We start from the raw sequence: 56,283 nt of genomic DNA on the forward strand, positions 1-56,283 counted from the left end.
GCCGCGGCCACCGGGGCCGGCGCCGGGCGCAGGGGCCCGGGCGGTGCGCTCGAGGCCAGCGCGGGCAGCTGCGCCGTGGGGGCGGGCGCTCCGGGGGCCGGCGCGGGCAGGCCGGGGTGCGCCGCCGGGGCGGGCGCGGCGGGCAGGGGCGGCTGCCCGGGTATCGCCACGCCCTGCGCCGGGGTCGCCGCGGGGTGCTGGACGGGCGGTGCGGGGGCCCAGGGGCCCGGTTCTCCGTAGGGTGGGGTGCTGTACGGATCGGGGTCGTGCAGCGGCTTGGGGGCGGCCTCGGACGGCGCGGCGGGCTGAGCGGCGGCGGAGAGTGAGTCGGCTGCGGCCCCGTCCCCGCCGACCGCGGCGGTCTGAGCCGCCCCGCCGGGCTGCTCCCTGTCCCCGGCGGAGTCCTCCCGGGTCGCCGGCGGCTCGGGGCGCCTCAACTCGTAGTCGCCGTCGTCGTCGCCGTCCTGCCGGGCCATGGGCCGCGCCAGCTCGAAGTCGCCGTCGGCGCCGGGGTGGCCCGCCTGGCCCGCCACCGGCGTCCGAGCCTGGTCCGCGCCCGCCCCGTCCGAGGACTCCTGCGTCCTCGGACGGTTCCACCACTTCTCTTTCGTGGGCTTCCCCTCGTTCATGCTCTCCCCACAGCACTGCCGCGGCACGGCTCGTCGGCGGTGGCCGCAGTTCGTCGGATCGGCGCCCGGACACACCTCGGCCGCGGGCGCCACCCCCGGATTCAATCAGGTTCGCGGGCCGGCGCGCTGGCGGTCAGCGGGCCGTACGCGAGGAGGCGGAGGCCGAGGGGGGCGCGGCCGGCTCCGGGAGGGGCACGGCGAGCAGGGGCGCCGTGATCTCGGGGGCGGCCGACCACGTGGTCAGCGCGACCGGTGGAGCCGCCTCCAGCGGCCGTATCAGCGGGGACATGGCGGCGGCTCCCGCCACCACCGGGGCGGTCAGCGCGTGCACGGCGTGCTGCCGCGCGGCCGAGGAGATGCCGGGCAGCAGCGGCGCGGACACCTCGGTCGGGGCGACCGGGGTGCGGCCCACGGCGCTCTGGCCGTGCACCTGCCCGAGCAGCGGTCCCGTGCCGCGGCGGCGCTGGGACTCGGGCGTCGCCGCCGCGCCCGTGCCCTGCGTGCGCATCGGTGTGACGTTGCTGCCCTTGCCCGAGCCGCGGGCCTCCGTGTCGGCCGGGGTGACGGAGGTGACGCCGCCCAGCGCGATCGCCGCCAGGGACACCGCCCCGGCGGCCACGAAGGCGAAGCGCAGCCGTGAGGACGATCTGTCCGTCTCGGGCCGGCCGACGTCGTGGATGCGGAAGCCCCGGCCGCCCGAGGCGAGGCCGCTCCGGCCGGTGGGCAGGCCGCGCCCGCCCGGCGGGAGTGCGCTGCCCGGGGGCGGCGGCAGCACCGGCAGGTGCGGCCGGGACGGGGCGTAGCCGAACTCGAACCGCTCACCGCGCTTCACCCCGAAGGCCCCGGACGTGCCGAACCGTCCGGACGGCCCTCCGGGCAGCCCTCCCCCGCCCAGCGGCGTGGCATCACCGTCCGGGCCGCCGCCCGCCGGTAGTCCCTGCAGGCGGGCCAGGAAGCTCTCGGAGGGGGGCGGCGGGGCCGCCTCCGCGAAGACGTTCTTCAGCCGGCGCTGGGCGTCCACCTCCGCCTTGCACTTCGCGCAGGTGGCCACGTGCGCCAGTACGCGCTCTCGCGCGTCATGACCGAGCTCCCCGTCCACCAGGGCGGAGAGTCGGTCTCCCAGGTGCTGCTCTGCGAGGTGTCCCTCGGAAGGTGTGGACCGGGATCCGCTCACGCGCTCGCGCCCCCTCCTCCCCATGCGGGAACACGGGGCACGAAGGAGCGGCGCTCGGCGCGCGCTTCCGGCGACCGGTGCGCGAGGGCCTTGCGCAGCTGGGAGCGGCCGCGGTGGATCCGCGAACGGACCGTGCCGAGCTTGACGCCGAGCGTGGCGGCGATCTCCTCGTACGACAGCCCCTCGATGTCGCACAGGACGACCGCGGCGCGGAACTCCGGGGCGAGGGTGTCGAGGGCCTGCTGGACGTCCGCGTCGAAGTGGGCGTCGTTGAAGACCTGCTGGGGCGTGGGCTCCTTGCTGGGCAGCCGCTCGGCCGCGTCGTCGCCGAGCGCGTCGAAGCGGATGCGCTGCTTGCGGCGGACCATGTCCAGGAAGAGGTTCGTGGTGATGCGGTGCAGCCAGCCCTCGAAGGTGCCCGGCGTGTACGTCGACAGGGAGCGGAAGACGCGGACGAAGACCTCCTGCGTGAGGTCCTCGGCGTCGTGCTGGTTGCCGGTGAGGCGGTAGGCGAGCCGGTAGACCCGGCCGCTGTGCGTGCTGACGATCTCCTCCCAGGTGGGCGGAGTCCACGCCTGCCCGTCCGCGTCGGTGGAGAAGGTCGCGGTCTGGGCGCGGTCAGCGGCGTGGCTGTGGTCAGCAGCGGTGTCGTTCACGGATGTCGGCCTGCCCGCCGATCCGAGGAAGCGCCGGAGCACTCCTGCGCGATCCGCAGGCGCAGCCGCACCTCCCCTGTCAGCTCTGGTGGTGTCCAGTGGAGCCCCTACCATAGCCACCTCGCCCGTTAGGACCGGATAAGCGGTTTTACGAGAATTTGATCTGGGCTGATACGCCTCGTACTGCTGCGTCGGCACTTGCTCGGTGTCCAGGTCCACTCCTCGCCCCCCGTCACGGCCCACGCCCGTTGCTCATCCCTTTAAACGACCGGTCCCATCTGCGGGTTCCCGGGCCCAACGGATACAGTCACGCCCAGGCATCCACGGGGACAGGAGAGGGTCATTACCGGCAACCGGCAGACGAGCTGGGCGTTCGCCGACGCCTATGTCGCCGAGGACGAAGCACTGCGCTGGGCCCGTGACCGGGCCCGCGAGGCAGGGCTGCGCTCGGTGTCGCCCGGCACGGGCGCCGCGCTGCGGTTGCTGGCCGCCTCCGTCGACGCCAAGGCCGTCGCGGAGATCGGGACCGGCTGCGGGGTCTCCGGGATCCATCTCCTGCACGGCATGCGGCCCGACGGTGTCCTGACGACCGTGGACTCCGAGCCCGAGCACCAGCAGTTCGCCCGCCAGGCCTTCCGCGCCTGCGGCTTCGCCAGCAACCGGGCCCGCTTCATCCCGGGCCGGGCCCTGGACGTGCTGCCCCGCCTCGCGGACTCCGGCTACGACCTGGTCTTCTGCGACGGCGACCGGCTGGAGGTCATGGACTACCTCGCTGAATCGTTGCGTCTGCTGCGCCCCGGCGGGCTGGTCGTCTTCGAGGGCGCCTTCGCCAACGGCCGGACCGTGGACTCCGGTCCGCAGCCCACGGAGGTGCTGCGGCTGCGGGAGCTGCTGCGCGCCGCGCGCGAGAGCCAGGAGCTGCTGCCCGCGCTGCTGCCGGTGGGCGACGGTCTGCTGTGCGCGGTGAAGCGGTAGCCGGACGGCGGACCGCCGCCGCGGCGGCCCGTGCGGGAACGGGCCACGGTGACGAAACAGCTGCCCCGGCACCACGAGTGATGCCGGGGCAGTTGCAAGGGTATGGTCGCTTGCGCGTCAGCCGACGACCTTCTTGAGGGCGTCGCCGAGGGCGTCGGCCTCGTCCGGGGTCAGCTCGACGACGAGACGACCGCCGCCTTCGAGCGGAACGCGCATGACGATGCCCCGCCCCTCCTTGGTCACCTCGAGCGGGCCATCACCCGTTCGCGGCTTCATGGCCGCCATGCTCGTTCCCCTTCCTGAAACCCAGCTCATCGTCAAAGCCGACGGCCCTGAAGAAGGGCACACGTGCGGTCCATGTGGCAGGACACGCGACACCGGCATCGAACACATTGCTTCCCAGCCATTATCCCGCATCGCAGGACCCGATGACCAACATCAGTCGGCATCGCTTGGGCAACGCACGCGAGCAAAACCACTCAATTCGGCGATGAGGCTGCGATACTCCGCCACCGCGCCCACTTCTTCCGAACGGATCCGGACGAGAATTCTTTGACGCAGGTCACACGACCGTCCCCGTCTTCCGCCGGTGATCTCCGTCATGCTGTCCTGCAGACCCGGGGCGTACCGGCCGGTACGCCCCCGATCCGCGACCCGGAGGGGATACGCCATGGCCGACACCGTGCTCTACGAGGTGAGCGACGGACTCGCGACGATCACGCTGAACCGCCCGGAGGCGATGAACGCGCTGAACGTGGAGACCAAGGTCGCCCTGCGGGAGGCGGTGGAGTCGGCGGCGGGCGACGCGGCCGTACGGGCGGTGCTGCTGACCGCCGCCGGGGACCGGGCGTTCTGCGTGGGGCAGGACCTCAAGGAGCACATCGGGCTGCTGGTCCAGGACCGGGAGACCGGCTCGGGGCAGACCATGAGCACGGTGCGCGAGCACTACAACCCCATCGTGCGGGCGCTGGCGGGGGCGGCGAAGCCGGTCGTCGCCGCGGTGAACGGGGTGGCGGCCGGGGCGGGCTTCGGCTTCGCGCTGGCGGCGGACTACCGGATCGTGGCGGACACGGCCGCGTTCAACACGTCGTTCGCCGGGGTGGCGCTCACCGCCGACTCGGGCATCTCCTGGACCCTGCCGCGGGTGGTCGGCCCGGGGCGGGCCACCGACCTGCTGCTCTTCCCGCGGAGCATCGGCGCGCAGGAGGCGTACGAGCTGGGCATCGCCAACCGGCTGGTGCCGGCCGGGGAGCTGCGCGCCGAGGCCGGGAAGGTCGCGCGGGCGCTCGCCGAGGGACCGACGGTGGCGTACGCGGCCCTGAAGGAGGCGGTGGGGTACGGGCTGACGCACTCCCTTGAGGAGACGCTGGCGAAGGAGGACGAGCTGCAGACCAGGGCGGGCTCCTCCGAGGACCACGCGATCGCGGTGCAGGCCTTCGTCAACAAGGAGAAGCCGAAGTACCTGGGGCGGTGAGCCCGGCGCTCCTGGCCACGCACGTCTCCAGATGGTCGTCGACCAGGCCGCACGCCTGCATCAGGGCGTACGCCGTCGTCGGCCCGACGAAGCGCAGGCCGCGCTTCTTCAGCGTCTTGGACAGCGCCGTCGACTCCGGGGTGACGGGCGGGACGTCGGCGAGGGTCTTCGGGGTGGGGCGGGTGGCCGGGGCGGGGGCGTAGGACCAGATCAGCCCGTCCAGTTCGCCCGGGGACCAGCCGGCCAGCACCCGGGCGTTGGCGAGGGTCGCGTCGATCTTGGCGCGGTTGCGGATGATGCCGGTGTCGGCAAGGAGCCGCTCGCGGTCCGCGTCGGTGAAGGCGGCCACCGAGGCGATCTCGAAGCCGGCGAAGGCGGCGCGGAAGCCGGGGCGGCGGCGCAGGATCGTGATCCAGGACAGGCCGGACTGGAACGCCTCCAGGCTGAGCCGTTCGAAGAGCGCGTCGTCGCCGTGGACCGGCCGGCCCCACTCCTCGTCGTGGTACGCCACGTACTCCGGGGCGGACAGCGCCCAGGGGCAGCGCAGCGCGCCGTCCGGCCCGGCCAGGGCCGCGCCGTCGCTCACGGCCGGTCCTCGTGCCGGGGGGCGGGCTTGTCCATGGACACGTGGTGCTCCGCGGACCCGCGCAGCGGACCGTGCGCGGAGGCCTCCCGGGCTCCGGCCAGCGCGGACTCCAGGTCGGCGATGCGGGCGTCGCGCTCGGCGAGCTCCGCGCCCAGGCGGCTGAGGGCGTCGTCCACGTCCGCCATGCGGTAGCCGCGGACGGCGAGCGGGAAGCGCAGCTCCTCCACGTCGGCGCGGCCGACCGGGCGGTCCGGGGGCAGCGGGTCCCGCAGCCGCTCGGGGGCGGCCTCGGGCAGCGGGCCGTTCTCGCCGCCGCCCACGACGGCGAGGGTCACCGCGGCGACCACGACGGCGAGCGCGACGACCAGGAACAGGAACATAACCATCGCGGGGCCCCCACGGTCGGACGGAACTGAGTCGTCGGAAGTCCCCGGGAATCCCCGGGAGTCCTCCGAGTCGGATGGTGCCAGGGTCCGATCGTGCCATGCGAGCCGGACGGTTAGGGTCGCAGGCGGCGGAAGACGGTTCGTACCAGGGAAGGTCACAGGGGATGCTCAGGCTGGGCAGGCGGGAATTCGGACCGCACGAGCCGGTGATCATGGCGATCGTGAACCGGACCCCGGACTCCTTCTACGACCGGGGCGCCACCTTCCGCGACGAGCCGGCCCTCGCGCGCGTGGAGCAGGCGGTGGCCGAGGGCGCCGCGATCATCGACATCGGCGGCGTCAAGGCCGGGCCGGGCGAGGAGGTCACGGCCGAGGAGGAGGCGCGGCGCACGGTCGGCTTCGTGGCGGAGGTGCGGCGGCGGTTCCCGGACGTGATCATCAGCGTGGACACCTGGCGGGCCGAGGTCGGCGAGGCGGTGTGCGAGGCCGGCGCGGATCTGCTGAACGACGCGTGGGGCGGGGTCGACCCGGGGCTCGCTGAGGTCGCCGCGCGCCACGGGGCCGGGCTGGTGTGCACGCACGCCGGGGGCGCGCAGCCGCGCACCCGGCCGCACCGGATCGCGTACGACGACGTCATGGCCGACATCCTGGACGTCACGGTCGGGCTGGCCGAGCGGGCGCTGGCCCTCGGGGTGCCGCGGGAGTCGATCATGATCGACCCGGGGCACGACTTCGGGAAGAACACACGGCACAGCCTGGAGGCGACCCGGCGGCTGGACGAGATGGTCGCCACGGGCTGGCCGGTGCTGGTGTCGCTGTCCAACAAGGACTTCGTCGGGGAGACGCTGGACCGGCCCGTGAAGGAACGGCTCGTGGGAACGCTGGCGACCACGGCGGTGTCGGCGTGGCTGGGGGCGCAGGTCTACCGGGTGCACGAGGTCGCCGAGACTCGGCAGGTGCTGGAGATGGTCGCGGCGATCGCGGGGCACCGGCGTCCCGCCGTCGCCCGGCGCGGGCTCGCCTAGCCGGGGTCCAGAGGGCGGCGCCCCCTGGACCCTCCGACCGCTCTAGCGGCCCGCCTCCTTCGACACCAGGGCCACCGCCTCGTCCACGTCGTCCGTCACGTGGAACAGCAGCAGGTCCTTCTCCGCCGCCTTGCCCTGGGCGATGACCGTGCCGCGGAGCCAGTCCACCAGGCCGCCCCAGTACGCGCTGCCGAACAGGACGATCGGGAAGCGGGTGACCTTCTGGGTCTGGACGAGGGTCAGGGCCTCGAAGAGTTCGTCGAGGGTGCCGAGGCCGCCGGGCAGCACGACGAAACCCTGGGCGTACTTGACGAACATCATCTTCCGGACGAAGAAGTAGCGGAAGTTGAGGCCGATGTCGACGTACGGGTTCAGGCCCTGCTCGAACGGCAGCTCGATGCCGAGGCCGACCGAGACGCCCCTCGCCTCGACGGCGCCCTTGTTGGCCGCCTCCATCGCGCCGGGCCCGCCGCCCGTGATGACCGCGAAGCCCGCGTCCACCAGACCCCGGCCCAGCCGGACCCCGGCCTCGTACTCGGGCGAGCCGGCCGGGGTCCGGGCGGAGCCGAAGACGCTGATGGCGGCGGGCAGTTCCGCGAGCGTGCCGAAGCCCTCGATGAACTCCGACTGGATGCGCAGCACGCGCCAGGGATCGGTGTGGACCCAGTCGGAGGGGGCCCGCTCGTCCAGCAGCCGCTGGTCGGAGGTGCTGCCCTGCGCCTGGTCCCGCCGCCGGAGGACGGGCCCCTGGCGCTTTTCCTCCGGCGGCTGCTTCTTCCCCTCGGGGTTGCCGGTCGCCATGTGCGCTCCCTCCGTCGTGCCTGTCTTTCCACCTCAGCGTAGATCTACGCGGGTTACGAACGAGGGACGTGAGCATGTCCGCGATCCAGCGGCGTAAACACGACGGCGTCCCGGCCCCGTCAGGCGGTCAGCCAGTCCCGCAGCCGCTCCTCGCCGGCGAGGATCTTCGCGACCTCCACGCGCTCGTCCCGCTTGTGCGCCAAGTGGGGGTTGCCGGGGCCGTAGTTGACCGCCGGGACGCCCAGGGCCGAGAAGCGCGAGACGTCCGTCCAGCCGTACTTCGGCATCGGGGTGCCGCCGACCGCCTCGATGAACGCCTTGGCCGCCGGGTGGGACAGGCCCGGCATCGCCGCGGAGCTGTGGTCGACGACCTCGAACTCCTCCACCCCGCAGTCCGCGAAGACCTCCCGGACGTGGGCGACGGCCTCCTCGGGCGTACGGTCGGGCGCGTAGCGGAAGTTGACGGTGACGACGCACTCGTCGGGGATGACGTTGCCGGCCACTCCCCCGGAGATGCCGACCGCGTTGAGGCCCTCGCGGTACTCCAGGCCGTCGATGACCGGCCACCGGGGCTCGTAGGAGGCGAGGCGGGCGAGGATCGGGGCGGCCGCGTGGATCGCGTTGGAGCCCATCCAGCCGCGCGCCGAGTGGGCCCGCTCGCCCCGGGTCTTCAGCAGCACCCGCAGCGTGCCCTGGCAGCCGCCCTCGACCTGGCCGTCCGACGGCTCCAGCAGCACCGCGAAGTCGCCCGCCAGCCACTCGGGGTGGGCCTCGGCGACGTGCTTGAGGCCGTTCAGCTCCGCGGCGACCTCCTCGTTGTCGTAGAAGACGAAGGTCAGGTCGCGGTTGGGGGCCGGGACCGTGGCCGCGATGCGCAGCTGCACCGCGACGCCGGACTTCATGTCGCAGGTGCCGCAGCCCCACAGGACGCCGTCCTCGTCGAGCCGGGAGGGGACGTTGTCCGCGATCGGGACGGTGTCGATGTGGCCGGCCAGGATCACCCGCTCCGCGCGGCCCAGGGCGGTGCGGGCCACGATGTTGTTGCCGTACCGGTCGACCGTCAGGTGGGGCAGGGCGCGCAGCGCGTTCTCGATCGCGTCGGCCAGCGGCTTCTCGGTGCCGCTCTCGGAGCGGAAGTCGACGAGCCGGGCGGTGAGCTGCGCGGCGTCCAGCGTGAGGTCAAGCGAGGTGTCGGCCATGCCGTCGACCCTAACGCGCCGGGCTCCGTCCCCAGGTTTCCCACCGGCCCCATGGCACCCCGTACTCTCCAGTATTTTGTACGCGTGCCTGAGCCGTCTTCTCCCCAGCGCCGTGGCCGCCTCTTCCGATGCGGATCCGCCTTCATGGTCCTGCTCGCGGTCGCCGGATATCTCGCCGTGCAGTACGTCACGGGAGGTTCGGGCGGGCCGGGCTGCAAGGTCGTCTCGGGCAAGGGCGACGGGGCGTCGTACGCGTTCACGCCCGAGCAGGCGGTGAACGCGGCGACGATCACCGCCGTGGGCACCGCGCGCGGCCTGCCGGAGCGGGCCGTGACCATCGCGCTGGCCACCGCGCTGCAGGAGTCCGCCCTGCGCAACATCGACTACGGCGACCGGGACTCCGTCGGCCTGTTCCAGCAGCGGCCCTCGCAGGGCTGGGGCACCCCGAAGGAGATCATGGACCCGGCGTACTCGGCGGGTGAGTTCTACGACCACCTGGTCAAGGTCCCCGGCTACACGCGGCTGCCCCTGACGGTCGCCGCGCAGCGGGTGCAGCGCAGCGGTTTCCCGCAGGCCTACGCCAAGCACGAGCCGGACGCCGCACTGCTGGCCGCGGCGCTCACCGGGCAGTCGGCGGCGACGCTGACCTGCGAGGGCCGCCCGGCCGCGACCCGGGCGTCGGGCCCGGACGGGGTGCGTGCCGCGCTGGTGCGGGACTTCGGGCGCGATGTGCTGGAGCCGGCCGGTGCGCGGGTGGACGGCTCGTCGACGGCGGCACCGGCGCCCTCCCCGGGCGGCACGGGCGACTCCACCGGGCGGACGGTGACGCTGCCGGTGACCACCGGTACGGGCTCCGCGAGCGTGCGGGTGCAGGAGCAGCGGGGCTGGCAGCTGGCGCACTGGGCCGTGGCCAACGCCTCGCAGCTGCACATCGCACGGGTGACGTACGCCGGGCGGGAGTGGGTCGCCGGGAACACCGCGAGCCAGTGGCGGGCCGCGGCGGCGAAGGGCACCGCCGGGGCGGAGCGGGACGCGGACGCGGTCCGTATCGTCACGATGGGCTAGCTCGGGCAGGGGTGCGGGGACTCACCCGTGAGGGGTAAGCCGCGCGGTGCCGCGGCACCGGTGTGCGCAGGTTTTCGCACCCTCACCCGGGAAACCGGCGAATCCCTTGGGAACACCGGGCTGGAGCGATTCGGCGGGCTTTCGACGCGAGGCCCGTTTGCCCGTTTTTATCCGCAGGCGATAATGCGACGCATTACCAACTCTTTACGTTGCGGCGCCGCAACCTTCGCGGGCTTCGAGCGGTAGTCACTGCGTCCGAACCGGGGAGATCGACAGCCAGCCGATCAGCTCCCGAACCCGGCCGGACGCATCACGAACCTCATTTTCCCTCCCGTCGAAGGAGCACCATGTCCCTCCCCCTGACCCGCCGGATCGCCCGTGCCGCGCTGATCGTCGCTGCGGGAGCGGCTGCCGGGGTCGGTGCGGCCGGCTCGGCCAGCGCGGCGCCGGAGCTGCCGGCCACCCCGAACCTCGGTGGGCTGACCGCCCTGGACGGGGCGAACGTCGGCAACACCGTGGACGGCGCGGCGCAGAACGTCACCAAGGCCGCGGGCGACACCGGCGGCAAGACCGTGAAGAAGGCGGTCCCGGCCGCGGGCAAGACCGGCGGCAAGGCCGTCAAGAAGACCACGCCGGTGGCGCAGAAGGCCGCGGGTGACGCGGCCGGTACCGCCGGGCAGCTCGTCGGTGACACGGCCGGCTCGGCCAAGGGCGGCCTGCCGACCGACTCCCTCACCAAGGGCGGGGTGCCGTCCGCGGACGCGCTGCCGGTGCAGGGCCTGCCGGTCGGCTGACGCCGGACCTCGAGCAGCGAAGGGGCCCAGGGAGCTTCCCTGGGCCCCTTCGGCATGCATGGGTCCGGCACCGCGGTCACCGGCGGGTCACAGGCGCTCCACGGCCGCCCGCACCCGCTCGTCCGTCGCCGTCAGCGCCACCCGGACGAACTCCGCGCCCGCCGGGCCGTAGAAGTCCCCCGGGGCGACGAGGATGCCGCGCTCCGCGAGGTGGGCGACCGTGTCCCAGCAGGACTCGCCGCGCGTCGCCCACAGGTAGAGGCTCGCCTCGCTGTGCTCGATGCGGAAACCGTGGGAGAGCAGGGCCTCGCGCAGCAGGGTGCGGCGGGCGGCGTAGCGCTCGCGCTGGACGCGGACGTGGTCGTCGTCGCCGAGGGCCGCGACCACCGCCGCCTGCGTCGGGGCCGACGTCATCATGCCGCCGTGCTTGCGGATCTCCAGGAGCGGGCCGAGGACCGCCGGGTCGCCGGCCAGGAAGGCCGCGCGGTAGCCGGCGAGGTTGGAGCGCTTGGAGAGGGAGTGGACGGAGACGATCCCGTCGAGGGAGCCGCCGTTGACGTCGGGGTGCAGCACCGAGACCGGGTCGGCCTCCCAGCCCAGCTCCAGGTAGCACTCGTCGGAGAAGACCAGGACGCCGTGCGACCGGGCCCAGGCGACGATCCGGGTCAGCTCCTGCTTCGACAGGACCTTGCCCGTGGGGTTCGACGGGGAGTTGAGCCACAGGAGCCTCAGGCCCTCGGGGTCCAGCTCCGTCGGGTCGTCGTAGGCCTCGTACGCGGCGCGGGCCAGGCGGGCGCCGACCTCGTACGTCGGGTAGGCCAGGCGCGGGAAGGCGACCCGGTCGCCGGGGCCGAGGCCCAGCTGGGTCGGGAGCCAGGCGACGAGTTCCTTGGAGCCGACGATCGGCAGCACGTGGTGGTGGGTGACGCCCCGGGCGCCGAGGCGGCGCTCGGCCCAGCCGGTGATCGCGTCGCGCAGTTCGGGCGTGCCCCAGACGGTCGGATAACCGGGTGAGTCCGCGGCGGCGACCAGCGCTTTCTGGATCAGCTCGGGGACCGGGTCGACCGGGGTGCCGACGGACAGGTCCACGATGCCGTCCGGATGGGCGGCGGCCGTGGCCTTGAACGGTGTCAGCTTGTCCCAGGGGAAGGTGGGAAGGCGGTCGGAGACTGCGGACACGGGTGCTTGGCTCACTTTCTGGTCGTACCGGCCGCCGTACGGCCGTCACGGCGAACGCCTCGGTCCCGTACGGCGACGATCAGGACGGTGATCGGGCCGTACGGGACCGAGGCGGCGCGGGTGCGCGGGCCGCCCCGTCAGCCGTTCTGCGGCGGGAGCGCGGCGATGAACGGGTGGTCCCGCTCGATCAGGCCCAGCTTGCTGGCGCCGCCCGGAGAGCCCAGGTCGTCGAAGAACTCGACGTTCGCCTTGTAGTAGTCCTTCCACTCCTCCGGAGTGTCGTCCTCGTAGAAGATCGCCTCGACCGGGCAGACCGGCTCACAGGCACCACAGTCGACGCATTCGTCCGGGTGGATGTACAAGGACCGCTGGCCCTCGTAGATGCAGTCGACCGGGCACTCCTCGATGCACGCCTTGTCCTTGACGTCGACACAAGGCTGCGCGATGACGTAGGTCACGCTGTCGTTCCTCCTCGATAGGGCGCTGGCGGGCCTCCTCAGGCTCCGCCGCCTGGCGCGCGGGAGCGCGGCGTCGTCGATGCCCGCCCCTAGTATCTCCGTTCTTGGGCATGATCCGAACAGGAGGGGTGAACTGACCTGTGGAAATCTCTGCCGCCGGGCGACTCGAGGTCCGTATCACCGCCGCTGACGTGGGCAAACGGGTCTCCGTACGGAGCATGATCCACCACGGTGCTCCGGGTGAGAAGTTCACCGACACGGTGGGTGTTCTCACATCATGGGACAACGATGTGCTGCTGATCACACGCAGGGACGGCCAAAGCGTCCGGATAGCGGAATCCGCGCTGGTCGCGGGCAAGATCGTGCCCGCCGCCCCGGCGCGTCGCCGCGGGCCCGCCGCCTCCTACGAGGAGCTGGCCCGGGTCGCCGCGCGGGCCTGGCGCCCCGTGGAGAGCGCACGGCTCGGGGACTGGGAGCTGCGGGCCGCCTCCGGATTCACCCGGCGCGCCAATTCCGCGCTGCCCCTCGGTGACCCGGGCATGCCGCTGGACGAGGCGCTCACCGCCGTACGGCGGTGGTACGGCGAGCGCGGGCTGCCCGCCTACGTGCAGACCGCGACGGGCGCCGAGGGGACGCAGGAGCTGCTCGGCGCCCGGCTGGAGGAGCGGGGCTGGGTGCGGGAGGTGACCGCCGAGCTGTGGGTGGGGCCGCTGGCGCCGATCGCCGACCGGGGCGACCCGGCGCGGGTCGTGCTCTCCCGGGAGGCCGGCGAGCCGTGGCTGGCGCGGTACCAGCGCAAGGGCGTGAGCGAGGTGGCGCTGCGGGTGCTCGGCAGCGGGCCGTCGGTGTGGTTCGCGACCGTGCCCGCCGCGGCCGAGGGGGCGCCGGTGGCCGCCATCGGGCGATGTGTCGTGGACGGGCGGTGGGCCGGGTTCGCCGCGGTCGAGGTCGACCCGGCACTGCGGCGGCAAGGGCTCGGTACGGCCGTGATGGCCGCGCTGGCCCGGCGGGCGCTCGACGAGGGCGCCTCGGCCGCGTGGCTCCAGGTCGAGTCCGGGAACACGGGAGCGCGGGAGCTGTACGCCGGAATGGGCTTCGCCCCGCACCACGCCTACCACCACTACCGGGCGCCCGGAGCCGGCGGCGCCCCGGCCGGCGACCCGTCGTCGTGAGAGGGAACGAGTCAGTCATGCCTCCCCCGTACCCCCCGTCCCCGGAGCGCTCCGCCGAGCTGCGGCGGCGGTTCGCCGAAGAGGCCCGCTCCGAGCGGCCCGATCTGTCGGCGCTGTGCCTGCTGGTGGGCGCGCAGGCGGACCGGGAGCTGGACGAGGCGGGCCTGGACGCCGCGCAGGTCGAGCTGGACCGGCTCGCCGGGCTGCTGCCGTACCGGCCCGGGGGACCGCGGGCCTGGGCGGTGGCCCTGCGCGAGCTGCTCGGCGACCGGATGGGCTTCCACGGCACCCCGGCCGACTACCGGCGTCTGGAGTCCTCGCTGCTGCACGAGGTCCTGGTGCGGCGCAGGGGGCTGCCGATCCTGCTGTCCGTGGTGTGGATGGAGGTGGCGCGGCGGGCGGGGGCGCCGGTGTACGGGGTGGCCCTGCCGGGGCACTTCGTCGTCGGGTTCGGGGACGGGGAGGAGCGGGTGCTCGCGGACCCGTTCGACGGGGGACGGGTGCTGAGCGGGTCCGACGCGGAGCTGCTGGTGGCCGGGGCGACCGGGACGCGGCTGGACGCGGCGATGCTGCGGCCGGCCGATCCGCTGGACGTGGTGCTGCGGATCCTGAACAACGTGCGGGCGTGGGCGGCGGCCCGGCCCGAGCGGTCGGACGTGGCGCTGTGGGCCGTGGAGCTGTCCCTGCTGCTGCCGTCCCGTCCGGCCCGGCTGCGCTACGAGCGGGCGCAGTTGCTGGTGCGGCGGGGGGAGTTCCTGGCCGGGGCGGCGGAGCTGGAGGCGTACGCGGAGGTCGTGGAGGCGGTGGACGAGGCGGCCGGAGAGCGGGTGCGGGGAGAGGCCCTGGCGGCCCGGGCGATGCTGAACTGACCCCGGGTGGCCGGGCCCGCGCGGTGCGGACGGCGCCGTGCGAGCCCTGCGGGTGACGAAGAGAGCCCCTGCCGTGGGCGGGCGGGGGCTCTCGTGCCGCGGGTGGCCGGAGGTCAGTTCGGGTTGGTGTCGATGACTCCGACGCGCTCCGCGGGCGTCTTGCCGCGCAGGGCCTGGCGCAACGCCGCGACGACGTCCTGCGGCATCACGTCGCGCTTGCCGCTCGCGCCCTCGATCTGCACGTCGTCGAAGGTCGTGCCGTACGCCTCCTGGAGGGCCTTGAGGTTGTAGGTGTCCACCAGCTTGCCGTCGACGGCCTTGAAGCTGAGGATCTTCGGCAGGGACACGGGGCCGAAGTCGATGCTGTGCGCCGCGTCGGTCCGGACCGTGGCGAGGTCGGACATCGCGGGCTGCGCGATCTCCTTCAGCACCCGGTCGACCTCGGCGTTCGACACCGTCGGCTGCCGGGTGGTGGTCGGGAGGTTCACCGTGCCGGGCCGGCCGGTCTCCACCTGGGTGCGGTAGGCCTCCTCCACCGCCGCCGTCGACCTGGCGAGGTCGACGCCCTGGCCGGCCTTGCCGTACACCGGGACGGCCTTGCCGCCCTTGAACTTGATCGTGCCGTCGGTCGTCGCGCCGGAGCCGCCCGCGGCCTGCTGCAGGGACGCGTGCAGCTTCTCCTCGTCGACCGGCATGACCGGGGTGACGACCCGGTGGTTGCCGAAGAGGGAGCCGATCACGGAGACCGGGTTGTAGTCGCTCTTCGCCGCCGCGTCGGCCGTGGCGTTCATGTCGAACTGCAGGCCCGCCTTGTCCGGGTCGAGCGAGACGGTCCTGCCTGCCACCGACAGCTTCAGCGGCTCGCCCGCCCGCTCCTCGAACGCCGCGTCGAGCTTCTTCACCGCGCCGTCGCGGGTGGTGCCGCCGATGTCGACGCCGAGCACGGTGGTGCCCTTGGGCACGTCGGTGCGGTTCATCAGCAGACCGGCGCCGTAGGCGCCACCGGCCAGGACGACCACGCCCGCCGCGAGCAGCACGAGCTTGCTGCGGCCCTTCTTCTTCGGCGCCTTCGAGGAACTCGCCGGGGGCGGCGAGACCGGCTCGGGCAGCTTCGGGGCCGTGTGCGGCACCGGGCCGTCGCCGGACGCGCCCGGGCCGAACGGCGAGGCGGTGCCGGGTGACACGACCGGGATGCCGCTGGTGACGGTGTGGCCGGAGACGTTGTCGTGCCGGGGGCTGTAGCCCTGGCCGTCCGGCGGCTCGGGGGCCGGCTTCTGCGGGGTGAGGATCGCGGTGTCGTCGCTCAGGCCGCCGCCGGGGCCCGGGCCGCCCGGGCCGGCGGGGGCGTGGGCGCCGCCGGGGACGCCGGCTCGGGGACCGGGGCCTGCGGGGGCTCCCGGACCGGCCGGGCGGGTGGGGGCGCCGGGGCCGCCGCCTATGGCCCCGGGGCCGCCGGGACCGCCGGGCCCGTTCGGGCCGCCGGGGACGCCCTGCTCGCCGAAGGCGTTCGGGCCACCCGGGCCGCCCTGGCCACCGGCCGGCGGCACCATCGCAGCGTCGCCGGTGACGGGACCGCCCGTCGGACCGGCCGGGCCGCCGTCGGCGGTGAAGTCGTGGGACGCGTTCGGGCCGCCGGCCTGACCGCCGTAACCGCCCGGTCCGCGCTGCCCGTTCTGCGTGCTCTGACCGTTCTGGCCGCCGTTCTCCGAGAAGTACGGCAGGTCGTCACGGCGCGTCTCGCCGCCCGTCGGCGCGGAGCGCGGGCCGTTGCCCAGCGGACCGGCCGCCAGGGCCTCGGTGACGTCGAAGGAGCCCGTGCCGCCGCCGTGCCCGGGCGCGACGGGGCCACCGGTCGCGCCACCCGGGAGCCCGGCGCCGTTCGCCCCGCCGGGCCGGGAGCCGCCCGGTGCGCCCATGGAGCCGACCACGCCGCCGGGCCGCCCGGCACCCGGGCGCGCCCCGCCGGACGTGCCGGCGGCACCCGAAGCGGGGCCGCCCGTACCGGAAGTCCCCGTCGCGGGGCCGGAACCGCCGGGCGCACCGGCCCCGTCGGCGGAGCCGCCGCCCTGACCGCCCTTGCCGCCGCCGGACTTGCGGGGCGCGAACCAGTCGCTGGTGGGCTTGTCCCCGGCGGGCTGGGCGGGTTCGGCGGGGCTCTCGGCCGTGCCGGCGCCCGCGGACGCGGGCGTGCTGCCGGGCGCCGGCTGCTCCTCACCGCGCGTGTCGGTGTCGGCCGGGCTCTCCGCTTCCGTGACGGGCTTGCGCACCACGACCGGCGGAATGGGCCTCGACCCGGGGATGTTGATCCGGATCCGGGTCGTCAGCGTGGTCTCGGTCTTGCGTTCCTCCGGGCGCTTGGCCGAACGGCCGGCGTCCGGGCCGCCTTCGGAGACCTTCGGGGTCCCGTAGGGCGGAGTGCCCGACGGGTAGGCGGCACCACCGCGCCCGTTGGGCCCGGAGGACGGAGTGTCAGTTTCACGACTCAAGGCAGGTTCTCCCGGTTGGCTCCGCCGCCCGACACGACCTCACGCGGGCAGCTCGGCGGCGCGCACCACCATACTGGCCACTTCTCGCCCGTATCCCATGACCGCAGGGGAAACCCTCACCGGTCCCCCACCGTCACGTCCGGCGAAGTGGTACGTCACTTGCCAAGTCGGACGGCAGCGCCGTCCGGTTGCCGCCCCGGGGGGAGGGTGGCGCAGATCACAGCCAGGACGATGCCACCGAGGAGGAAGAGGTACGAGCCGCTGCCGGCGGCGAAGAGGAAGTCGCCCTCGGGCCGGCTGGCGGTGAGCAGCACGACGGAGAGCATCCAGCCGGCGGCGACCGCGACGCCCCCGACGCGGCCGCGCAGGACGCGCGTCGCGCCCAGGACGGCCCCGGCCTCGCCGGCGAGGGCGAGCAGCAGCCCGCCCGGGAACCACCCGGGCTGCACCAGCGCCCCGGCCGTGCCGACCACGGCACCGAGCACGAAGAATCCCAGGACGGCGCCGATCCGCCCGGCGGACGGCGGCCGCACGGGCTGGGTGAGCATCGAGCCGCCGCCGCTCACGGGGCCTCCCCGATCCCGGCGAACAGATCCGTCTCGAGCTCGCCGGAGCCGGCTTCCCCGGAGCCCCGCTCGCCGCGCACCAGCTCGTAGTACTCGGTCGTCAGGATCGGCTGGGCCAGTTCGTTGGACAGCATGAAGTACGGTTCCGCCACGGTGATCTGGGTGGCGTGGGCGCGCATCGCGGCGGCCTTGGCGGCGGCGTGTGCGGTGCCGTCGATCACGGTGGTGATCCGCTCCTCGGCCACCACGCCGGGGACGTCGTCGACCGCGGCCGCCTTGGCGAAGGGCGTGCCGGGCAGCTCCTCGCGGAGCCGGGCGAACGCCTCCTCCACCACGGGCCGGGGGACCCGGTTGTAGTAGACCTTGGGGATGCGCCAGCCTGACTCGGCGGCCAGGTCCGCGGCGCGCAGGGCGACGCGGTGGGCCTGGATGTGGTCGGGGTGGCCGTAGCCGCCGTGGTCGTCGTAGGTGACGAGGACCTGGGGGCGCACCTCCAGGATCACCTCGGCCAGGTGTGCGGCGGCCTCGTCGACGTCGGCCCGCCAGAAGCAGGCGGGGTCGTCGTTGTCGGGCAGGCCCATCATCCCGGAGTCGCTGTAGCGTCCGGCGCCGCCGAGCAGGCGGACGTCCCGGACGCCGAGCAGGGCCATGGCCTCGGCGAGCTCGCCGCGGCGGTGCCGGCCGAGGGCGACGCCGGCCAGGTGGGCGAGCTCGGGCGGGATGACCTCGCCGCGCTCGCCCAGGGTGCACGTGACCAGGGTGACGTGGGCACCCTCGGCCGCGTACCTGGCCATGGTCGCGCCGTTGTTGATCGACTCGTCGTCGGGGTGCGCGTGCACCAGCAGCAGACGACGGCCGGGCAGTTCCGTCATGGACCCCACCCTACGAGGTCGGGCGACGGTCAGAACTTGATGCTGCCGATCATGCCCGCGATGTTCGTCGTCAGCTCGCTGATCGTGGGAGCCACGGTCGAGGAGGCGAGGTAGAAGCCGAGCAGCATGCAGACGATCGCATGCCCCGCCTTCAGTCCCGACTTCTTGATCAGCAAGAAGACGATGATCGCCAGCAGCACCACCGCCGAAATCGAGAGTGCCACGGCGGTTCACCTCCAAAGATCCACGAGGGCGCGGGGGGTCGGACTATGGGGGCAGTAAATCCGTACAACAGCCAGCAGGGTCATACCCACTGTGCGTCATTGATCATAACTATCCGTCCGTGCGCATCGATCGGCGCACGGCCGCACAAGGGGGCGCATGGCCAATATGGTCAGGGCATGACGACCGAGCCTGACTCCTTCCCCCGACGGCACGCCCGTACCCAGCGCTTCACCCTCGGCGCGCCGCGTTCGTTCACCGTGGCGCCAGACGGTTCACGTGTCGTGTTCCTGCGCTCGAGTTCCGGTACGGACCGGGCGAGTTCGCTCTGGGTCCTCGACACGGAGGAGGGCGAGGAGCGTGTGGCCGCCGACCCGCGCGCCCTCCTGGGGGGCGCCTCGGAGAACCTCTCACCGCAGGAGCGGGCCCGGCGCGAGCGCAGCCGGCAGGGCGGTGCGGGCATCGTCGAGTACGCCACCGACGCGGCCGTCGAGCTGGCCTCTTTCGCCTTGTCAGGACGGCTCTTCACGGCCGAGCTGCGGGCCGGGACGGCGCGTGAGGTGTCCGCTCCGGGACCGGTGCTCGACCCGCGCCCCTCGCCCGACGGGCGGCACGTCGCGTACGTCGCGCGGGGGGCCCTGCGGGTGGTGGGCGCGGAGGGCGACGGCGACCGGGCGCTCGCCGAGCCGGAATCCGAGAATGTCTCATACGGGCTGGCCGAGTTCATCGCGGCCGAGGAGATGGGGCGGGCGCGGGGCTTCTGGTGGGCTCCGGAGTCGGACCGGCTGCTGGTGGCACGCGTGGACGACACGCCGGTGCGGCGGTGGTGGATCTCCGACCCGGCGCATCCGGAGCGGGAGCCGCAGCGGGTGGCGTATCCGGCGGCGGGCACCGCCAACGCGGAGGTGCGGCTGTTCGTGGTCGGCCTGGACGGGCTGCGGACGGAGGTCTCCTGGGACCGCGCGTGCTACCCGTATCTGGCGCATGTGCACTGGTCAGCGGCGGGCGCTCCGCTGCTGCTCGTACAGGCGCGCGACCAGCGCGGTCAGCTGATCCTGGCCGTGGATCCGGAGTCGGGCTCGACGCGGATGGTGCACGCCGACGAAGATCCAACTTGGCTTGAACTTTTCCCCGGAGTGCCGTGCTGGAGCCCTTCCGGACAGCTCGTGCGGATCGCGGACGAGGGCGGCGCGCGGGTGCTGGCGGTCGGGGAACGGCCCCTGACCGGGGCGCAGTTGCACGTGCGGGCGGTGCTGGACGTCTCCGGCGACGACGTGCTGGTCTCGGCGTCCGCCGGTGCGGAGGCGGCCGAGGCGGAGACGGGCCAGGTGCACGTCTACCGGGTGAACGAACTGGGCGTGGAGCGCCTGTCCCAGGAGCCGGGGGTGCACGCGGCGGTGCGGGCCGGGGACGTCACGGTCCTGGTCTCGGCGGCACTGGACCGGCCAGGTTCCCGGGTGCGGGTCCTGCGTGACGGAAAGCCGACCGCGACGGTCCGCTCGTACGCCGAAGATCCTGGTATGTCCCTCCGCGTGACGCTCACCGAGGGGGGCGCACGCCGTGTCCCGTGCGCCGTGCTTATGCCTCAGGACTACGACGGTGACACCCCCCTGCCGGTGCTCATGGACCCCTACGGCGGCCCGCACGGCCAGCGGGTGGTCGCCGCGCACAACGCGCACCTCACCTCGCAGTGGTTCGCGGACCAGGGCTTCGCCGTGGTGGTCGCGGACGGCCGGGGCACACCGGGCCGCTCCCCCGCCTGGGAGAAGGCGGTCCACCACGACTTCACGGTCTCGCTGGACGACCAGGTGGACGCCCTGGAGGACCTCGCGAAGCGCTACCCGCTGGACCTCTCCCGGGTGGCGATCCGCGGCTGGTCCTACGGCGGCTGGCTGGCGGGCCTGGCGGTGCTGCGCCGCCCGGACGTCTTCCACGCGGGGATCGCGGGCGCGCCGGTGACCGACTGGCGGCTGTACGACACGCACTACACGGAGCGCTACCTGGGCACCCCTCAGGAGCAGCCGGAGGCGTACGGGAGGAGCTCCCTGGTGACGGACGGCGGCCTCTCCGCCCCCGCCGCGCAGCACCGCCCCCTGATGGTCGTGCACGGCCTCGCCGACGACAACGTCGTGGTCGCCCACGCCCTGCGCCTGTCCTCGGCCCTGCTGGCCGCCGGCCGGCCCCACGAGGTGCTGCCCCTGTCGGGCGTCACGCACATGACCCCCCAGGAGCAGGTCGCGGAGAACCTGCTGCTGCTCCAGGTCGACTTCCTGAAGCGCTCCCTGGGCCTCGCGGCCCGCTGACCGCACGGCGACGGGCCGGGGCGACATGGCGCGCCCCGGCCCGTCTACGGCACCCGCACGGCCGTACGCTGACCAGCGTGCCGCGTCCGTATATCGGGACCGGGTCGGTGAAGTTGCCTGCGTGTTAACGCAGTTCGCGGGGGTTTGTGCGGATGTGGGCACCGGAGGCGACGAGTTCCACCTCGAAGCCGTCCTCGTCGGCGAGGCAGACCGCGCCCGGCCCTCGCGGAGACCGTGCGGACGCTGGGCGGGCAGTGGCCGAAGGCGTCGGCACACACGCCTCGTTGAGCCCCCGCGGCCCACCCCCGTCCCGACGGACGACGAGGTACGCCGGACCGAGCCGCCGACTACGGCCCCGTTCCCCCTCCTGGTACCGCCGTCGGCCGAGACGGCCGATCAACGGCCGATCAGCCGGCCCCAGGCGCGGACGGCCCGGGGCAGGTCGGGAAACCCGGAGTTCCAAGTGATGCGGCAGCCCGCCGTCCTGACGTGGTGTCACGGCTCCTGGAACGCGCCGGTTCCCGGCACCCCCCGCGTGGGGATGCCGGGAACCGGTACGGGCCTCGTGCGAACGGCTCAGGCCGCGTGGACCACGTCCTTCTCCTCGGCGAAGTGGCACGCCGACTCGTGGGCCGCCGGGGTGTCCTGGCCCTGGAAGCGCTCCGGGACGGCCAGCAGCGGCACCTCCTCGGCGCACTTGTCCTGGGCCTTCCAGCAGCGGGTGCGGAAGCGGCAGCCCGAGGGCGGGTTGGCCGGGGACGGGACGTCGCCGGTGAGGATGATCCGCTCGCGGCCCTCCCGGGACTCCGGGTCGGGGACCGGGACGGCCGACAGCAGCGCCTGGGTGTAGGGGTGCGTCGGGTGGTCGTAGATCTCCGTGTCCGTGCCGATCTCGGCCATCTTGCCGAGGTACATCACCCCCACGCGGTCCGAGATGTGCCGGACGATCGACAGGTCGTGCGCGATGAAGAGGTAGGACAGGTTGAACTCGTCCTGCAGCTTCTCCATCAGGTTGATGACCTGCGCCTGGACGGACACGTCCAGCGCGGAGACCGGCTCGTCGCAGATGATGATCTCGGGGTTGAGGGCCAGGCCGCGGGCGATGCCGATGCGCTGGCGCTGACCGCCCGAGAACTGGTGCGGGTAGCGGTTGATGTACTCGGGGTTGAGGCCCACCACGTCCAGCAGTTCCTGGACCCGGCGGCGGCGGTCGCCCTTCGGCGCCACCTCGGGGTGGATCTCGAAGGTCTCCCCGATGATGTCGCCCACCGTCATACGGGGGTTGAGCGAGGTGTACGGGTCCTGGAAGACCATCTGGATGTTGCGCCGGACCGCCTTCAGCGCACGCCCGGACAGCTTGGTGATGTCCTGGCCCTTGTAGAAGACCTCGCCCGCGGTGGCCTTCTCCAGCATCATCAGGAGCTTGGCGACCGTGGACTTGCCGCAGCCGGACTCGCCCACTATGCCGAGCGTCTCGCCCTGGTAGAGGTCGAAGGAGATCCCGTCCACGGCCTTGACCGCGCCGACCTGGCGCTTGAACAGGATCCCCTGCGTCAGCGGGAAGTGCTTCACCAGGTTGCGCACCTGGAGGATCGGCTCACCGCGCTCCACCGGCGCGTCGAGCGCGGCCACCGCCGCCTCCTCGGTCGCGGCCTGGACCGTCTCGACCTCGGCGACGTTGGGGGTGGCGTCCATGGACTCGTCCGTCTTCTTCAGCTCAGCCATGGATCGTCTCCTTCCAGAAGTGGCACGCGCTGCCGCGGCCGGTCAGCTCGCCGCCGTCCCGCTCGCTGACGGGGAACAGCGGCGGGACGTCCGTACGGCAGATGTCCTGCGCCTTGGGGCACCGCGGGTTGAACGCGCAGCCGGACGGGATGCGCGTCAGGTTGGGCGGCAGTCCCTTGATCGCGTACAGCTCCTGGCCCTTCTGGTCCAGGCGCGGGATGGAGTCGAGCAGGCCCTTGGTGTAGGGGTGCGCGGGGCGCTTGTACAGCTCGTGCACGGGCGCGGTCTCCACGATCCGCCCCGCGTACATCACGGCGATCTTGTCCGCGACGTCGGCGACGACGCCGAGGTCGTGGGTGATCAGGATCAGACCCATGTTGTACTCGCGCTGCAGGTCGGCCAGCAGGTCCATGACCTGGGCCTGGACCGTCACGTCGAGGGCCGTGGTGGGCTCGTCGGCGATGATCAGGTCCGGCTCCAGGGCGAGCGCCATCGCGATCATGATGCGCTGGCGCATACCGCCCGAGAACTGGTGCGGGTAGTCGTTGACCCGGGCCGCGGCGGCCGGGATCTTCACCCGGTCCATCAGCTCGATCGCCTTGACCTTGGCGTCCTTCTTGGACATGCCCTGGTGGACGCGGAACATCTCGCCGAGCTGGTAGCCCACGGAGAGCACCGGGTTCAGCGAGGACAGCGCGTCCTGGAAGATCATCGCGATCTTGTTGCCGCGGATCTTCCGGCGCTCCTCGCCCGACATCTTCAGCATGTCCTGGCCGCGGAAGAGGATCTCCCCCTTGGGGATGCGGCCGGGCGGCATGTCGAGGATGCCCATGATCGCCTGGGCGGTGACGGACTTGCCGGAGCCCGACTCGCCGAGCACGGCGAGCGTCTCCCCCGCGGCGACGGAGTAGTTGACGCCGTTGACGGCCTTGGCGACACCGTCGCGGGTGCGGAACTCCACGTGCAGGTCGCGGACTTCGAGCAGCGGACCGCCGGCGTCCTGCGAGCCGTTGGGCGCAGGACTCCCGGCTGTTTCATCGATGATGGTCACGTACGCCTCCCTCAGCGCAGCTTGGGGTCGAGGGCGTTGCGTACCGCATCGCCGAACATCAGGAACGAGAGCACCGTGATCGAGACCATCACCGACGGGATGAGCAGGGTGTGGGGTGCGATACGGAGCTGCTCGCGGCCGCGCGCCACGTCGCCGCCCCAGGACACGGCCGTGTCACCGAGACCCACGCCCAGGAAGGACAGCGTGGCCTCGGCCGCGATGTAGCCGCCGAGGGCGATGGTCGCCACGACGATGATGGGCGCGAGCGCGTTGGGCAGGATGTGCCGGAACATGATCCGGGACGTCGAGGCGCCGAGCGCCCGGGCGGCCACCACGTAGTCGGCCTGCTTGATGGTGATCACCGCACCGCGGGCCACACGGGCGATCTGGGTCCAGCCGAGGAAGGCCAGGGCCATGATGACGACCCAGACGGTGCGGTCGTCGAAGGAGTTCAGCACCACCAGGGCGCCGAGCAGGAACGGGATGCCGAGGAAGATGTCGGTCGTCCGCGAGAGCACCGTGTCGGCCCAGCCGCCGAAGTAGCCCGCGATCATGCCGATGACCGTACCGAGGACGGTGACGGCCAGCGTGACACCCACACCGACGGTGATCGAGGCGCGGGCGCCGTAGACGACCCGGGCGTAGATCGAACGGCCCTGGACGTCGTAGCCCAGCCAGTCCGGGGCGAAGAAGTGCCCCCAGTTCGGCTTGCCGAGGTAGTGCTTGGCCAGGTCGGCGTCGCGCGGCGAGGCACTGGTGAACAGCCCCGGCCACACCGCCATCACCAGCAGGAACACGATCAGCACGGCCGAGACCAGGAACAGCGGGTTGCGCCGCAGATCGTGCCAGGCGTCGGACCACAGGCTGCGCGCCTTCTCGGGAGCGGGACCCGCGTCGGTCACGACCACGCCGGCGGTGCTGGCGGTGTCCCCGGAGAGGGCGTCGACCTTCTCGATGGTCTTGTCAGGCATACCGGATCCTCGGGTCCAGGACCGCGTAGAGCAGGTCGACGATCAGGCTGGCGGCGAGGTAGATGAGCACCATCAGCGAGGCGATGCCCACGACCGTGGCGCCCTCACGGCGGGTGAGCGCCTCGTAGATCTCATAGCCGATGCCCCGGACGTTGAAGATGCCCTCGGTCACGATGGCGCCGGTCATCAGGCTGCCGATCTCGATGCCGAGGAAGGTGACCACGGGGATCAGCGAGTTGCGCATCAGGTGGACGCCGATGACACGGCGGCGCGGCAGCCCCTTGGCGACGGCGGTGCGCATGTAGTCGGACCGCAGGTTCTCCGCGATCGACGTGCGGGTCAGCCGGGCGACGTAGGCGAGGGAGAGCGACGCCAGCACGATCGCGGGGAGCGCGAGCTGGGAGAAGTCGGTCGAGTCGGTCACCGTGGGCGTGGTGACCTGCCACTTGAAGGCGAACTGGTACTGCAGCAGGAAGCCCAGCACGAAGGACGGCATCGAGACGAGGAACAGCGTCAGCGTCAGCAGGCCGCGGTCCCGGAGGGTGTCGGGGCGCAGGCCGGCGACGACGCCGAGGCCGATGCCCACGAGCGTGACGAAGGTGAAGGCGAAGATCGTCAGTCTGATCGTCACCGGGAACGCGTCGGTGATGATGTCCGCGATCGGCCGCTTGCTGGCGATCTGGGTGCCGAAGTCGCCCTGGAACAGACCGGTCATGTAGTTGACGTACTGCTGCAGCAGCGGCTGGTCGAGACCGAGATCCTTCTTGATGCTCGCGACCACGGCCGGGTCGTACGCCTGGTCCCCCATCATCGCCCGGACGGGGTCGCCGGGCAGGGCGTACATCATGCAGAAGATGAGCAGGGTTGACCCGATGAACACCGGGATCATCTGGAGCAGTCGTCGTGCGACATAGCGCCCCATAGGTGCCTCCGTGAGGGGTTAACGCAGGTGGGGGGCCGTCTCCTGGTGACGAGACGGCCCCACGCACCTCCCACCGCCACCTGCGTGGCGGCGGGCTTACGGCCTAGTGGGAAGAGCCCGGAAGGCTCCTCTTACTTGGTGGTGACGGCCCACACTTCGAGGTCACCGTGGAAGTCGACGTTGACATTGTCGACGTTCTTACCGTGGCCGCCGTTGATGCGGTAGTACCAGAGCGGGATGGCGGGCATGTGGTCGAGCAGCTTCTTCTCGACCTCCTGGAAGGCCGCCACCGAGTCCTCGACCGACTTGGCCTTGTCGGCCTTGTTCATGGCCTCGTCGATCTCCTTGTTGGAGAAGCGACCGTTGTTGGCCTCGGCGGTGGTGTGGTACAGCTCCTTCATGAAGTTGGCGTTGACCGGGTAGTCGGCGACCCAGCCACCGCGGTACATGCCCTTCACCTGGTCGTTGTCACGGGCCTCGAGGTCCGTGGCGAAGTCCGGCTTGGGGTCGCCGGTGCACTCGACACCGGTGGCCTTGCGGATGGACTCGCAGACCGCGGTCACCCACTCCTTGTGCCCACCGTCGGTGTTGTACTGGACGGTGAACTTGTTGCCCGGAACGCCACCGCCCTCCTTGATGAGCTGCTTGGCCTTCGTCGGGTTGTACGTGAACACGTCCGTGTCCAGCGTCTGGTTGCCCTTGACGCCGGGCGGCGTGAAGGACTTCGCCGGCGTGCGGGTGTTGTTCAGGACGGTCTTGGTGATCGTCTCGCGGTCGATCGCCATCGACAGACCCTGCAGGACCTTCGGGTCGATGTCCTTGAAGGTCTTGGAGTAGAACGCCGGGGTCAGCGTCTGGATGGCCGCGTACGGCTGCTCGATGGCGCCGTCGCCGAGGTCCTGCTTGTACTTCGGCAGGTCCGTCGGGCCGACCTGGCGGATCATGTCCAGGTTGCCGGAGACGACGTCCTTGTAGGCGGCCTCGAGCGTCGTGTACGACTTGAACTGGACGCCCTTGTTCTTCGCCTTGTTCGGGCCCTGGTACTCGTCCCAGGCCTTGACCTGGATGAGCTTCTTGTGGTCCCACTTCTCGAACGTGTAGGGACCGTTGCCGATCGGCTTCTGGCCGAAGGCCTTCGGGTCGTCGTAGAAGACCTTGGGCAGCGGGGCCCACGTGGTGTAGCCGAGCTTGTAGTTGAAGTACGGCATCGTGTACTTCAGCTCGATGGTGAAGGTGTGGTCGTCCACGGCCTTCAGACCGGACATGGTCTCGGCCTTCGGGTCACCCTTCTCGGGGTGGACGTCGTCGTAGCCCTTGATGTCCTGGAACCAGAACGAGTTCTGCTGGTTGTTCTTGATGTTGGCGTACCAGTTCCAAGCGTCGATGTACGACTTGGAGGTGACTTCTTCGCCGTTGTGGAACTTCCAGCCCTTCTTGAGCTTGACCGTCCACGTCTTCGAGTCCTCGGTGGTGACCGACTCGGCGTTCGTGTAGACGATCTCACCCTTGGAGTCGAAGTCCAGCAGCTGGGTGAAGACGGACTGGATGACGTACGAGCCGTTGCTCTCGTTGGTGTCAGCCGGGATCAGCGGCTTCTGCGGCTCGCCGACGTCGATCGAGACGTAGCCGGCAGGCCCGGAACCCTTCTTGTTCCCCTCGCTGTCACCGCCGCCGCCGCAGGCAGTGGCGGCCAGGGCGACGACAATCGCACCCGCGACCCACTTGGCGCTCATGGCACCGCGCATGGGTTCCTCCTCAGAAGTCATTGGTACACCGCAAAGAGAGCACCAGGACAGATCACCGCCACCGCCCGTCGCCAGTGCCGGAAGTTGCCTGATGCCCCCGCGCTCGTGAGTCGCGCCGCTGCCGGCGAGTGACCCGTTCGTCCGAGCTCTACGCGCCTAACTATCTGCCAAACGCCAGGACCGAACCACACTCTCGAGGTCTCGGTTCGATCACAGCTCGCGCCTACATCTTCCAAAATCCGGACAAAGGGTTTGGTGAAAGATCCCTGCGAAACGGACTTGTTACACATCTATCGGTGGCGACTGTCCGCATTCCGGACGCGAGAGTGAGAAAAACCGCTTGCGACTACCGTGACTCCCGTGCAGGGTGCCCGCGATGGCTGTCGCACGCTCAAGAAGGCTGTGCGGCAAGGCCGTTGTGCGACCCCGGGGGCGGGGAGGCGCGGCGCTTCCGCAGCAGGGTAGTGGCGGCGGGCCCTTCCCGACGGATGTGCCGGACAGATCTAGGGTTTTCCCTACCCTCCCTTTTGCGCACCCTTCCCCTTCGTGACCTCCTGTGACGTCCCCGACGACAGCACCGGGCACCCCGCCTCGCGGGGTGCCCGGTGCTGGTGGTGCGAAAGCCGTCAGCCGTGCTTGGCGCGGCTCGCGGCGCGGGCGCGCTCGCGGGCGTCCAGGTTCACCTTGCGGATGCGCACGGCCTCCGGGGTGACCTCGACGCACTCGTCGTCCCGGCAGAACTCCAGGGACTGCTCCAGGGACAGCTTGCGCGGCGGGACGATCGACTCGGTCACGTCGGCCGTCGACGACCGCATGTTGGTGAGCTTCTTCTCCTTGGTGATGTTGACGTCCATGTCGTCGGCGCGGGAGTTCTCGCCGACGATCATGCCCTCGTACACCTCGGTGCCGGGCTCCACGAAGAGCACGCCGCGCTCCTGCAGGTTGGTCATCGCGAAGGCGGTGACCGCGCCGGCGCGGTCGGCGACCAGGGAGCCGTTGTTGCGGGTCTGGAGTGTGCCGAACCACGGCTCGAAGCCCTCGTGGATGGAGTGGCCGATGCCCGTGCCGCGGGTCTGCGTCAGGAACTCCGTGCGGAAGCCGATCAGACCGCGGGAGGGCACGACGAACTCCATGCGGACCCAGCCGGAGCCGTGGTTCGACATGTTGTCCATCCGGCCCTTGCGAACGCCCATGAGCTGCGTGACGGCGCCCATGTGCTCCTCGGGCACGTCGATCGTCATGCGCTCGACCGGCTCGTAGACCTTGCCGTCGACCTCCTTGGTGACGACCTGGGGCTTGCCGACGGTCAGCTCGTAGCCCTCGCGGCGCATGGTCTCGACGAGGATGGCCAGCGCCAGCTCACCGCGGCCCTGCACCTCCCAGGCGTCCGGGCGCTCGGTGTCCAGCACGCGGAGCGAGACGTTGCCGATCAGCTCGCGGTCCAGGCGGTCCTTGACCTGGCGGGCGGTGACCTTGCGGTCCTTGACGGCCGCCTTGTTGTCGGCGCCCTTGCCGGTGGCGCCGCGGCCGACCAGCGGGGAGGTGTTGGTGCCGATGACCATGGAGATGGCCGGCTCGTCGACCGTGATCAGCGGCAGGGCGACCGGGTTCTCCGGGTCGGCCAGGGTCTCGCCGATCATGATGTCGGGGATGCCGGCGACCGCGCAGATGTCACCGGGGCCGGCCTTCTCGGCGGGCTTGCGGGTGAGCGCCTCGGTCATCATCAGCTCGGAGATGCGCACGTTCTGGACGGAGCCGTCGCGCTTCATCCACGCGACCGTCTGCCCCTTCTTCAGCTCGCCCTGCTGGACGCGCAGCAGCGCGATACGGCCGAGGAAGTTGTCGGCGTCCAGGTTCGTCACGTGCGCCTGAAGCGGGGCCTCCTCGTCGTAGGTGGGGGCCGGGATGTGCTCCAGGATCGTGGAGAAGAACGGCTCCAGGCTGGTGGAGTCGCTGGGGACGGTGCCGTCCTCCGGCTTGGTGAGGGAGGCGACGCCGTCACGGCCGCAGGCGTAGACGATCGGGAACTCGATCTGGTCCTCGTCGGCGTCCAGGTCGAGGAAGAGGTCGTACGCCTCGTTCACGACCTCGTCGATCCGCGAGTCCGGGCGGTCCGTCTTGTTGATGCAGAGGATGACGGGCAGCCGCTGCTGGAGCGCCTTGCGCAGCACGAAGCGGGTCTGCGGGAGCGGGCCCTCGGAGGCGTCAACCAGCAGCACGACACCGTCGACCATCGACAGACCGCGCTCGACCTCGCCGCCGAAGTCGGCGTGGCCGGGGGTGTCGATGATGTTGATGGTGATCGGGTCCCCGCCGTCCTTCGGGTGGTACTTCACCGCGGTGTTCTTGGCGAGGATCGTGATGCCCTTCTCACGCTCCAGGTCGTTCGAGTCCATCATGCGGTCGTCGACCGAGTCGAGCTGGTGCGCGGCGAAGGCGCCGGCCTGCTTCAGCATGCCGTCGACGATGGTGGTCTTGCCGTGGTCGACGTGGGCGACGATGGCGACGTTGCGGATGTCGTGGCGCGTGGCCATATTGAGGCGTACTCCCGGGTGGTGAGGAATGCCCTGCGCGTACGTCGGTGGTGCGCGGGCCCTGCCGGGCTCAACATGCCACGGCCTCACCCCATGGTACGGGTCCGCGCGTCCCGGGGTTAACGGGCCTACGTCGACGCAGGTCAGACCGACTTTTCAGGCACGCACGGCCACCTGCCCGCAGGCACGCCGGGCGGCCTGACGGCCCGGGGACGTGTCGGGTCGCCGTCCCCCGCCGCCCCTCGCCGGTTCCCGTCCCCCGTGTGCGCAACGCCCGCCGCCCGCACCATGATCACTGCTGGTCCCACGGTGCGGACGGCGGGCGGGAAGCCGGACGGGGTTCGCGCCCGGGCTACGAGGTCACCGTCTCCTTCGCCGAGGGCCCCGCCGCCGGCTTCATGCCCTTCTTCAGGAAGCCCATGTCCTCGAAGGCCGGTGCGCCGAAGCCGAAGGCGCCGGCGTTGACCAGGTTCTTGCGGGCGGCCACGAGCTGGGGGCGCTGATAGAGGGGGATGGAGCCGGCCGCGGCCCAGATGCGGGAGTCGGCCTTGCGGATCAGGGAGCGGGACTCGTCCTCGTCGAGGGTGGCGACGGCCTCGTCGAAGAGCTGGTCGACCTGGTCGGTGCCGACGCGGGTGTAGTTCTGCTCGATGCTCAGCGAGCCGTCGGCGGCCGGGACCGGCTTGGCGTAGACGGGGCGGGCGTCGGTGGCGGGGTAGGCGGTGGCGGGCCAGGAGTACAGGGCGAGGTCGTACTGGCCGGACGCGATGTGGTCCTTGAAGTAGGACTCGTCGGAGACCTTGGAGATCTCCGTGCCGATGCCGACGCGCTCCAGCATGCGCGTGACCCGGTCGGCCACCGTGCGCAGTGTCTGCGAGCCCGGGCCGGAGGGGAGCACGAAGCGCAGGGTGAGGGGCTTGCCGTTCTTGGCGAGCGGGGCGGACTCGCGGTTCGCGGGGGCGGCGGTGCCCTGGGGGGCGTAGGCGCCGGGGGCGCCGCCCTGGTGCGGGTGCTTGTACTGCCGGCCGTCCTGGGCGAGGTGGCCGGCCGGGTCGTGCTGGCTGCGCGCCTTGCCGTCGTCGCCCTCGTCGTCCCCGGAGCGCCCGGTGGCCTTCTCGCCCTCCGAGCCCGCAGCCTTCTCCTTCTCCTTGTCCTTCTTCTTTTCCTCGATCGGGCCGCCGCGCACCCACCCGGCGTCCGCGAGCAGCGCCTGGGCCTCCTTGGTGTCCTGGTCGCCGAGGGCGCCGCTGTTGTCGGCGTAGGCGGCCTGGCCGGACAGCGCCAGGTGGCTGCCGACCGGGACGGCGGGCAGGCCCAGCGGCTTGAGGACGGCCTCAGCGAGTTTCTTGCGGTCGAGGGCGCGGGCGACGGCCCTGCGGACGCGCTCGTCGGAGAGCGGGCCCTCGGCGCCGTTCAGGGCGAGCTGGGTGTAGGCGGGCTCCAGGGACTTGCGGACCTCGAAGCCGCCGAGGGCCTGCTGCTGCCGGGCGTACGTGGCGGCCGCCTTGTGCAGCTTCTTGCGGGCGACGGTCTCCTCGTCGGCGGCGTCCTCGTCGGTGCCGTTGGCCACGGCCCAGGACTCCAGGGCCCGGGCGGTGGTCCGGTCGGCGCCCGGACCCATCAGCGGGCTGCCGGAGCTCTGCGGGCGGGCGGCGACGGTGATGCGGCGGGCCGCGGCGGGGTCGACCTCGGCCAGGTCCAGGTCGCCGGCGGCCAGCTCGGCGGCCCGCTTGTCGCGCGGGACCGTGCGCAGCACGATCCCGGAGAGCTTGGCCGGCTCGCCCCACCAGCGCGGGTTGCGGGCGAGGGTGATCTCCTCGTCCTTGCGGTCGACCTTCTTCACCGTGAAGGGACCGGCGGTGACCTTGAGCTTCCTGCGGGCTCCGTCGTTGAAGGAGTCCGGGGTGCCCATGACGTCCTTCGGGTACAGCGGGGAGAACAGCGAGCGCCAGTCGGCGTAGGGGCGGGAGAAGGTGACCCGGACCTCCAGGTCGTTGTCGCCGCGCTCGATCTTCTGGATGCGGTCGTAGCCGGCGTTGCGGGCGGTCCAGTAGGCGGTGTCCTTGCCGGACAGGGCGCGCCACTGGGCGGCGAAGTCGGCGGCGCCGATCTCGCGGCCGTCGCTCCAGACGGCCTGCTGGTCGAGCTTGTACAGCACGACCTGCTTGGGCTCGGTGTCGACGACCTTCGCGGACTCCAGGTAGGCGGGGTTGCGCTCGGGGCGGCCGGAGGCGTTCATCCGGAACATCGACGGCAGGACGGCCTGGGCGACGCGGGCGGTGGTGGCGTCGGCGTCCGACTGGAAGGTGTTCAGGGTCTCGGGCAGCGAGTCGACGGCCCAGCGCAGTGTGCCGCCGTCCGCGATGCGGTCCCGGCCGGCGGGCTGGATGTCCGGGCCGGCGAGCGGCTTGCCGGCCGGGTCCTCGGAGCCGCATCCCGCGAGCGCGGGCACCGCGAGCACGCCCGCGGTCAGAAAGGCGACCGAGCGCGCGATCGCGCGCGGGCCTACGCCGTGCTGAGACATCTGCACTACCTCCGGGAAGCCGCGGGCGTTATGATCACTTTTGGCGGTATTTGGAGTTCATCTGATGTATGCGGCCACTGAAGAGGAAAGGGTTCGGCAACACAGAGCGACACGGCGGACACGGGCGGGAAGCCACCCGTGCGGCGCAACGCACCGCTGGATGCACCCGCACGCCTCGGCCAATCGATGCACATCCCTTCACAGCACAAGGTGTGACGCGCAACACTCGCAGGCGCATGGACGTTGCCGCCTTGGGCCTCGAAGGACCCGCGGAAGTGAGGGCAAGTCATGTCCGTTCACGACGAACTGACGTCAGTCCAGCGCTCGCTCGACGACCTGTTCCGGTCGCTGGGGCGCCTGGAGAAGCAGCTCGGCACCGGCGGTCTGGAGATGCGCCGCGTCCGGGCCGACGCCAACCACCTGCGCGAGAGCGTCGCCCTGCTGCGTGACGCCGCCGCGTCACCGGCCGCACCGAAGCGCCCCGAGCTCGTCACGATCTCGGACGCGCCGTACGACCCCTCCCTGTGGGTCGACTCGGACGACGAGGGGCTCGGCGCCCGGGACCGGCGCGCTCCCTGACCGGGAGGGCGTCGAGCGACCGGCACCTCTCCTCAACCCCGACCGGAGTCGTCACGTGGCCACTGGCACGGAACCTCCCGCCACAGATCCCCGTCCGAGAAGCGGCGGCGTGCGGGCGGGTGCGCGCGCCGCGATCGCCGCCCCCCACCTGCGCACCGACCGCTGGTGGCTCGCCCCCGCGGCGACGGCCGCCGGCCTGCTGGCCTTCATCGTCTACTCGACCTGGCGGGCCTTCGCGAACGCCGACTACTACGCGGCGCCGTACGTCTCGCCCTTCTACTCCCCGTGCCTGGCGGAGAACTGCGAGCCGATGAAGGCCGGCCCGAACTGGGAGATCTTCGGCAGCTGGTGGGGCATCTCACCCGCGATCATCATCCTGATCTTCCCGCTCGGCTTCCGTCTGACCTGCTACTACTACCGCAAGGCGTACTACCGCGGGTTCTGGGCGTCCCCGCCGGCCTGCGCGGTGGCCGAGCCGCACCGGAAGTACACCGGCGAGACCCGCTTCCCGCTGATCCTGCAGAACATCCACCGCTACTTCTTCTACGCCGCGATCCCCGTCGCCGGGATCCTGACGTACGACACCGTGCTCGCCTTCCGCGACGAGGACTACCAGTGGGGCCACATGGGCCTCGGCACGCTCGTCTTCCTCGTCAACATCGTGCTGATCTGGGCGTACACGATCTCCTGCCACTCCTGCCGGCACATCGTCGGCGGCAAGCTGAAGCACTTCTCGAAGCATCCCGTGCGCTACCGGATGTGGCGGTGGGTGGGCAGGCTCAACGCCCGGCACATGCAGCTCGCCTGGGCGTCGCTGGTGAGCGTGGCGCTCGCCGACTTCTACGTCTACCTGGTCGCCTCCGGCGCCTTCGACGATCCGCGGTTCTTTTGATGAGTGGAGCGTTCTGATGTCCGTGGTCGACCGTCAGGAGTGGGACGTCGTCGTGGTGGGCGCGGGCGGCGCGGGCCTGCGCGCCGCCATCGAGGCCCGGGAGCGGGGCGCCCGTACGGCCGTGATCTGCAAGTCGCTGTTCGGCAAGGCGCACACCGTGATGGCCGAGGGCGGCATCGCGGCGGCGATGGCCAACGCCAACGAGAACGACAGCTGGCAGGTGCACTTCCGCGACACCATGCGCGGCGGCAAGTTCCTCAACCAGTGGCGGATGGCCGAGCTGCACGCGCAGGAGGCGCCGCAGCGGGTGTGGGAGCTGGAGACCTGGGGCGCGCTGTTCGACCGCACCAAGGACGGCCGGATCTCCCAGCGCAACTTCGGCGGCCACGAGTACCCGCGCCTCGCGCACGTCGGCGACCGCACCGGCCTGGAGCTGATCCGCACCCTGCAGCAGAAGATCGTCTCCCTGCAGCAGGAGGACTTCGCGGAGACCGGTGACTACGAGTCCCGGCTGAAGGTCTTCCAGGAGTGCACGGTCACGCGCGTGCTGAAGGAGGACGGCCGCGTCTGCGGGGTCTTCGCCTACGAACGCGAGTCGGGGCGCTTCTTCGTGCTGGAGGCACCCGCCGTCGTGATCGCCACCGGCGGCATCGGCAAGTCCTTCAAGGTGACGTCGAACTCCTGGGAGTACACCGGTGACGGCCACGCCCTGGCCCTGCTCGCCGGGGCTCCCCTGCTGAACATGGAGTTCGTGCAGTTCCACCCGACCGGCATGGTCTGGCCGCCGTCGGTGAAGGGCATCCTGGTCACCGAGTCGGTGCGCGGCGACGGCGGTGTGCTGCGCAACTCCGACGGCAAGCGGTTCATGTTCGACTACGTCCCCGACGTCTTCAAGGAGAAGTACGCCGAGACCGAGGACGAGGCCGACCGCTGGTACGACGACCCGGAGCACCACCGCCGCCCGCCCGAGCTGCTCCCCCGCGACGAGGTGGCGCGGGCGATCAACACCGAGGTGAAGGAGGGGCGCGGCTCCCCGCACGGGGGCGTGTTCCTCGACGTGTCGACGAGGATGCCGGCCGAGGTCGTCAAGCGGCGGCTGCCGTCGATGTACCACCAGTTCAAGGAGCTGGCGGACGTCGACATCACGGCCGAGGCGATGGAGGTCGGGCCGACCTGCCACTACGTGATGGGCGGGGTCGCGGTCGAGTCGGACACGGCGGCGGCGCGCGGGGTGCCCGGGCTGTACGCGGCCGGTGAGGTGGCCGGCGGGATGCACGGCTCCAACCGGCTCGGCGGGAACTCGCTGTCCGACCTGCTGGTGTTCGGCCGCCGGGCGGGCCGGCACGCGGCCGAGTACGCGGCGGGACTGGCCGGTGCGCGGCCCGTCGTGGACGGCGCGCAGATCGACGCCGCCGCCGCGGAGGCCCTGCGGCCCTTCTCGGCCGAGGCGGAGTCCGGGGAACCGGAGGGCGGCCCGCCGGAGAACCCGTACACCCTGCACCAGGAACTCCAGCAGACGATGAACGACCTGGTCGGCATCATCCGCCGCGAGCCGGAGATGAAGCAGGCCCTTCAGAAGCTGGCCGAGCTGCGGGTCCGGGCCCGGAGGGCCGGGGTGGAGGGGCACCGGCAGTTCAACCCCGGCTGGCACCTCGCCCTGGACCTGAGGAACATGCTGCTGGTCAGCGAGTGCGTGGCGCGTGCCGCGCTGGAGCGCACCGAGTCGCGCGGCGGGCACACCCGCGAGGACCATCCGTCGATGGACCGCAGATGGCGGCGGATCAACCTGCTGTGCGCGCTGACCGACCCGACGGGCGGACTGGCGGCGACGGACCCCGTCCGCGGCCAGATCACCCTGACCCGCGAGACCACCGAACCCGTCCGTGCCGACCTGCTCGCCCTCTTCGACAAGGAGGAGCTGGTCAAGTACCTGGCCGAAGAGGAGCTCTTCGAGTGAGCAGCTACGAGGCCCGCTTCAAGGTGTGGCGGGGCGATGCGGGCGGCGGCGGCCTGGAGGACTTCCGGGTCGAGGTCAACGACGGTGAGGTGGTGCTGGACATCGTCCACCGCCTCCAGGCCACCCAGGCGCCCGATCTGGCCGTGCGCTGGAACTGCAAGGCGGGCAAGTGCGGTTCCTGCTCGGCGGAGATCAACGGCCGCCCCCGGCTGATGTGCATGACCCGCATGTCGGTGTTCGGCCGGGAGGAGACGATCACGGTGACGCCGCTGCGGGCGTTCCCGGTCGTGCGCGACCTGGTCACCGACGTCGGGTTCAACTACGCCAAGGCCAGGGAGGTCCCGGCCTTCGTGCCACCGGCCGGGGTCGGGCCGGGCGAGTACCGGATGATGCAGGAGGACGTGGACCGCTCGCAGGAGTTCCGCAAGTGCATCGAGTGCTTCCTGTGCCAGGACACCTGCCATGTGGTCCGCGACCACGAGGAGAACAAGCAGGCGTTCGCCGGGCCGCGTTTCCTGATGCGGGTCGCGGAGCTGGACATGCACCCGCTGGACGCGGCGGCGGAGACGGGCCTGGACCGCAAGGCCACGGCCCAGGACGAGCACGGTCTGGGCTACTGCAACATCACCAAGTGCTGCACGGAGGTCTGCCCCGAGGGCATCAGGATCACGGACAACGCGCTGATCCCCCTGAAGGAACGGGCCGTCGACCGCAAGTACGACCCGCTGGTGTGGCTGGGCTCGAAGATCAGGAGGCGCTCCTCAGCAGGGTGAGCGCCTGCCGCAGGTTGTGCTCGGCGATCTCCCGCATCCGCTCCGGGTGCGGGAAGTCGCCCTCGGCGAGGGCCAGCGGGCCGGCGACCAGGCCGAGGTGCATCGCCAGGCGGTACAGGCGCAGGCGTGCCGCGTCCAGGCCGGGGACACGCAGGGCCTCGTAGTGCTCGCCGAAACGGAGCGCGAGGAACACGTGCTCCTGCTCCAGGTCGCCGTACATCAGCCCCTCGATGTCGATGAGCGCGGGCTGTCCGCCGGCCGTGAGCAGGACGTGGTCCGGGCCGAGTTCGCCGTGCAGCAGGGTGTGGCGGTCGCGGGGCCGGACCTCGGCGGCCAGGGCGAGGACGGTCTCCTCCAACTCACCGCGTACGGCGGCGGCTCGGGGGTCGCGCGCGGCGGCCTCGGCGAGGTGGCGCAGGGCGTCCTCGGTGACGCGCCGGGCGCAGGAGCCGCCGAGGGAGGATCCGCCGCGGTCGACGACGGCGACCTTGCCGAACCGGGGGCCGGTGCGGGCATGCAGCGCGGTGAGCAGGTCGGCGAAACGCTCCAAGGCCTCGGGAGCCCGCCGCGGGTCGCGGGCCAGGGCGTCCTCCAGGCTGCCTCCGGTCAGGTCCTCCACGACGGCCGTGTCCGCGGGGAGGTGCGTGTGCGAGGCGTCGGTGTGCAGGAGGCGGGGCGTGCGGACACCGGAGGCGGCGAGGCGTTCGTGGGCCGCCGTGAACAGCTCCAGCCCGGTACCGGGCGAGAAGGGGTCGCGGGAGTCGGGGTCCGGCTGGTCCCAGTAGTCCTCGCCGGGCGACCAGACGTAGGCGACGGCGGTGGAGTGGTCGTCGAGGGTGAGGCGGTAGACGCCCTTCCTGCTGCCGCCGCGCAGGCGCCGTACGCCGGTGAGGGTGCGGGCCGGGCCGAGGGCGGCACGGGCGAGGGGGGCGAGGCGGGTGCGGGTGAGGGGGCGTCGGGCGCGACGGGCCGGGCTTTCGGTCACCGCACCCAGGCTTCCCTGTAGGCGCGCCAGTTCGCCTCGGTCGCGGCGAAGTCGATGTACAGCGCGACGCCGAAGCGGGCCCGGTCGGCGTCCGTGCGGGACAGGCCCAGGCGGACGCCCCGGACGGCGGCGGGCACGGTCTCGGCGTGGCCCCAGTGGGCGATGTTGTTCTCCCAGTAGAAGGGCAGGCCCATCAGCAGGTCGGTGGTGGGCGGGGTGACCTCCAGGGCGAGGGAGGTCTGCTGGGCGACGTAGCCGCCGTAGGCGCCCTCCAGGGGCAGCGCGGTGTCGTACGACATCACGGCGATCTGGTCGACGCGGCGGGCGACCTGGCCGAAGAACGCCTGCGACCACCACTTGGGGTGGCCGGTGACGGCGCCGCGCACGGTGTGGAGGGCCGGGAGCGGGTCGATCTGGTGGGCGGCGACGGAGAGCCGCGCGTCCCGGGAACGGGTCTCGCGGCGCAGGGCGTCCAGGAGGGTGAGGTAGTTCCGGTCGCCGGAGTGCAGGGGCTCCAGGTCGAGGTGGATGCCCTCGTAGCCGCCGTCCAGGACCTGCCGGGCCGAGCGGACGACGGCGGCGCGGGTCTTCGGGTCCTCCAGGCGCATGCCGTTCGGGCTCTCGCTCGCGACGACGTCGCCCAGGAACGCCTGGACGCGGACGCCGGGGAGCTTGTCGTGCACGGCGTCGAGGAACCAGCGGGCCCGGGGGCGGACCGACTCGGGGAGGGTGCCGTCGTGCTCCAGGGGGCCCGAGTGGACGTACAGGTCGCGGACGCCGGTGCCGCGCAGACGGCGCGCCAGGGCGGTCACGTCGGCGTCCTTCTTGCGGCCGTCCACCCAGGCGTGGCCGAGCCAGAGGGCGTCGCGGTGGCGGGTGTACGTGCCGTCCACCGGGTCGCCCAGGTAGTTGACGCGGAGGGCCGCCAGGGCGGACAGGGGAGGCACGAGGAGGAGGAGCAGCACGGCGAGCACCGAGCGTCTGATCCAGCGGCGGCGTCCCTTCGGGCCGGGGCCCGGCGGGACGTGGTCGCTGTCGGCGCCCGATGCCGCTGTCCCGGTCGGGTTGGTGGTGGTGCCTTCCGCGCGGTCCATACCGTCTCCCCCGGTGATGCCGATGGTGTCTCCGGGGAGGACGGTGCGTACCGGTGTTCGGTTGCGGTCAGAACAGGCTGAGCAGTGCCTCCGCGGGGTCCGTCAGGCCCGTCTCCCCTCCCGGGAGGGGCAGTTCGAACCACACCGTCTTGCCCCGGGGCGTGCGGCGCGAGCCCCACGCGGCGCTGAGCAGTCCGACCAGCTGCAGGCCGCGGCCGCCCTCGTCGGTGTCGCGCGCGCGGCGGCGGCGCGGCTGGACCAGGCCCGCGTCCCAGACCTCGCAGACCAGCGTGCGGTCCAGCAGCAGCCGGAGGCGGATCTCGCCCTCGCCGTAGCGCAGGGCGTTGGTGACCAGTTCGCTCACCAGCAGTTCCGTCGTGTCGACGAGGGGCTCCATGTCCCAGCTGAGCAGCTGGGCGCGCGCGTACTCCCGGGCCCGGCCCACGCTGCGCGGCTCACGCGGCAGGGTCCAGTCGCCGACGGACTCGGTGGGCAGCCCCTGTACACGTGCCATCAGCAACGCGATGTCGTCCTCGCCGTGGTGCGTGTCGAGGGTGTTGAGGACGCCGTCGCAGACGTCCTCCAGCGGCTGGGTGGGGTCGGACAGCGCGGTGACGAAGGCCTGCAGGCCCTCGTCCAGGGGATGGTCGCGGCTTTCGACCAGTCCATCCGTGTAGAGCGCGAGCAGGGCGCCTTCGGGCAGTTCGACCTCGACCTCCTCGAAGGGCTCGCCGCCGACGCCGAGCGGCAGGCCCGGCGGCACGTCCAGCATCAGCGCCGGCTCGCCCGGTTCGACCAGCACGGGCGGCAGATGGCCCGCGTTGGCGAACGTGCAGCGCCGGGTGACGGAGTCGTAGACGGCGTAGACGCAGGTGGCGAGGTACACCTCCGACAGGTCCGCCTCGCGGGGGCGGCGGGCCGCCCGGGTGGCCTGCTGGACGCCGCCGGGGGCGCCGAGGCCGCGGGCGATCTCGTCCAACTGGGCCAGCACCTCGGCCGGTTCCAGGTCGAGCTGCGCCAGGGTGCGCACCGCGGTGCGCAGTTCGCCCATGGCGACGGCGGCGCGCAGGCCGCGGCCCATGACGTCGCCGACGACGAGGGCGGTGCGGTGCCCGGGCAGTTCGATGACGTCGAACCAGTCGCCGCCGACCTCGCTGGGCCGGCCGGTGTTGGCGTTGCCGGGCAGGTAGCGGCAGGCGATGTCGAGGCCCGAGGCCTCCGGGTCGCCGGGCGGGAGCAGGGACCGTTGCAGTATCAAGGCCCGTTCGTGCTCACGGCGGTAGAGGCGGGCGTTGTCGATGCAGACGGCGGCGCGGGCCGCCAGCTCCACCGCGAGGTCGCGGTCCCGCTCGCCGAACGGCTCGCTGCCCTTGGTCCGGGCGAACTGCACGAGTCCGACGACGGTGTCGTGGGCGACCATCGGCACGGCGAGCGTGGACTGCACGAGCCCGCCGTCCTCGCCGGGGACGGTCTGCGGCCGGGCCGTGCGCAGGGCGTCCGCGCAGGAGGAGTTGAACGGGTAGTGGTGGACGGCGCCGACGGCGACGGGCGCCCCGGTCCCGGTGAAGGGCGCGTCGGAGACGGCGCTGGCGAAGGCCACGCGGCGCAGTTCGGCGCTGCCGTCGGCGAGCCCGGGCGGGGTCTCGTCGCCGACCAGCAGGCCCTGGTAGAGGTCGACGGTGGCCAGGTCGCAGAAGCCCGGGACGACGACGTCGAGGAGCTGGCGGGCCGTGGTCTCCAGGTCGAGGGAGTTGCCGATGCGGGCGCCGGCCTCGTTCAGCAGGGCCAGGTTGCGGCGGGCGGCGGCGGCCTCGCGGGCGGCGGCGCGGCGGGCGGTGATGTCGATGCCGAGCCAGGCGATCCCGATGGGGCGGCCCGAACCGCTGTGCACCCGGTAGAGGTTGACGGACCAGTGGCGGCGCTCGTCGGAGCCCGGCACGAAACCCGTGACGTGCATGTCCGTGATGGAGTTGCCGGTCTCCAGGACGCGGCGCATCGTGGCGGCGACCCGCTCGGCCTCGGCGCGCTGGAGGTAGTCGTGGACGCCCTTGCCGCGGTGGTCGTCGGGCGAGCCGCCGAAGATGGACGCGAACCGCTGGTTGGCGCGGCGGACCCGCAGGTCCGGGTCGATCAGCAGGAACCCGAACGGCGATTGACCGAAAATGGCCTGCGAGGCGGCGAGGTCGGTCTCGATGCTGCGCAGGGTGCGCACGTCGACGACGATGCAGACGGCGGCCTTCTCGCCCTCCACGGTGCGGGTCGGCATGACGTACACCTCGGCGAGGCCCTCGTGCCCGCACTCCCCCTGGACGCCCCTGGGCAGCCGGAAGGGCACCACGCCGGTCCATTCGCGGCCGTCGAGGATCTCCGCCATCTTGCGCACGCCGCGCTCGCGATGGCGCGGGTCGATGAAGGCCTCGATGGGGTCCATGCCGACGGCGCGGTCGGCCGGGATGCCGAAGAGGTGCTCGGCGCGCAGGCTCCACTGGTCGACGAGCCCGTCGGGACCGATGGAGAAGGACGCGACCTTGATGTAGTCGTAGATGGATCCGGGGGGACTGCTCTGCCACATGGCGTCACCGGTCCGGCTCCCGTCGGCCGCGAGCGCACCCCCCACCGCGGAGGCCAGGCCGTCGGCGGCCCCCGCCCTCGCGCCCTCCGACGGGTCCTCGGACTCCGTGGACTTCGCTGGTATCTCGCTCACGCGAACCGTCCCCTCCAGCTCACCGCGTCCGGCACCGGTCACCGGGGGCGGCTGCCCGCAGTATCCAGCACTACGGTGCCGCACAACACGGTGTTCACGATCACAGCACGGTCCCGATGGTTTTCGGTCCGGACCGTGAGAACACTTCCAGTCTTCTAACCAGGGGACACGTCGTCGAACCCCGTCGACGGGCAACCGCCACTGGCCTGAACCAATCGCTCTACAACGGCGGACCGTCCGTACACCGTTTGTTCACTCCGGCACCGCGAGTTCGAACCACACGGTCTTGCCCGTTCCACCGGGCCGGGTGCCCCAGTTCCGGGAGGAGGATGCGACCAGTTGCAGTCCGCGGCCGCTCTCGTCCTCGGGGCGGGCGGTGCGCTCGCGGGGCGGGTCGGGCAGGGGGTCGGAGACCTCGACCCGGAGGACGCCGCCCGGGCCCGAGGGGCGGATCAGACGGACGCCGATGGGGCCGGTGGCGTGCCGGAGGGCGTTGGTGACCAACTCGCTGACCAGCAGGGCCGCGAGGTCGGCGAGGCTCTCCAGGCCCCAGGCGCGCAGCCGGAGACGGACGGCCCGGCGGGCGGCGCGCACGGCGTCCGGCTCGTCGGGAAAGGTCCACTCGGCGCAGTCACCTCCGGTGTCGCTCACGCCGATCACTTCCCAGCCAGCAGGCCCACCCATGACCGATTTCACGGGGTTAATGGGCACATACCCGAAATAGGGGGCGGAGTATCGCGCAAGGCGGCGCCCTGTGGCACGGACGGCGCAGGACGCGCCCGGCAGGCAGCCGCCCCGCCGCCGCACGCCCCCGGGCCGCCTCAGGCGCCGGCCGATCCCGCTCCCGATCCCGCGGAACCGGGAGCGGGATCGAGGGCCGCATCAGGGGGCGAGTCGGGGTCGAGGGTGGGACCGGAGCCGGAGCTTCCCAGATGCGCGAGGGTCCGGCGTACGGCCGGGACGTCCTGGTCGAGCCAGTCGACGTCCCAGATCTCGTGCGGGCCGAGCCAGCGCAGTTCGTCGTGGTCTTCCAGGGGTTCGGGGGCAGGGGAGCCGGGCCGCAGGCGCGCGGTCCACACCCGCAGGACGTACGGGGGTTTCAGGGGCCACTGCCCGGGCACCTGTTCGCCGGGCTCGGCGTCGACGCCGAGTTCCTCGCGCAGTTCCCGCACGAGCGCCGCGTCGGCCGTCTCGCCGGGCTCGACCTTGCCGCCGGGCAACTCCCAGCGCCCGGCCAGCTCCTCGGGTGCGCTGCGCCGCGCGGCCAGCAGCCGGCCGCCGTCGAGCAGCGCGGCACCCACGACCACGATGTGCTCCGTCATGCGGGGAGCCTACGGGAGCTCCGCCGACGGGCGGTCAGGCCGAAGGGACCCCCGTTCGATCGCGCACGCGGTCAGCCGTGCGCGCAAGGTGCGAGGCACGTGGTCAGTCGTGCTCGCGAGGGGCGGTGCGCGGGGTCGGTCGCGCACGCCGTGGGCCGGTCACGGGGTCAGTCGTGCACGGCCGGTCCGTTCCGGTCCAGGCGCTCGACCCAGTAGAGCTGTTTGTGACCGCGTCCGTCGAGGCTGTCCGCGATCTTCTGGGCCTCGGCCCGGGTCGCGTACCGGCCGACGCGGTACCGGTTGCCGTTGTCGTCCTGCCGTATCACGAGCCAGGGAAGAGTGACCGTGCTGTCGTTCATCGCGTCCCTCCACTTCCCGCCCGCGGCCTGTGCCGAGCCCCACCCGCTAAGGAAACCGCAATGCGCATATGCCCGAGCCTACGCCTAACCTTTACGCAGCGAATCCGGCTTTTCACAAAGAGGTACGCAACCAGCCAGAACGCGGGGGGCGCACGACGGCGAACGCGCCGTGGGCGGGCCGCGGCGCAGCGGCTCGGAGGCATACCGCATACACGGTCGGCCACCTGCGGGGACGGCGGCCGGTCCGGGGCGTGCGAGCGTACCGGACCGGGACGGTCCGCGGGGCCGTACGGGGGGTGGGGCGCGCGGGGAGCGCACCGCGAGGCGATCGGGGCGGCCGCTACTTGACCGGAAGGTGGTAGGCGACCCGGTACCGATCGGCCGGGACGACGATGTCGGCCGTCTCGACCGGGCGCCCGGAGGCGTAGAACGTGCGCTGGACGACCAGGACGACATGGCCGGGGACGCCGCCGAGCAGCAGCAGTTCCTCGGCGAGGCCGGGCCGGGCGCCGACCTCCTCGGTGACGTTGTCCACGATCACGTCGATGGCGCGCATGCGCTCGACGACGCCCATGCCGCCGAGGGGGCCCTCCTCGGGCAGCATCACGGGTGTGCGCCCCGTCACGGCGAGCGGCTCCCAGGAGGTGGAGAGCATCATCGGCTCGCCGGCCTCCCGGAAGAGGTACTTCGTGCACATCACGCGCTCGCCCGGCTCGATGCCCAGCCGCTCGGCGACCGCCACGCTCGCCTCGGCCTGCTCGCTGCTGGACTCCCAGGTGCCCTGCCCGTCGCCGTCGGCCTGCTCCTGGCGGAAGGGCGTCGCCCCGCCGGCCGGGCGGTAGCCGGAGCGGGAGACGCGCCGGGGCACGGGGCGCTCGCGCACATACGTCCCCGAGCCGGAGCGGCCCTCGACCAGCCCCTCCGCCATGAGCACCTTGCGGGCCTCCAGGGCGACCGTGTCCGAGACGCCGTACTCCTGGCGGATCCTGGCCTGGGAGGGGAGGCGGGTGTGCGGTGGGAGCCGACCGTCGACGATCTTCTTGCGGAGATCACCCGCGACACGCAAGTACGCCGGCTGCTCACCGAATGTCACTGGCCGCTCCCATCAGGTTGTACAGACAGCAACAGCCTGGCAACCGTAGGTTGTGCCGTGCAAGCAAAGGCCAGAGAATCACTCGATGTGATGACAGGGTGGTCCGAGGGCCTTTACGCAGGCACTTTCTCCCCGTTATAGGCGCGATCACACCTGCGCTTCGGAGTCCCCGCCCGCGCCCCCGTCGTACGCCGGCGGCGTCGCCGCGAGCCCGAGGGCCTTGCGCGCCGTGACGGTCGACCCGCCGTCCACGTACCCGTACGCCCGGTCGTAGTGCGCCCGGTAGGTGTCCGCGTCGCCGGCCGTGCTCGCCCCCTTCCACTCACGGCGGGCGTCCTCCAGGTCCGCGACCAGGGCGGTGACGGGCGCGCGGGCCCCGGACGGCCAGGAGCGGCCGCGCAGGGTCCCGATCTGCTCGCCGAGCACCTCGTGCACCCGGCCCGCCCAGGCCCGGTGGCCGGCCAGGTCGTCCTCGGGCAGGTCCTCGGGCTCCTCGTACAGGGCCGCGTCGACGGCGTTGGCCGCGGCCAGGAAGGCGATCTGGTCGCCGTCGAGGGTGGTGGCGTCGCCGCGCAGCGAACCGGTCAGCCCGGCCCTCGCCTCGGTGTTGCCGAAGACGCAGGTGATCACGCGGTCGCCGAAGCGCCAGCTGTCCCGGGACGGCATGAGGTAGTAGACGTCCACGTCGGACGGCATCGCCCAGGAGTCCATGGCGTACTGGTCCCGGAGCGCGAAGCACCGCTCGTCGCCGATGCCGGCGATCTTCTCGTCGCCCGGGAAGGCGCCGCCCGGCAGCGTGACGGTCGCGAACACCTCGCCGTCGTGCCTGCCCTCGCACGGCACGGGGTCGACGTCGTAGGTGTCGCCCTCCAGGCCGCCGGGGGCGTCGAAGCAGTCGCCCTTGCGCAGCGACAGGCTCTCGTTGCCCCTCGCACCGTCCTTGAAGCCCTCCCAGACCTCGGCGGCCGCGCCCGTGGACAGCGTCACCGCCCACAGCACGATCCCGAGGGAGGACAGCGCCGCTCCGGCGACGGCCATGCCCCGGCCGCTCTGACCCGACCGCCTGATCTGCGCCAGCGCGATCAGCCCCAGGACCAGTCCCACCGCGGGCAGGAAGCAGAGCACGCCGAGCACGAGGGCGGCGACCGCGAGCGCGTTGACGGAGACCGGGGTGCCGTACGGCCGCCCGTACGGGCCGTGGGCCCCGGGCCAGGGGGTGGCGGGCGGGCCGTACGGGTCCTGGGGCTGCTGGTGCCCAGGGGGCGGGGGTATCGACACGGGTACGGTGCTCCTGGCTGGGGCGGCGGGCGGGATCTGCCGTACGGCTGGGCGCATCGTAGGCGGCGGATCGGCGAGGGTGGAATGCGGGCGGCGGACGCGGTGATCGGGGCGGCGAACGGTCTGACGGCCCGCTGGGCGGCGGGAATCCGCGCCGGCACGGTGTTCTCGGGGGCGGGGGTCTGGCCCCTGCTGGCGCTCCTCGCGGACGGGGCGGCCGGTGCGGCGCGCCAGGAGCTGGGAGCCGCCCTCGGCCTGCCGGCGGGTCAGGCGGGTGCGGCCGGGCGGGAGTTGCTCGCCGCGCTGGAGGAGATCGAGGGTCTGGAGTCCGCCCTGGGCCTGTGGACCGCGCGGACGGTGGAGCTGCGGGAGGGGTGGGCCGCGGGGCTGCCGGCCGGACTGCACGGGGTGCTCACGGGAGACGCGGCGGCCGACCGGGGCGCCCTGGACGCGTGGGCGGAGCGACGGACCGGCGGCGTGATCGGGCGGCTGCCCGTGCCGCTGCGGCCGGACACCTCCCTGCTGCTGGTGACCGCGCTCGCGCTGCGGACCGACTGGGAGACGCCCTTCAAGGGCGACCTCATGCCCTGGCGCGAGCACGACCGGGCCGGGCTCACCCGTACCCGGGCCGGGCTGGACGAGGTGGCGGTCGCGCACGGGCCGGGCGGCGCGGTGACGGTGGCGACCGTGCGCGGCACGAACGGGCTGGACGTCCTGCTGCTGCTGGGCGAGGAGGAGGCGGCTCCCGGCGCGGTCGTCGGCACGGGCGTCGAGGTGGTCTCGGGTGCGGTGCCGGCCGTCCCCGGCAGCCGGCTGCCGGTCGGCCCGGCGGGGCCCGGGCTGCGGCTGGAGAGGCTGCGCACCGTGCGTCCCGAGCCGCCGGCCCTGACGCTGAGGACCGTCGAGTTCGCGCTGACCGCCCATCACGACCTGCTGGCCCGGGCGGAGTCGTTCGGCCTGGCCACCGCCGCCGACGGCACCCCGGGCCACTTCCCGGGCATCAGCGCCGCACCGCTCGGGCTGGCCTCCGCCCGGCAGTCGGCGACGGCGACGTTCAGCGCCGAGGGGTTCCGGGCGGCGGCCGTGACGCTGATGGAGGCGGAGTGGCTGGGCTGGGAGGACCGGCCGGAGCCGCGGCACGGGACGACCCGCGCGCACGCCGTCTTCGACCGGCCCTTCGGCTTCCTCGCCGTCCACCGCGGGACGGGCCTCGTCCTCGCGGCGGGCTGGGTCGACGACCCGAAGCGCTTCCCGGAGGACTTTCCGGAAGGCTTTCCGGAAGACTCTCCGGAGGACTGACCGCCCACCGCGCCGCGGGCGGCTGCACGCGGCACGCGGCAGGACGGCTCGGGCGGGGTCGTCGCGGGGCGGCCGATGCCGCGCCAGGGCATGATGACCGTCTCCCGGCACGCGGAGGCGGCGTGTCCGTCGGCCGCGACCGGGGCCGGGGCCGGGAGGGACCGCCGCAGAGAGGCGAAGCATGCACATCGAGTACGACCGCGAGAACGACACCGCCTACCTCTCCCTCACCGGGGGCGTCGCGGACGGCGCCGCCGTCCGGCAGATCCCCGTCGACGGGGTGGGGACGGACGCCGAGGTGCTCCTCGACGTGGACGCCGCAGGGCGGCTGCTCGGCATCGAGGTCATCGGGGCCGCGGGCGCGCTGCCCGAGGAGCTGCTGAAGGACGCCTGAGCGGGCCCGAACCGGGCGGGCCCGACCGTCACGGTCCCTGCGTCGCCTGCCGGCAGGCCCGGGCGTACGCCCGCACCAGGGGCCGGTGCCCCTCCTCCTGCCGCCAGGCCAGGACGTAGCGGCTGGGCGGGACGCCGCGGACCGGGCGGGCCGTCACGCCGCCCAGGGTGAGGAGCGGGACGTTGCCCGCGGCCACGAGGCAGACGCCCAGACCGGCGGCCAGCGCCTCGTAGGTCTCCTCCGTGCTCGCGATCTCGGCGCCGATGCGCGGCGGGCGGCCGTCGCGGGAGCCGAGGGCGAGCCAGTGGCCGCGCAGCGGTCCGGTGCTCTCGGGCAGGGCGAGGAACGGCTCGTCGAGCAGGTCCGTGAAGTCGACCGTGTCGCAGGCGGCGAGGGGGTGGGTGTCGGGGAGGGCGACCATGAGCGGCTCCTCGGCGACGACCGTCCAGGCGTAGCGGTCCTGGCCGGGCAGCGGCAGCCAGACGAACGCGACGTCCGCCGAGCCGTCGGCGAGGCCCGCGGTCGGGTCCTGCCAGTTCACCTGCCGCAGCCGGAGGACGGCCTGAGGGTGGGCGGCGGTGAAGCGGGAGCGGATCGCGGGCAGCAGGCCGCCGCGGACCGGGCTGGTGCTCATGCCCACGACCAGGGTGTTCTGCCGCGCGGACCGGACGGCGTCCACCGCGGCGGCGCCCTCCCGCCACGCCTCCAGCACCCGGCGGGCGTGCGGCAGCAGCGCCGTACCGGCGTCGGTGAGGGCCACGCCGTGCCGGTCGCGCCGGAACAGCTCGGTGCCCAACTGCCGCTCCAGGGCCCGGATCTGCTTGCTCAGGGCGGGCTGGGAGACGTAGAGGCGTTCGGACGCGCGGGTGAAGTGCAGGTCCTCGGCCACCGCCACGAAGTAGCGCAGGTCCCGCACGTGGACGTCGATGCTCATCACCATCGGTTATCACCGTAGGTCTTGGACGGGCAACCGCGCACGGCGTGAGGGTGGTGCCGCAACGGCACGAGAGAGCACGAGACGAGGAGCGGTCATGCACAAGGTCTGGCTGATCACAGGGGCGAGCAGCGGGTTCGGGCGGGCGATCGCCGAGGCAGCGCTCGCTGCGGGCGACGTCGTCGTCGGGGCGGCCCGGCGCCCCGGGGCGCTGGAGGACCTGGTCGCCGCCCACCCCGACCGGATGGAGGCGCTGCGCCTGGACGTCGCCGACACGGGCGCCGCGGAGGCCGCCGTCCGGGACGTCGTGGCGCGGCACGGGCGGATCGACGTCCTGGTCAACAACGCCGGACGCACCCACGTCGGCGCCTTCGAGGAGACCACCGAGGAGGAGCTGCGGGCGCTGTTCGACGTGCACGTCTTCGGCCCGGCGGCGCTCACCCGGGCGGTGCTGCCGTCCATGCGGGAGCGGCGCTCGGGGGCGATCGTGCAGATGAGCAGCATGGGCGGGCAGATGTCGTTCGCCGGGTTCTCGGCGTACAGCGCGACGAAGTTCGCCCTGGAGGGCATGTCCGAGGGGCTCGCGGACGAGGTCGCGGAGTTCGGCGTCAAGGTGCTGATCGTCGAGCCGGGGGCGTTCCGCACCGGGCTGTTCGCGACCGGGCGGGCCGGTGTCAGCGCGGACAGCGGCGTGTACGGCAAGGTGAGCGAGACCCGCGGCTTCGTCGCCGGCGGTCACGGCACCCAGCCCGGCGATCCGGCCAGGGCCGCCGCCCTCGTCCTGGCCGCGCTGGAGGCCGAGTCCACGCCGCTGCGGCTGCCCCTGGGCGACGACGGGGTGAGCGCGGTGCTCGGCCATCTCGACCAGGTGCGGGACGAGGTCCTGGCGTGGGAGAAGCGCGCGCGGGACACCGCTTTCCACGACTGACGGGCTTTCACCGGGGTCCTGCGCATGCGTGCAGGACCCTTGTGCAATTCCTGTGGATCCCTCAATCTTTCGGCTGACGCACCGGAGTCGCCACCTGGTTGACATGACCATGACCTCAGGTGCTCCACCGGGCGTGCACCCCACCCCACAGCGCACCACCGATTGAGGAGGACCCCTCAGATGGCAGTGATGCGTACTCCCCGCAGCTCCTCCCGGCGAAGACTGGCCGCGCTCGGCGCGACGGCCACCGCGGCCCTCGTCGCGAGCCTCGTCTCCGCCCTCCCCGCCGCCGCGGCCCCGGCCGCGGCCGAAGGGCCCGTGCGGTACGCGGGCGCCGCGAACGCGGTGCCCGGCAGCTACATCGTCACCCTGAAGACCGAGAAGGCCGGCTCCGCCGAGGGCCGCGCCCTCGCGCGCAAGTACGGCGCCGACATCGAGCGGACCTACCACAAGGCCCTCAACGGCTACGCCGTGGAGGCCTCCGCGTCCGAGGCGAAACGTCTCGCCGCCGACCCGGCCGTCGCCTCCGTCGTCCAGGACCGGACGTTCTCCATCACCGGCACGCAGCCCAGCCCGCCCTCCTGGGGCCTGGACCGCATCGACCAGCGGAACCTGCCGCTGAACAGCTCGTACACCTATCCGGACCCGGGCGGTGAGGGCGTCACCGCCTACGTCATCGACACCGGAGTCCGCATCACCCACGGCGACTTCGGCGGGCGCGCCTCCTACGGCTACGACGCCGTCGACAACGACAGCACCGCCCAGGACGGCCACGGCCACGGCACCCACGTCGCCGGCACGGTCGCGGGCAGCGCCTACGGGGTCGCCAAGAAGGCCAAGGTCGTCGGCGTCCGCGTGCTGAACAACTCCGGCCAGGGCACCACCGCCCAGGTCGTGGCCGGCATCGACTGGGTCGCGCGCAACGCGGTCAAGCCGGCGGTGGCCAACATGTCCCTCGGCGGCTCCGCGGACTCCGCCATCGACACGGCCGTCCGCAACGCCATCGCCTCCGGCGTCACCTTCGTGGTCGCCGCCGGCAACGAGTCCACCGACGCCTCCACCAAGTCACCGGCCCGGGTGGCCGAGGCCGTGACAGTCGGCGCGACGACGTCGAGCGACGCGCGGGCGAGCTACTCCAACTACGGCTCGATCCTGGACCTGTTCGCCCCGGGCTCGTCCATCACCTCGGCGTGGAACTCCTCCGACTCGGCGACCAACACCATCTCCGGTACGTCGATGGCGAGCCCGCACGTCGCCGGGGCCGCCGCCCTGTACCTGGACGGCAACCCCACCGCCACGCCCGCGCAGGTCTCCGCCGCGCTGACGTCCGCCGCCACCACCGGCGTCGTCACCGGTCCCGGCAGCGGCTCGCCCAACCGGCTGCTGAACGTCGGCGGCGGCACGACGCCCCCGCCCGGCCCGCGCTTCGAGAACACCGCCGACCACGCCATCGCCGACAACGCCACCGCCGAGTCCCCGGTGACCGTCTCCGGCGTCTCCGGCAACGCGCCCTCGGCCCTGGCCGTCGAGGTCCACATCGTCCACACCTACATCGGCGACCTGCAGGTCCAGCTGATCGCGCCCGACGGCACGGCGTACACGCTGAAGTCGTACGGCACCGGCGGCAGCGCCGACAACATCGACACCACGTACACGGTGAACGCCTCCTCCGAGGCGGCCAACGGCACGTGGAAGCTGCGGGTGAGCGACAACGCCCGCTACGACACCGGGCGCATCGACGCCTGGGCGCTCCAGTTCTGACGCGGTGAGGGGGCCGGGCCGTACGCGGTCCGGCCCCCGGACGTCCGGGCGGGGGAGCGCACGGACGTCAGTCCAGCACGCGCCGTTCGCCGTCCGCGTCGCCGGCTCCCGTCGCCGTGGGCAGCGGGCGCGGGGCCCCGGGCGGTCCGGACAGGGCGGCCGCACGGCGTTCCCGCGCCGCCGCCTGCTCGGGATGCCTGCGGCGCCAGTAGGGGTTGTCGGGCGAGAGCTTGCTGGAGACCCGGCCGTACATGCCGAACGTGGCGATGACCAGCCCCATCACGAAGCTGAAGATCACGTTGGTCATGCCGAAGTCGAGGATGTTCGCCGGGCGGTCGAGCACGAAGATGTGCGCGAAGCCGCTCAGGACGAACAGCGTGCCGACCGTCATGTTCAGGGTCGACGCGAAGTTGCCGCCGATCGCCGCGCCCACGAGCAGCGCCAGTCCGACCACGGTCGAGATGACGCTCAGCGCCACGTTGGTGGTCATGCCGGCGATCGTTCCCGAGGTGTTGAAGGGGCTCAGGGCGTCGGCGAAGCCGAGGGCCGCGAACACCAGGAGCACCAGGCCGCAGAAGCCGGCGCCGTACCGGTAGACGGTCGCCAGGTGGTGGTCGACCGGAAGTTCGTCTCGTAGCTTCATGCACCTGTTTCGCCGGGTATGACCGGAACGGATGCGGTGGGCCGGAACGGATGCGGTGGGCCGGGGGGACTCAGTCCGACTCGCGGCGCAGCAGGGCCAGCTCCGCGTTCATCTCGGCGAGGAAGCGGATGACCACCCGCAGTTCCTCGGGGCTGAAGCGGCCGCGGGCCGCGTCGGTGCTGCGGGCCAGCGGGCGGAAGTAGTCCCGGGCCAGGACCCGGGCCGCCTCCGCGTAGTGCAGGTGCACGACGCGACGGTCCCCGGCGTCCCGGACGCGGCGGATGTGACCGGCCCGTTCCAGCCGGTCCAGGCACGCGGTCACCGCGCCGGAGGTGAGGTTGAGCCGCCGGCGCAGACGGCCGGGCGTCATGGGCCCCTCCCCCGCCTCGGGGTCCGCCTCTGCCTCGGCGTCCAGGATCGCGATCAGCGCCTGCATGTCGGTCAGGTGCAGCCCGTGCGCCCGGGCGAACTCCTCGGCGATGCGGTTGAACTCGCCGTTCATCCGGCGCAGCAGAACGGCGAAGCCGTGCAACCCGATCGGGTCGTCAGCCGGAAGAGATGCCGTGGGCGCACCGGAACCGCTCATGCCCCCACCCTAGTATCTCTCGATGATTGAGATACTTTATGAGTGAGTAAATTCGTCTACGGCTTGGGATGCGCATGAGTACCGCACAGCGTTGGGCCCGGCGGCTCGTACCGCTCGCTCTCCTTCTCGTCTGGCTGGGGGTGGGCGGCACACTCGGCCCGTACGCGGGCAAGCTCGGCGAGGTGGCAACCAACGACCAGGCCGCCTTCCTGCCCCGCAGCGCCGAGTCCACGAAGGTGCTGGAGGCCCGCGAGGCCTTCGACCAGTCCGAGACCCTGCCGGCCGTGGTGGTCTGGACGGCGGACGGGCAGCGCCTGACAGCGGACCAGCAGGCCGACGCCACCCGTGCCGTCGCCGCGCTCGCCGGTGAGCCCGGAGTCGTGGACCGGCCCTCCCCCGCCCTGCTCTCGGACGACCAGGAGGCCATGCAGGCGGTCGTCCAGCTGGAACCCGACCTGGGCGAGGAGCTGCCCACGGCCCTCGAGGCGGTGCGCGCCGCGGCCGGGGAGGTGCCCGGCACCACGGCGCAGATCGCCGGCCCCGCGGCCAGCCAGGCCGACCTGTCCGACGCCTTCGCGGGCATCGACGGACTGCTGCTGGGCGTGGCCCTGGGCGCCGTGCTGCTCATCCTGCTGCTCGTCTACCGCAGCGTCCTGCTGCCGTTCCTGATCATCCTGAGCTCGGTCTTCGCCCTGGGCCTCGCCTGCGCCGTGGTGTACGCGCTGGCCGACCGGGACGTGGTCCGGGTCGACGGCCAGGTGCAGGGCATCCTGTCGATCCTGGTGATCGGCGCCGCCACCGACTACGCGCTGCTGCTGGCCGCGCGCTTCCGTGAGGAACTCGCCGTGCGCGGGGACCGGGCCGCGGCGGCGACGGCCGCGGTGCGCCGCTCGTTCGGCGCGATCACCGCCAGCGCCGCGACCGTGGCGCTCGGGCTGCTGGCCCTGCTCGCCAGCGACCTGACCAACAACCGGGCCCTCGGGCCGGTGGGCGCCATCGGCATCGTCTGCGCCGTGCTCACCACGCTCACCTTCCTGCCGGCCGTGCTGGCCCTGCTGGGCCGCACCGCCTACTGGCCGTCCAAGCCGAAGGCGCCGGAGGACTCCGCGCAGGGCAGCGGCGTGTGGCGCCGGGTCGCCGCGACGGTGGACGGCCGGCCGCGCCGTACCTGGGTGCTGACCGCGCTGATCCTCGCCGTCTTCGCGGCCTTCTCTCCCTCGCTGTCCTCCAAGGGCGTGCCGCTCGACGAGATCTTCGTCAACGACGCGCCCTCGGTGGCCGCACAGGCCACCCTCGGCGAGCACTTCCCCGGCGGGTCCGGCAACCCGGCCGTGATCATCGCCGACGCCGACCGGGCCGCCGAGGTGACGGCCGCCGCGAAGGGCACCGAGGGCGTCGCGGCGGCGAGCGCCGTCTCCGCCTCCGGGCGGCCCGGAGGCGGTGAACCGCTCGTGGCGGACGGGCGGGTGCTGATCAACGCCACGCTGAAGGCCTCGGCGGACAGCGACGCGGCCAAGGACACCGTGGAGCGGCTGCGCACCCAGGTGCACGCGGTCCCCGGCGCCGACGCGCTGGTCGGCGGGTACACCGCGCAGCAGTACGACACCCAGCAGACGGCCGCCCGCGACCGGACGCTCATCGTGCCGATCGTGCTCGCGGTCATCCTGCTGATCCTGATGGTGCTGCTGCGCTCCCTGCTCGTGCCGGTGCTGCTGGTGGCGACCGTGGGGCTCAACTTCCTCGCCACGCTCGGGGTGTCGGCGCTCGTCTTCGAGCAGCTGCTCGGCTTCAGCGGCACGGACGCCTCGGTTCCGCTGTACGGCTTCGTGTTCCTGGTGGCGCTGGGCGTCGACTACAACATCTTCCTGATGTCCCGGGTCCGGGAGGAGGCGCTCACCCACGGCAACCGGATCGGGGTGCTGCGCGGTCTGACCACGACCGGCGGGGTGATCACCTCGGCGGGCGTGGTGCTCGCCGCGACCTTCGCCGCGCTCATGGTGATCCCGCTGGCGTTCCTGGTGCAGATCGCCTTCATCGTCGCCTTCGGGGTGCTGCTCGACACGCTCGTGGTCCGCTCCCTGCTGGTGCCCGCGCTGATGATCGACATCGGGCCGCGGGCGTGGTGGCCGAGTTCCCTGGCCCGCCGCGCCCCGCAGGAGGCGGACGCCTCCCGCCCGGCCCCGCGGGAAGCGGACGCCGGTACTCCCTCCGGCTGAATCACGCGCGGCGCCTGTGTCGTGCATCCGGGAAGGCCGCCGACCGGGAAGTCTTCAGGGCGGGGCCGTGATTCCTTCAGCACGGCACAGGCGTCGACGAGGGAGGCACGACCATGGAGACGGACGGGCAGCGGTTGCACTGTCTGGTCACCGGGGCGTCCGGGTACATCGGCGGGCGCCTGGTGCCGGAGCTGCTGCAGGCGGGCCACAGCGTCCGGTGCCTGGCCCGCTCCCCCGGCAAACTCCGCGACCACCCCTGGGCGCCGCAGGTCGAGACCGTCCAGGGGGACGTCACCGACGCGGAGTCCGTCGCCGCCGCGATGCGCGGTGTCGACGTGGCCTACTACCTGGTGCACGCCCTCGGGTCGGGCTCCGGGTTCGAGGAGACCGACCGGGAGGCCGCCCGCGTCTTCGCCGAGCAGGCGCGGACCGCGGGCGTGCGGCGGATCGTCTACCTCGGCGGGCTCACCCCGCGCGACGTGCCCGAGCAGTTCCTCTCCCCCCACCTGCGCTCCAGGGCGGAGGTGGGGCGGATCTTCCTCGACGGGCAGGTGCCCACCACCGTGCTGCAGGCGGCCGTCGTCATCGGCTCCGGGTCGGCGTCGTTCGAGATGCTGCGCTACCTCACCGAGCGGCTGCCCGTCATGGTCACCCCCAGCTGGGTGCACACCCGCACGCAGCCGATCGCCGTGCGGGACGTGCTGCGCTACCTCGTCGGGTCGGCGACCATGCCGCCCGACGTGGACCGGGCCTTCGACATCGGCGGCCCCGACGTCCTCACCTACCGGGAGATGATGCTGCGCTACGCCGCCGTCGCCGGGCTGCGGCGGCGCTTCATCGTGCCGATCCCGGTCCTCACCCCGCGGCTGTCCAGTCACTGGGTCGGCCTCGTCACCCCGGTGCCCGCCTCGATCGCCCGGCCGCTGACCGAGTCGCTGCGGCACGAGGTCGTGTGCCGCGAGCACGACATCGCCCGCTACGTGCCGGACGGCGCGGGCCGGCCGATGCCGTTCGACGAGGCCCTGTCCCTCGCGCTGCGCAGGGTGCGCGAGGCGGACGTGTCCACCCGCTGGTCCTCGGCCTCCGTCCCCGGGGCGCCGAGCGACCCCCTGCCCACCGACCCCGACTGGGCGGGCGGCAGCCTCTACGAGGACGAGCGGCACCGGCCCGTCGACGCCTCACGCGAGGCCCTGTGGAAGGTGATCGAGGGCATCGGCGGCGACAACGGCTGGTACTCCTCCCCGCTGGCCTGGGCGGTCCGGGGCTGGCTCGACCGGTTCGTCGGCGGGGTCGGACTGCGCCGCGGGCGGCGCGACACCCAGCACCTGCGGGTCGGCGACTCGCTCGACTTCTGGCGCGTCGAGGAGATCGAGCCGGGCCATCTGCTGCGGCTGCGCGCCGAGATGCGGCTGCCCGGCCTGGCCTGGCTGGAGATGTACGCCGAGACCGACGACGCCGGCCGCACCCGCTACCGGCAGCGGGCCCTGTTCCACCCCCGCGGCCTGCTGGGCCACGCCTACTGGTGGAGCGTCGCCCCGTTCCACTCCGTGGTGTTCGGCGGCATGGCCCGCAACATCGCCCAAGCCGCGGCCGACGGCACGAGCGGACGCGGGGCGGTCGCGCGCGCCCCGCGCATCCGGCGGGCCCTGACCGGCCGAAAGACCGGGCAGAGACAGACGTGATCCCGTCTGACCGCATCACCGCACCAGGAGTGACACCATGACCGTCGCGGTCGTCCTGTTCACCTCGGACCTGCGCGTGCACGACCATCCGCCGCTGCGGGCCGCGCTGGCGGCGGCGGACGAGGTGGTGCCGCTGTTCGTCCGCGACCCCGCCGTGCGCGCGGCCGGCTTCGACGTGCCCAACCGCGCCGCCTTCCTCGCCGACTGCCTGGCCGACCTCGACGCCTCGCTGCGCCGGCGCGGCGGGCGGCTGGTGGTGCGCTCCGGACCGGTCGCCCGCGAGGTCCGCGCGGTCGCCGCCGCCTGCGGCGCCGGGGAGGTGCACCTGGCCGCGGGCATCACCGGCTACGCCCACCGCCGCGAGGAGCGGCTGCGCGAGGAACTCGGCGCCGACGGCGTCGCGCTGCGGGTGCACGACACCGTGACCACCGCCGTCGCCCC

At 72.6% G+C, this 56,283-nt stretch carries 51 protein-coding genes and 1 pseudogene (1 of these 52 cut by a window edge); 19 read left to right on the plus strand and 33 right to left on the minus strand.

Annotation, left to right across the window (positions count from 1 at the left end; translation table 11 throughout):
• From ABZY20_RS04825 to sigE, 3 genes and pseudogenes are all read right to left on the minus strand, one after another.
• Positions 1-629, minus strand: a pseudogene (locus ABZY20_RS04825) (protease); the annotation flags it as partial.
• A 133-nt stretch (positions 630-762) separates the two neighbouring features.
• Complete coding sequence (locus ABZY20_RS04830) at positions 763-1,803, minus strand: zf-HC2 domain-containing protein (RefSeq protein ID WP_356436571.1); 1,041 nt, start codon at positions 1,801-1,803, stop codon at positions 763-765.
• Positions 1,800-2,501 carry an RNA polymerase sigma factor SigE gene (gene sigE, locus ABZY20_RS04835; protein ID WP_356436573.1) on the minus strand — a complete coding sequence of 234 codons (702 nt, stop codon included), beginning with the start codon at positions 2,499-2,501 and terminating at the stop codon, positions 1,800-1,802. The genes ABZY20_RS04830 and sigE overlap by 4 nt, the downstream gene beginning before the upstream one ends.
• A gap of 234 nt (positions 2,502-2,735) precedes the next feature.
• On the opposite strand from sigE, the gene ABZY20_RS04840 reads away from it, so the two are divergent.
• The gene (locus ABZY20_RS04840; RefSeq protein ID WP_356437402.1) at positions 2,736-3,434 is read left to right on the plus strand and encodes an O-methyltransferase; all 699 of its coding nucleotides are present in this window, start codon (positions 2,736-2,738) and stop codon (positions 3,432-3,434) included.
• A 117-nt stretch (positions 3,435-3,551) separates the two neighbouring features.
• On the opposite strand, the gene ABZY20_RS04845 is transcribed toward ABZY20_RS04840, so the two are convergent.
• Together ABZY20_RS04845 and ABZY20_RS04850 are read right to left on the minus strand one after the other, a co-directional pair.
• Positions 3,552-3,719, minus strand: a complete 168-nt coding sequence (locus ABZY20_RS04845) for a DUF3117 domain-containing protein (protein ID WP_003966491.1) — start codon at positions 3,717-3,719, stop codon at positions 3,552-3,554.
• Positions 3,720-3,872: 153 nt separating this feature from the next.
• Positions 3,873-4,037 (minus strand): hypothetical protein, encoded by a 165-nt coding sequence (locus ABZY20_RS04850; protein WP_356436575.1) that lies wholly within the window; start codon positions 4,035-4,037, stop codon positions 3,873-3,875.
• A 67-nt stretch (positions 4,038-4,104) separates the two neighbouring features.
• On the opposite strand from ABZY20_RS04850, the gene ABZY20_RS04855 reads away from it, so the two are divergent.
• Positions 4,105-4,908, plus strand: a complete 804-nt coding sequence (locus tag ABZY20_RS04855) for an enoyl-CoA hydratase-related protein (RefSeq protein WP_356436578.1) — start codon at positions 4,105-4,107, stop codon at positions 4,906-4,908.
• Here the strand turns inward: ABZY20_RS04855 and ABZY20_RS04860 are convergent.
• Together ABZY20_RS04860 and ABZY20_RS04865 are read right to left on the minus strand one after the other, a co-directional pair.
• Positions 4,874-5,494, minus strand: a complete 621-nt coding sequence (locus tag ABZY20_RS04860; RefSeq protein WP_356436581.1) for a DNA-3-methyladenine glycosylase I — start codon at positions 5,492-5,494, stop codon at positions 4,874-4,876. The two genes, ABZY20_RS04855 and ABZY20_RS04860, sit on opposite strands and share 35 nt — an antisense overlap.
• On the minus strand, positions 5,491-5,880 hold the full coding sequence (locus ABZY20_RS04865; RefSeq protein WP_356436584.1) for a DivIVA domain-containing protein: 390 nt from the start codon (positions 5,878-5,880) through the stop codon (positions 5,491-5,493). Before ABZY20_RS04865 ends, ABZY20_RS04860 begins: the two co-directional genes overlap by 4 nt.
• 164 nt (positions 5,881-6,044) lie before the next feature.
• Between ABZY20_RS04865 and folP the strand changes: the two genes are divergently transcribed.
• Entirely contained in the window at positions 6,045-6,905 is an 861-nt protein-coding gene (gene folP / locus ABZY20_RS04870; protein ID WP_356436587.1) for a dihydropteroate synthase, read from the plus strand.
• A gap of 42 nt (positions 6,906-6,947) precedes the next feature.
• Here folP and ABZY20_RS04875 read toward each other — a convergent pair whose 3' ends face one another.
• Positions 6,948-7,706, minus strand: coding sequence for a TIGR00730 family Rossman fold protein (locus ABZY20_RS04875; protein ID WP_356436590.1), 759 nt, complete (start codon positions 7,704-7,706; stop codon positions 6,948-6,950).
• 119 nt (positions 7,707-7,825) lie between these two features.
• Positions 7,826-8,905, minus strand: coding sequence for a succinyl-diaminopimelate desuccinylase (gene dapE, locus ABZY20_RS04880; RefSeq protein ID WP_356436592.1), 1,080 nt, complete (start codon positions 8,903-8,905; stop codon positions 7,826-7,828).
• 144 nt (positions 8,906-9,049) lie between these two features.
• Here dapE and ABZY20_RS04885 point away from each other — a divergent pair, with 144 nt between their 5' ends.
• Together ABZY20_RS04885 and ABZY20_RS04890 are read left to right on the plus strand one after the other, a co-directional pair.
• Positions 9,050-9,970, plus strand: a complete 921-nt coding sequence (locus tag ABZY20_RS04885) for a heavy metal transporter (protein ID WP_356436594.1) — start codon at positions 9,050-9,052, stop codon at positions 9,968-9,970.
• Between the two features lie 347 nt (positions 9,971-10,317).
• Entirely contained in the window at positions 10,318-10,764 is a 447-nt protein-coding gene (locus tag ABZY20_RS04890; RefSeq protein WP_356436596.1) for an ATP-binding protein, read from the plus strand.
• An 87-nt stretch (positions 10,765-10,851) separates the two neighbouring features.
• On the opposite strand, the gene ABZY20_RS04895 is transcribed toward ABZY20_RS04890, so the two are convergent.
• Both ABZY20_RS04895 and fdxA read right to left on the minus strand, forming a co-directional pair.
• Complete coding sequence (locus ABZY20_RS04895; RefSeq protein WP_356436598.1) at positions 10,852-11,943, minus strand: bifunctional succinyldiaminopimelate transaminase/glutamate-prephenate aminotransferase; 1,092 nt, start codon at positions 11,941-11,943, stop codon at positions 10,852-10,854.
• Positions 11,944-12,080: 137 nt separating this feature from the next.
• The gene (fdxA, locus tag ABZY20_RS04900) at positions 12,081-12,401 is read right to left on the minus strand and encodes a ferredoxin (protein ID WP_031078476.1); all 321 of its coding nucleotides are present in this window, start codon (positions 12,399-12,401) and stop codon (positions 12,081-12,083) included.
• A gap of 140 nt (positions 12,402-12,541) precedes the next feature.
• Between fdxA and ABZY20_RS04905 the strand changes: the two genes are divergently transcribed.
• Together ABZY20_RS04905 and ABZY20_RS04910 are read left to right on the plus strand one after the other, a co-directional pair.
• Positions 12,542-13,573, plus strand: a complete 1,032-nt coding sequence (locus tag ABZY20_RS04905) for a GNAT family N-acetyltransferase (protein ID WP_356436600.1) — start codon at positions 12,542-12,544, stop codon at positions 13,571-13,573.
• A 17-nt stretch (positions 13,574-13,590) separates the two neighbouring features.
• Positions 13,591-14,442 (plus strand): transglutaminase-like domain-containing protein, encoded by an 852-nt coding sequence (locus ABZY20_RS04910; RefSeq protein WP_356436602.1) that lies wholly within the window; start codon positions 13,591-13,593, stop codon positions 14,440-14,442.
• 113 nt (positions 14,443-14,555) lie between these two features.
• On the opposite strand, the gene ABZY20_RS04915 is transcribed toward ABZY20_RS04910, so the two are convergent.
• The 4 genes from ABZY20_RS04915 to ABZY20_RS04930 all read right to left on the minus strand — a co-directional run bounded on the left by ABZY20_RS04915 (position 14,556) and on the right by ABZY20_RS04930 (position 18,590).
• Positions 14,556-16,928 carry a hypothetical protein gene (locus ABZY20_RS04915; protein WP_356436604.1) on the minus strand — a complete coding sequence of 791 codons (2,373 nt, stop codon included), beginning with the start codon at positions 16,926-16,928 and terminating at the stop codon, positions 14,556-14,558.
• A gap of 155 nt (positions 16,929-17,083) precedes the next feature.
• Positions 17,084-17,494, minus strand: coding sequence for a DUF6113 family protein (locus ABZY20_RS04920; protein WP_356436606.1), 411 nt, complete (start codon positions 17,492-17,494; stop codon positions 17,084-17,086).
• Positions 17,491-18,366: an N-acetyl-1-D-myo-inositol-2-amino-2-deoxy-alpha-D-glucopyranoside deacetylase gene (gene mshB, locus ABZY20_RS04925; RefSeq protein ID WP_356436609.1), complete on the minus strand. Its 876-nt coding sequence runs from the start codon at positions 18,364-18,366 to the stop codon at positions 17,491-17,493. Before mshB ends, ABZY20_RS04920 begins: the two co-directional genes overlap by 4 nt.
• 29 nt (positions 18,367-18,395) lie before the next feature.
• The gene (locus tag ABZY20_RS04930; protein WP_003992731.1) at positions 18,396-18,590 is read right to left on the minus strand and encodes a hypothetical protein; all 195 of its coding nucleotides are present in this window, start codon (positions 18,588-18,590) and stop codon (positions 18,396-18,398) included.
• 177 nt (positions 18,591-18,767) lie between these two features.
• Between ABZY20_RS04930 and ABZY20_RS04935 the strand changes: the two genes are divergently transcribed.
• Positions 18,768-20,891 (plus strand): prolyl oligopeptidase family serine peptidase, encoded by a 2,124-nt coding sequence (locus ABZY20_RS04935; RefSeq protein ID WP_356436612.1) that lies wholly within the window; start codon positions 18,768-18,770, stop codon positions 20,889-20,891.
• A gap of 576 nt (positions 20,892-21,467) precedes the next feature.
• On the opposite strand, the gene ABZY20_RS04940 is transcribed toward ABZY20_RS04935, so the two are convergent.
• The 7 genes from ABZY20_RS04940 to ABZY20_RS04970 form a co-directional block, all read right to left on the minus strand.
• The gene (locus ABZY20_RS04940; protein ID WP_356436615.1) at positions 21,468-22,616 is read right to left on the minus strand and encodes a dipeptide ABC transporter ATP-binding protein; all 1,149 of its coding nucleotides are present in this window, start codon (positions 22,614-22,616) and stop codon (positions 21,468-21,470) included.
• Positions 22,609-23,667, minus strand: coding sequence for an ABC transporter ATP-binding protein (locus tag ABZY20_RS04945; protein ID WP_356436618.1), 1,059 nt, complete (start codon positions 23,665-23,667; stop codon positions 22,609-22,611). The genes ABZY20_RS04940 and ABZY20_RS04945 overlap by 8 nt, the downstream gene beginning before the upstream one ends.
• An 11-nt stretch (positions 23,668-23,678) precedes the next feature.
• Complete coding sequence (locus ABZY20_RS04950) at positions 23,679-24,638, minus strand: ABC transporter permease (RefSeq protein ID WP_356436621.1); 960 nt, start codon at positions 24,636-24,638, stop codon at positions 23,679-23,681.
• Entirely contained in the window at positions 24,631-25,560 is a 930-nt protein-coding gene (locus ABZY20_RS04955) for an ABC transporter permease (RefSeq protein WP_356436624.1), read from the minus strand. The genes ABZY20_RS04950 and ABZY20_RS04955 overlap by 8 nt, the downstream gene beginning before the upstream one ends.
• 131 nt (positions 25,561-25,691) lie before the next feature.
• Positions 25,692-27,305, minus strand: a complete 1,614-nt coding sequence (locus tag ABZY20_RS04960) for an ABC transporter substrate-binding protein (protein ID WP_356436627.1) — start codon at positions 27,303-27,305, stop codon at positions 25,692-25,694.
• A gap of 626 nt (positions 27,306-27,931) precedes the next feature.
• On the minus strand, positions 27,932-29,839 hold the full coding sequence (typA, locus tag ABZY20_RS04965) for a translational GTPase TypA (RefSeq protein WP_356436630.1): 1,908 nt from the start codon (positions 29,837-29,839) through the stop codon (positions 27,932-27,934).
• 352 nt (positions 29,840-30,191) lie between these two features.
• The gene (locus tag ABZY20_RS04970; RefSeq protein WP_356436633.1) at positions 30,192-32,363 is read right to left on the minus strand and encodes an ABC transporter family substrate-binding protein; all 2,172 of its coding nucleotides are present in this window, start codon (positions 32,361-32,363) and stop codon (positions 30,192-30,194) included.
• Between the two features lie 288 nt (positions 32,364-32,651).
• Here ABZY20_RS04970 and ABZY20_RS04975 point away from each other — a divergent pair, with 288 nt between their 5' ends.
• From ABZY20_RS04975 to ABZY20_RS04990, 4 genes are read left to right on the plus strand one after another with little or no spacing between them, the layout of a single operon-like run.
• Entirely contained in the window at positions 32,652-32,942 is a 291-nt protein-coding gene (locus ABZY20_RS04975) for a hypothetical protein (protein WP_356436634.1), read from the plus strand.
• A 55-nt stretch (positions 32,943-32,997) separates the two neighbouring features.
• On the plus strand, positions 32,998-33,834 hold the full coding sequence (locus ABZY20_RS04980; protein ID WP_356436636.1) for a hypothetical protein: 837 nt from the start codon (positions 32,998-33,000) through the stop codon (positions 33,832-33,834).
• 16 nt (positions 33,835-33,850) lie between these two features.
• Entirely contained in the window at positions 33,851-35,791 is a 1,941-nt protein-coding gene (locus ABZY20_RS04985; RefSeq protein WP_356436638.1) for a fumarate reductase/succinate dehydrogenase flavoprotein subunit, read from the plus strand.
• On the plus strand, positions 35,788-36,564 hold the full coding sequence (locus tag ABZY20_RS04990) for a succinate dehydrogenase/fumarate reductase iron-sulfur subunit (RefSeq protein WP_356436641.1): 777 nt from the start codon (positions 35,788-35,790) through the stop codon (positions 36,562-36,564). The genes ABZY20_RS04985 and ABZY20_RS04990 overlap by 4 nt, the downstream gene beginning before the upstream one ends.
• On the opposite strand, the gene ABZY20_RS04995 is transcribed toward ABZY20_RS04990, so the two are convergent.
• The 8 genes from ABZY20_RS04995 to ABZY20_RS05030 all read right to left on the minus strand — a co-directional run bounded on the left by ABZY20_RS04995 (position 36,539) and on the right by ABZY20_RS05030 (position 45,399).
• Positions 36,539-37,549 carry an aminoglycoside phosphotransferase family protein gene (locus ABZY20_RS04995; RefSeq protein WP_356436644.1) on the minus strand — a complete coding sequence of 337 codons (1,011 nt, stop codon included), beginning with the start codon at positions 37,547-37,549 and terminating at the stop codon, positions 36,539-36,541. The genes ABZY20_RS04990 and ABZY20_RS04995 overlap by 26 nt on opposite strands.
• A complete protein-coding gene (locus ABZY20_RS05000; RefSeq protein WP_356436647.1) occupies positions 37,546-38,643 on the minus strand; it encodes a hypothetical protein in 1,098 nt (365 codons plus the stop codon). Before ABZY20_RS05000 ends, ABZY20_RS04995 begins: the two co-directional genes overlap by 4 nt.
• 67 nt (positions 38,644-38,710) lie before the next feature.
• The gene (locus ABZY20_RS05005) at positions 38,711-41,347 is read right to left on the minus strand and encodes a SpoIIE family protein phosphatase (RefSeq protein WP_356436650.1); all 2,637 of its coding nucleotides are present in this window, start codon (positions 41,345-41,347) and stop codon (positions 38,711-38,713) included.
• Between the two features lie 252 nt (positions 41,348-41,599).
• The gene (locus tag ABZY20_RS05010) at positions 41,600-42,031 is read right to left on the minus strand and encodes an ATP-binding protein (RefSeq protein ID WP_356436652.1); all 432 of its coding nucleotides are present in this window, start codon (positions 42,029-42,031) and stop codon (positions 41,600-41,602) included.
• A gap of 137 nt (positions 42,032-42,168) precedes the next feature.
• Positions 42,169-42,669 (minus strand): (deoxy)nucleoside triphosphate pyrophosphohydrolase, encoded by a 501-nt coding sequence (locus tag ABZY20_RS05015; RefSeq protein WP_356436654.1) that lies wholly within the window; start codon positions 42,667-42,669, stop codon positions 42,169-42,171.
• Between the two features lie 167 nt (positions 42,670-42,836).
• Positions 42,837-43,028 carry an SPOR domain-containing protein gene (locus ABZY20_RS05020; RefSeq protein ID WP_356436656.1) on the minus strand — a complete coding sequence of 64 codons (192 nt, stop codon included), beginning with the start codon at positions 43,026-43,028 and terminating at the stop codon, positions 42,837-42,839.
• 340 nt (positions 43,029-43,368) lie between these two features.
• On the minus strand, positions 43,369-44,121 hold the full coding sequence (locus ABZY20_RS05025) for a GntR family transcriptional regulator (protein WP_356436659.1): 753 nt from the start codon (positions 44,119-44,121) through the stop codon (positions 43,369-43,371).
• 147 nt (positions 44,122-44,268) lie between these two features.
• Entirely contained in the window at positions 44,269-45,399 is a 1,131-nt protein-coding gene (locus ABZY20_RS05030; protein WP_356436662.1) for a DUF4190 domain-containing protein, read from the minus strand.
• Positions 45,400-45,483: 84 nt separating this feature from the next.
• Between ABZY20_RS05030 and ABZY20_RS05035 the strand changes: the two genes are divergently transcribed.
• Together ABZY20_RS05035 and ABZY20_RS05040 are read left to right on the plus strand one after the other, a co-directional pair.
• On the plus strand, positions 45,484-46,698 hold the full coding sequence (locus ABZY20_RS05035) for a serpin family protein (RefSeq protein WP_356436665.1): 1,215 nt from the start codon (positions 45,484-45,486) through the stop codon (positions 46,696-46,698).
• Positions 46,699-46,879: 181 nt separating this feature from the next.
• Positions 46,880-47,092: a DUF2283 domain-containing protein gene (locus ABZY20_RS05040; RefSeq protein WP_356436668.1), complete on the plus strand. Its 213-nt coding sequence runs from the start codon at positions 46,880-46,882 to the stop codon at positions 47,090-47,092.
• A gap of 28 nt (positions 47,093-47,120) precedes the next feature.
• Here ABZY20_RS05040 and ABZY20_RS05045 read toward each other — a convergent pair whose 3' ends face one another.
• On the minus strand, positions 47,121-48,026 hold the full coding sequence (locus ABZY20_RS05045; RefSeq protein WP_356437404.1) for a LysR family transcriptional regulator: 906 nt from the start codon (positions 48,024-48,026) through the stop codon (positions 47,121-47,123).
• A 97-nt stretch (positions 48,027-48,123) separates the two neighbouring features.
• On the opposite strand from ABZY20_RS05045, the gene ABZY20_RS05050 reads away from it, so the two are divergent.
• Both ABZY20_RS05050 and ABZY20_RS05055 read left to right on the plus strand, forming a co-directional pair.
• Positions 48,124-48,954, plus strand: coding sequence for an oxidoreductase (locus ABZY20_RS05050; RefSeq protein ID WP_356436670.1), 831 nt, complete (start codon positions 48,124-48,126; stop codon positions 48,952-48,954).
• Positions 48,955-49,134: 180 nt separating this feature from the next.
• Complete coding sequence (locus ABZY20_RS05055; protein WP_356436673.1) at positions 49,135-50,715, plus strand: S8 family peptidase; 1,581 nt, start codon at positions 49,135-49,137, stop codon at positions 50,713-50,715.
• A gap of 67 nt (positions 50,716-50,782) precedes the next feature.
• Here the strand turns inward: ABZY20_RS05055 and ABZY20_RS05060 are convergent, their stop codons facing one another.
• A complete protein-coding gene (locus ABZY20_RS05060) occupies positions 50,783-51,358 on the minus strand; it encodes a DUF4383 domain-containing protein (protein ID WP_356436676.1) in 576 nt (191 codons plus the stop codon).
• A 70-nt stretch (positions 51,359-51,428) separates the two neighbouring features.
• Positions 51,429-51,944: a MarR family transcriptional regulator gene (locus tag ABZY20_RS05065; RefSeq protein ID WP_356436679.1), complete on the minus strand. Its 516-nt coding sequence runs from the start codon at positions 51,942-51,944 to the stop codon at positions 51,429-51,431.
• A gap of 74 nt (positions 51,945-52,018) precedes the next feature.
• On the opposite strand from ABZY20_RS05065, the gene ABZY20_RS05070 reads away from it, so the two are divergent.
• The 3 genes from ABZY20_RS05070 to ABZY20_RS05080 form a co-directional block, all read left to right on the plus strand.
• On the plus strand, positions 52,019-54,160 hold the full coding sequence (locus ABZY20_RS05070) for an MMPL family transporter (RefSeq protein ID WP_356436682.1): 2,142 nt from the start codon (positions 52,019-52,021) through the stop codon (positions 54,158-54,160).
• Positions 54,161-54,273: 113 nt separating this feature from the next.
• Positions 54,274-55,842, plus strand: a complete 1,569-nt coding sequence (locus ABZY20_RS05075) for an SDR family oxidoreductase (RefSeq protein WP_356436684.1) — start codon at positions 54,274-54,276, stop codon at positions 55,840-55,842.
• A gap of 37 nt (positions 55,843-55,879) precedes the next feature.
• Positions 55,880-56,283, plus strand: the beginning of a protein-coding gene (locus ABZY20_RS05080) for a deoxyribodipyrimidine photo-lyase (protein ID WP_356436687.1). Its footprint extends 970 nt past the window's final position; the window shows 404 of its 1,374 coding nt (coding positions 1-404); it begins with the start codon at positions 55,880-55,882; its stop codon lies beyond the right edge, outside the window.

This window comes from Streptomyces sp. NPDC006624, from assembly GCF_040611555.1.
Lineage (GTDB): Bacteria > Actinomycetota > Actinomycetes > Streptomycetales > Streptomycetaceae > Streptomyces.

Bases quoted from the DNA above. Each gene is read 5' to 3' on its own strand.
- ABZY20_RS04845 (WP_003966491.1), bottom strand. From the start codon at position 3,719: ATGGCGGCCATGAAGCCGCGAACGGGTGATGGCCCGCTCGAGGTGACC.
- ABZY20_RS04850 (WP_356436575.1), bottom strand. From the start codon at position 4,037: ATGACGGAGATCACCGGCGGAAGACGGGGACGGTCGTGTGACCTGCGT.
- ABZY20_RS04855 (WP_356436578.1), top strand. From the start codon at position 4,105: ATGGCCGACACCGTGCTCTACGAGGTGAGCGACGGACTCGCGACGATC.
- ABZY20_RS04865 (WP_356436584.1), bottom strand. From the start codon at position 5,880: ATGGTTATGTTCCTGTTCCTGGTCGTCGCGCTCGCCGTCGTGGTCGCC.
- folP (WP_356436587.1), top strand. From the start codon at position 6,045: ATGCTCAGGCTGGGCAGGCGGGAATTCGGACCGCACGAGCCGGTGATC.
- ABZY20_RS04875 (WP_356436590.1), bottom strand. From the start codon at position 7,706: ATGGCGACCGGCAACCCCGAGGGGAAGAAGCAGCCGCCGGAGGAAAAG.
- dapE (WP_356436592.1), bottom strand. From the start codon at position 8,905: ATGGCCGACACCTCGCTTGACCTCACGCTGGACGCCGCGCAGCTCACC.
- ABZY20_RS04885 (WP_356436594.1), top strand. From the start codon at position 9,050: ATGGTCCTGCTCGCGGTCGCCGGATATCTCGCCGTGCAGTACGTCACG.
- ABZY20_RS04890 (WP_356436596.1), top strand. From the start codon at position 10,318: ATGTCCCTCCCCCTGACCCGCCGGATCGCCCGTGCCGCGCTGATCGTC.
- ABZY20_RS04910 (WP_356436602.1), top strand. From the start codon at position 13,591: ATGCCTCCCCCGTACCCCCCGTCCCCGGAGCGCTCCGCCGAGCTGCGG.
- mshB (WP_356436609.1), bottom strand. From the start codon at position 18,366: ATGACGGAACTGCCCGGCCGTCGTCTGCTGCTGGTGCACGCGCACCCC.
- ABZY20_RS04935 (WP_356436612.1), top strand. From the start codon at position 18,768: ATGACGACCGAGCCTGACTCCTTCCCCCGACGGCACGCCCGTACCCAG.
- ABZY20_RS04940 (WP_356436615.1), bottom strand. From the start codon at position 22,616: ATGGCTGAGCTGAAGAAGACGGACGAGTCCATGGACGCCACCCCCAAC.
- ABZY20_RS04950 (WP_356436621.1), bottom strand. From the start codon at position 24,638: ATGCCTGACAAGACCATCGAGAAGGTCGACGCCCTCTCCGGGGACACC.
- ABZY20_RS04955 (WP_356436624.1), bottom strand. From the start codon at position 25,560: ATGGGGCGCTATGTCGCACGACGACTGCTCCAGATGATCCCGGTGTTC.
- ABZY20_RS04960 (WP_356436627.1), bottom strand. From the start codon at position 27,305: ATGCGCGGTGCCATGAGCGCCAAGTGGGTCGCGGGTGCGATTGTCGTC.
- typA (WP_356436630.1), bottom strand. From the start codon at position 29,839: ATGGCCACGCGCCACGACATCCGCAACGTCGCCATCGTCGCCCACGTC.
- ABZY20_RS04970 (WP_356436633.1), bottom strand. From the start codon at position 32,363: ATGTCTCAGCACGGCGTAGGCCCGCGCGCGATCGCGCGCTCGGTCGCC.
- ABZY20_RS04975 (WP_356436634.1), top strand. From the start codon at position 32,652: ATGTCCGTTCACGACGAACTGACGTCAGTCCAGCGCTCGCTCGACGAC.
- ABZY20_RS04985 (WP_356436638.1), top strand. From the start codon at position 33,851: ATGTCCGTGGTCGACCGTCAGGAGTGGGACGTCGTCGTGGTGGGCGCG.
- ABZY20_RS05000 (WP_356436647.1), bottom strand. From the start codon at position 38,643: ATGGACCGCGCGGAAGGCACCACCACCAACCCGACCGGGACAGCGGCA.
- ABZY20_RS05010 (WP_356436652.1), bottom strand. From the start codon at position 42,031: ATGGGTGGGCCTGCTGGCTGGGAAGTGATCGGCGTGAGCGACACCGGA.
- ABZY20_RS05015 (WP_356436654.1), bottom strand. From the start codon at position 42,669: ATGACGGAGCACATCGTGGTCGTGGGTGCCGCGCTGCTCGACGGCGGC.
- ABZY20_RS05020 (WP_356436656.1), bottom strand. From the start codon at position 43,028: ATGAACGACAGCACGGTCACTCTTCCCTGGCTCGTGATACGGCAGGAC.
- ABZY20_RS05035 (WP_356436665.1), top strand. From the start codon at position 45,484: ATGCGGGCGGCGGACGCGGTGATCGGGGCGGCGAACGGTCTGACGGCC.
- ABZY20_RS05040 (WP_356436668.1), top strand. From the start codon at position 46,880: ATGCACATCGAGTACGACCGCGAGAACGACACCGCCTACCTCTCCCTC.
- ABZY20_RS05045 (WP_356437404.1), bottom strand. From the start codon at position 48,026: ATGAGCATCGACGTCCACGTGCGGGACCTGCGCTACTTCGTGGCGGTG.
- ABZY20_RS05050 (WP_356436670.1), top strand. From the start codon at position 48,124: ATGCACAAGGTCTGGCTGATCACAGGGGCGAGCAGCGGGTTCGGGCGG.
- ABZY20_RS05055 (WP_356436673.1), top strand. From the start codon at position 49,135: ATGGCAGTGATGCGTACTCCCCGCAGCTCCTCCCGGCGAAGACTGGCC.
- ABZY20_RS05060 (WP_356436676.1), bottom strand. From the start codon at position 51,358: ATGAAGCTACGAGACGAACTTCCGGTCGACCACCACCTGGCGACCGTC.
- ABZY20_RS05065 (WP_356436679.1), bottom strand. From the start codon at position 51,944: ATGAGCGGTTCCGGTGCGCCCACGGCATCTCTTCCGGCTGACGACCCG.
- ABZY20_RS05070 (WP_356436682.1), top strand. From the start codon at position 52,019: ATGAGTACCGCACAGCGTTGGGCCCGGCGGCTCGTACCGCTCGCTCTC.
- ABZY20_RS05075 (WP_356436684.1), top strand. From the start codon at position 54,274: ATGGAGACGGACGGGCAGCGGTTGCACTGTCTGGTCACCGGGGCGTCC.